At 72.7% G+C, this 55,481-nt stretch carries 54 protein-coding genes (1 of these 54 running past the window's edge); 19 read left to right on the forward strand and 35 right to left on the reverse strand.

Annotated features, from left to right (window positions below; translation table 11 throughout):
- Positions 1 to 84: 84 nt before the first annotated feature.
- Entirely contained in the window at positions 85 to 426 is a 342-nt protein-coding gene (locus ACFPZN_RS24090; RefSeq protein WP_378284389.1) for a hypothetical protein, read from the reverse strand.
- Between the two features lie 167 nt (positions 427 to 593).
- On the opposite strand from ACFPZN_RS24090, the gene ACFPZN_RS24095 reads away from it, so the two are divergent.
- On the forward strand, positions 594 to 1,898 hold the full coding sequence (locus ACFPZN_RS24095) for a serine/threonine protein kinase (RefSeq protein ID WP_378284390.1): 1,305 nt from the start codon (positions 594 to 596) through the stop codon (positions 1,896 to 1,898).
- Here ACFPZN_RS24095 and ACFPZN_RS24100 read toward each other — a convergent pair.
- From ACFPZN_RS24100 to ACFPZN_RS24140, 9 genes are all read right to left on the reverse strand, one after another.
- Positions 1,822 to 2,955, reverse strand: a complete 1,134-nt coding sequence (locus tag ACFPZN_RS24100) for an AAA family ATPase (RefSeq protein ID WP_378284391.1) — start codon at positions 2,953 to 2,955, stop codon at positions 1,822 to 1,824. The two genes, ACFPZN_RS24095 and ACFPZN_RS24100, sit on opposite strands and share 77 nt — an antisense overlap.
- Positions 2,952 to 3,593, reverse strand: a complete 642-nt coding sequence (pnuC, locus tag ACFPZN_RS24105) for a nicotinamide riboside transporter PnuC (protein WP_378284392.1) — start codon at positions 3,591 to 3,593, stop codon at positions 2,952 to 2,954. Before pnuC ends, ACFPZN_RS24100 begins: the two co-directional genes overlap by 4 nt.
- 67 nt (positions 3,594 to 3,660) lie before the next feature.
- The gene (locus ACFPZN_RS24110) at positions 3,661 to 4,671 is read right to left on the reverse strand and encodes a LacI family DNA-binding transcriptional regulator (RefSeq protein ID WP_378284393.1); all 1,011 of its coding nucleotides are present in this window, start codon (positions 4,669 to 4,671) and stop codon (positions 3,661 to 3,663) included.
- 77 nt (positions 4,672 to 4,748) lie between these two features.
- Positions 4,749 to 6,140 (reverse strand): GH1 family beta-glucosidase, encoded by a 1,392-nt coding sequence (locus ACFPZN_RS24115; RefSeq protein ID WP_378284476.1) that lies wholly within the window; start codon positions 6,138 to 6,140, stop codon positions 4,749 to 4,751.
- Between the two features lie 71 nt (positions 6,141 to 6,211).
- Positions 6,212 to 7,111 (reverse strand): carbohydrate ABC transporter permease, encoded by a 900-nt coding sequence (locus ACFPZN_RS24120; protein ID WP_378284394.1) that lies wholly within the window; start codon positions 7,109 to 7,111, stop codon positions 6,212 to 6,214.
- Entirely contained in the window at positions 7,108 to 8,097 is a 990-nt protein-coding gene (locus tag ACFPZN_RS24125) for a carbohydrate ABC transporter permease (RefSeq protein ID WP_378284395.1), read from the reverse strand. Before ACFPZN_RS24125 ends, ACFPZN_RS24120 begins: the two co-directional genes overlap by 4 nt.
- Before the next feature lie 94 nt (positions 8,098 to 8,191).
- Positions 8,192 to 9,511 carry an ABC transporter substrate-binding protein gene (locus ACFPZN_RS24130; protein WP_378284396.1) on the reverse strand — a complete coding sequence of 440 codons (1,320 nt, stop codon included), beginning with the start codon at positions 9,509 to 9,511 and terminating at the stop codon, positions 8,192 to 8,194.
- Positions 9,512 to 9,948: 437 nt separating this feature from the next.
- Positions 9,949 to 10,983, reverse strand: a complete 1,035-nt coding sequence (locus ACFPZN_RS24135) for a LacI family DNA-binding transcriptional regulator (RefSeq protein WP_378284397.1) — start codon at positions 10,981 to 10,983, stop codon at positions 9,949 to 9,951.
- Positions 10,984 to 10,993: 10 nt separating this feature from the next.
- The gene (locus ACFPZN_RS24140) at positions 10,994 to 12,649 is read right to left on the reverse strand and encodes a glycoside hydrolase family 13 protein (RefSeq protein WP_378284398.1); all 1,656 of its coding nucleotides are present in this window, start codon (positions 12,647 to 12,649) and stop codon (positions 10,994 to 10,996) included.
- A gap of 167 nt (positions 12,650 to 12,816) precedes the next feature.
- Between ACFPZN_RS24140 and ACFPZN_RS24145 the strand changes: the two genes are divergently transcribed.
- Positions 12,817 to 13,329 (forward strand): helix-turn-helix domain-containing protein, encoded by a 513-nt coding sequence (locus ACFPZN_RS24145; RefSeq protein ID WP_378284399.1) that lies wholly within the window; start codon positions 12,817 to 12,819, stop codon positions 13,327 to 13,329.
- Positions 13,330 to 13,372: 43 nt separating this feature from the next.
- Here the strand turns inward: ACFPZN_RS24145 and ACFPZN_RS24150 are convergent, their stop codons facing one another.
- From ACFPZN_RS24150 to ACFPZN_RS24160, 3 genes are all read right to left on the reverse strand, one after another.
- Positions 13,373 to 14,236, reverse strand: coding sequence for a carbohydrate ABC transporter permease (locus tag ACFPZN_RS24150; RefSeq protein WP_378284400.1), 864 nt, complete (start codon positions 14,234 to 14,236; stop codon positions 13,373 to 13,375).
- On the reverse strand, positions 14,233 to 15,156 hold the full coding sequence (locus tag ACFPZN_RS24155; protein WP_378284401.1) for a carbohydrate ABC transporter permease: 924 nt from the start codon (positions 15,154 to 15,156) through the stop codon (positions 14,233 to 14,235). The genes ACFPZN_RS24150 and ACFPZN_RS24155 overlap by 4 nt, the downstream gene beginning before the upstream one ends.
- A gap of 123 nt (positions 15,157 to 15,279) precedes the next feature.
- Entirely contained in the window at positions 15,280 to 16,593 is a 1,314-nt protein-coding gene (locus tag ACFPZN_RS24160) for an ABC transporter substrate-binding protein (protein ID WP_378284402.1), read from the reverse strand.
- Between the two features lie 302 nt (positions 16,594 to 16,895).
- Between ACFPZN_RS24160 and ACFPZN_RS24165 the strand changes: the two genes are divergently transcribed.
- On the forward strand, positions 16,896 to 18,521 hold the full coding sequence (locus tag ACFPZN_RS24165) for an alpha-amylase (RefSeq protein WP_378284403.1): 1,626 nt from the start codon (positions 16,896 to 16,898) through the stop codon (positions 18,519 to 18,521).
- A gap of 202 nt (positions 18,522 to 18,723) precedes the next feature.
- On the forward strand, positions 18,724 to 19,383 hold the full coding sequence (locus tag ACFPZN_RS24170) for a GTP cyclohydrolase II (protein WP_378284477.1): 660 nt from the start codon (positions 18,724 to 18,726) through the stop codon (positions 19,381 to 19,383).
- A gap of 11 nt (positions 19,384 to 19,394) precedes the next feature.
- Here ACFPZN_RS24170 and ACFPZN_RS24175 read toward each other — a convergent pair whose 3' ends face one another.
- Positions 19,395 to 20,084, reverse strand: coding sequence for a CDP-alcohol phosphatidyltransferase family protein (locus tag ACFPZN_RS24175; protein ID WP_378284479.1), 690 nt, complete (start codon positions 20,082 to 20,084; stop codon positions 19,395 to 19,397).
- 75 nt (positions 20,085 to 20,159) lie between these two features.
- On the opposite strand from ACFPZN_RS24175, the gene ACFPZN_RS24180 reads away from it, so the two are divergent.
- Genes ACFPZN_RS24180 through ACFPZN_RS24200 form a run of 5 tightly spaced genes read left to right on the forward strand, consistent with a single transcriptional unit; the run spans position 20,160 to position 24,714 of the window.
- Positions 20,160 to 21,176: a zinc-dependent alcohol dehydrogenase gene (locus tag ACFPZN_RS24180; protein ID WP_378284404.1), complete on the forward strand. Its 1,017-nt coding sequence runs from the start codon at positions 20,160 to 20,162 to the stop codon at positions 21,174 to 21,176.
- Complete coding sequence (locus ACFPZN_RS24185) at positions 21,154 to 21,552, forward strand: 6-pyruvoyl trahydropterin synthase family protein (protein ID WP_378284405.1); 399 nt, start codon at positions 21,154 to 21,156, stop codon at positions 21,550 to 21,552. The genes ACFPZN_RS24180 and ACFPZN_RS24185 overlap by 23 nt, the downstream gene beginning before the upstream one ends.
- Positions 21,540 to 22,667: a glycosyltransferase family 4 protein gene (locus ACFPZN_RS24190; protein ID WP_378284406.1), complete on the forward strand. Its 1,128-nt coding sequence runs from the start codon at positions 21,540 to 21,542 to the stop codon at positions 22,665 to 22,667. Before ACFPZN_RS24185 ends, ACFPZN_RS24190 begins: the two co-directional genes overlap by 13 nt.
- Positions 22,664 to 23,500, forward strand: coding sequence for a class I SAM-dependent methyltransferase (locus ACFPZN_RS24195; RefSeq protein ID WP_378284407.1), 837 nt, complete (start codon positions 22,664 to 22,666; stop codon positions 23,498 to 23,500). The genes ACFPZN_RS24190 and ACFPZN_RS24195 overlap by 4 nt, the downstream gene beginning before the upstream one ends.
- Complete coding sequence (locus ACFPZN_RS24200) at positions 23,497 to 24,714, forward strand: lysylphosphatidylglycerol synthase transmembrane domain-containing protein (protein ID WP_378284408.1); 1,218 nt, start codon at positions 23,497 to 23,499, stop codon at positions 24,712 to 24,714. Before ACFPZN_RS24195 ends, ACFPZN_RS24200 begins: the two co-directional genes overlap by 4 nt.
- On the opposite strand, the gene ACFPZN_RS24205 is transcribed toward ACFPZN_RS24200, so the two are convergent.
- Positions 24,628 to 25,311, reverse strand: coding sequence for a creatininase family protein (locus tag ACFPZN_RS24205; RefSeq protein WP_378284409.1), 684 nt, complete (start codon positions 25,309 to 25,311; stop codon positions 24,628 to 24,630). The two genes, ACFPZN_RS24200 and ACFPZN_RS24205, sit on opposite strands and share 87 nt — an antisense overlap.
- Positions 25,312 to 25,360: 49 nt before the next feature.
- Entirely contained in the window at positions 25,361 to 25,801 is a 441-nt protein-coding gene (locus ACFPZN_RS24210) for a phosphatase PAP2 family protein (protein ID WP_378284480.1), read from the reverse strand.
- A gap of 113 nt (positions 25,802 to 25,914) precedes the next feature.
- Between ACFPZN_RS24210 and ACFPZN_RS24215 the strand changes: the two genes are divergently transcribed.
- A complete protein-coding gene (locus tag ACFPZN_RS24215) occupies positions 25,915 to 26,496 on the forward strand; it encodes a DUF1349 domain-containing protein (protein WP_378284410.1) in 582 nt (193 codons plus the stop codon).
- On the opposite strand, the gene ACFPZN_RS24220 is transcribed toward ACFPZN_RS24215, so the two are convergent.
- Entirely contained in the window at positions 26,450 to 26,896 is a 447-nt protein-coding gene (locus ACFPZN_RS24220; protein WP_378284411.1) for a helix-turn-helix transcriptional regulator, read from the reverse strand. The genes ACFPZN_RS24215 and ACFPZN_RS24220 overlap by 47 nt on opposite strands.
- 129 nt (positions 26,897 to 27,025) lie before the next feature.
- Here ACFPZN_RS24220 and ACFPZN_RS24225 point away from each other — a divergent pair, with 129 nt between their 5' ends.
- Entirely contained in the window at positions 27,026 to 27,949 is a 924-nt protein-coding gene (locus tag ACFPZN_RS24225) for a hypothetical protein (protein WP_378284412.1), read from the forward strand.
- Positions 27,950 to 27,973: 24 nt separating this feature from the next.
- On the opposite strand, the gene ACFPZN_RS24230 is transcribed toward ACFPZN_RS24225, so the two are convergent.
- The 4 genes from ACFPZN_RS24230 to ACFPZN_RS24245 all read right to left on the reverse strand — a co-directional run bounded on the left by ACFPZN_RS24230 (position 27,974) and on the right by ACFPZN_RS24245 (position 31,221).
- Positions 27,974 to 28,366: an Imm32 family immunity protein gene (locus ACFPZN_RS24230; protein WP_378284413.1), complete on the reverse strand. Its 393-nt coding sequence runs from the start codon at positions 28,364 to 28,366 to the stop codon at positions 27,974 to 27,976.
- A 36-nt stretch (positions 28,367 to 28,402) separates the two neighbouring features.
- Complete coding sequence (locus ACFPZN_RS24235; RefSeq protein ID WP_378284482.1) at positions 28,403 to 29,608, reverse strand: RNA polymerase sigma factor; 1,206 nt, start codon at positions 29,606 to 29,608, stop codon at positions 28,403 to 28,405.
- Positions 29,599 to 29,949: a YciI family protein gene (locus ACFPZN_RS24240; protein ID WP_378284415.1), complete on the reverse strand. Its 351-nt coding sequence runs from the start codon at positions 29,947 to 29,949 to the stop codon at positions 29,599 to 29,601. Before ACFPZN_RS24240 ends, ACFPZN_RS24235 begins: the two co-directional genes overlap by 10 nt.
- Before the next feature lie 135 nt (positions 29,950 to 30,084).
- A complete protein-coding gene (locus tag ACFPZN_RS24245) occupies positions 30,085 to 31,221 on the reverse strand; it encodes an ROK family transcriptional regulator (RefSeq protein WP_378284416.1) in 1,137 nt (378 codons plus the stop codon).
- A gap of 144 nt (positions 31,222 to 31,365) precedes the next feature.
- Between ACFPZN_RS24245 and edd the strand changes: the two genes are divergently transcribed.
- Genes edd through eda form a run of 3 tightly spaced genes read left to right on the forward strand, consistent with a single transcriptional unit; the run spans position 31,366 to position 34,804 of the window.
- Complete coding sequence (gene edd, locus ACFPZN_RS24250; protein ID WP_378284417.1) at positions 31,366 to 33,198, forward strand: phosphogluconate dehydratase; 1,833 nt, start codon at positions 31,366 to 31,368, stop codon at positions 33,196 to 33,198.
- Positions 33,195 to 34,187, forward strand: a complete 993-nt coding sequence (gene glk, locus ACFPZN_RS24255) for a glucokinase (RefSeq protein ID WP_378284418.1) — start codon at positions 33,195 to 33,197, stop codon at positions 34,185 to 34,187. Before edd ends, glk begins: the two co-directional genes overlap by 4 nt.
- Positions 34,184 to 34,804 (forward strand): bifunctional 4-hydroxy-2-oxoglutarate aldolase/2-dehydro-3-deoxy-phosphogluconate aldolase, encoded by a 621-nt coding sequence (gene eda, locus ACFPZN_RS24260; protein ID WP_378284419.1) that lies wholly within the window; start codon positions 34,184 to 34,186, stop codon positions 34,802 to 34,804. The genes glk and eda overlap by 4 nt, the downstream gene beginning before the upstream one ends.
- 35 nt (positions 34,805 to 34,839) lie before the next feature.
- On the opposite strand, the gene ACFPZN_RS24265 is transcribed toward eda, so the two are convergent.
- Positions 34,840 to 35,313 carry a DUF1707 SHOCT-like domain-containing protein gene (locus ACFPZN_RS24265; protein ID WP_378284420.1) on the reverse strand — a complete coding sequence of 158 codons (474 nt, stop codon included), beginning with the start codon at positions 35,311 to 35,313 and terminating at the stop codon, positions 34,840 to 34,842.
- 6 nt (positions 35,314 to 35,319) lie between these two features.
- Positions 35,320 to 36,117, reverse strand: a complete 798-nt coding sequence (locus tag ACFPZN_RS24270; RefSeq protein WP_378284421.1) for a PadR family transcriptional regulator — start codon at positions 36,115 to 36,117, stop codon at positions 35,320 to 35,322.
- A 454-nt stretch (positions 36,118 to 36,571) separates the two neighbouring features.
- On the opposite strand from ACFPZN_RS24270, the gene ACFPZN_RS24275 reads away from it, so the two are divergent.
- From ACFPZN_RS24275 to ACFPZN_RS24285, 3 genes are all read left to right on the forward strand, one after another.
- A complete protein-coding gene (locus ACFPZN_RS24275; protein ID WP_378284422.1) occupies positions 36,572 to 39,343 on the forward strand; it encodes an aconitate hydratase in 2,772 nt (923 codons plus the stop codon).
- Between the two features lie 131 nt (positions 39,344 to 39,474).
- Positions 39,475 to 40,416 (forward strand): aldo/keto reductase, encoded by a 942-nt coding sequence (locus ACFPZN_RS24280; protein ID WP_378284423.1) that lies wholly within the window; start codon positions 39,475 to 39,477, stop codon positions 40,414 to 40,416.
- A gap of 46 nt (positions 40,417 to 40,462) precedes the next feature.
- Positions 40,463 to 41,182: a sulfite exporter TauE/SafE family protein gene (locus ACFPZN_RS24285; protein ID WP_378284424.1), complete on the forward strand. Its 720-nt coding sequence runs from the start codon at positions 40,463 to 40,465 to the stop codon at positions 41,180 to 41,182.
- A gap of 646 nt (positions 41,183 to 41,828) precedes the next feature.
- Here ACFPZN_RS24285 and ACFPZN_RS24290 read toward each other — a convergent pair.
- The 7 genes from ACFPZN_RS24290 to idi all read right to left on the reverse strand — a co-directional run bounded on the left by ACFPZN_RS24290 (position 41,829) and on the right by idi (position 47,956).
- Complete coding sequence (locus ACFPZN_RS24290) at positions 41,829 to 42,278, reverse strand: ASCH domain-containing protein (RefSeq protein WP_378284425.1); 450 nt, start codon at positions 42,276 to 42,278, stop codon at positions 41,829 to 41,831.
- Positions 42,279 to 42,495: 217 nt separating this feature from the next.
- Positions 42,496 to 43,167 carry a class F sortase gene (locus tag ACFPZN_RS24295; RefSeq protein WP_378284427.1) on the reverse strand — a complete coding sequence of 224 codons (672 nt, stop codon included), beginning with the start codon at positions 43,165 to 43,167 and terminating at the stop codon, positions 42,496 to 42,498.
- 1 nt (position 43,168) lies between these two features.
- Positions 43,169 to 43,993 (reverse strand): hypothetical protein, encoded by an 825-nt coding sequence (locus ACFPZN_RS24300; protein WP_378284428.1) that lies wholly within the window; start codon positions 43,991 to 43,993, stop codon positions 43,169 to 43,171.
- Between the two features lie 109 nt (positions 43,994 to 44,102).
- Positions 44,103 to 44,912, reverse strand: coding sequence for a carbohydrate ABC transporter permease (locus tag ACFPZN_RS24305; protein ID WP_378284483.1), 810 nt, complete (start codon positions 44,910 to 44,912; stop codon positions 44,103 to 44,105).
- A gap of 92 nt (positions 44,913 to 45,004) precedes the next feature.
- The gene (locus ACFPZN_RS24310) at positions 45,005 to 45,910 is read right to left on the reverse strand and encodes a carbohydrate ABC transporter permease (RefSeq protein WP_378284429.1); all 906 of its coding nucleotides are present in this window, start codon (positions 45,908 to 45,910) and stop codon (positions 45,005 to 45,007) included.
- 49 nt (positions 45,911 to 45,959) lie between these two features.
- Positions 45,960 to 47,246, reverse strand: coding sequence for an ABC transporter substrate-binding protein (locus ACFPZN_RS24315; protein ID WP_378284430.1), 1,287 nt, complete (start codon positions 47,244 to 47,246; stop codon positions 45,960 to 45,962).
- 128 nt (positions 47,247 to 47,374) lie between these two features.
- Positions 47,375 to 47,956: an isopentenyl-diphosphate Delta-isomerase gene (gene idi, locus ACFPZN_RS24320; protein ID WP_378284431.1), complete on the reverse strand. Its 582-nt coding sequence runs from the start codon at positions 47,954 to 47,956 to the stop codon at positions 47,375 to 47,377.
- Positions 47,957 to 48,117: 161 nt separating this feature from the next.
- Here idi and dxs point away from each other — a divergent pair, with 161 nt between their 5' ends.
- Positions 48,118 to 50,028 carry a 1-deoxy-D-xylulose-5-phosphate synthase gene (gene dxs, locus ACFPZN_RS24325; RefSeq protein WP_378284432.1) on the forward strand — a complete coding sequence of 637 codons (1,911 nt, stop codon included), beginning with the start codon at positions 48,118 to 48,120 and terminating at the stop codon, positions 50,026 to 50,028.
- 172 nt (positions 50,029 to 50,200) lie between these two features.
- Here the strand turns inward: dxs and ACFPZN_RS24330 are convergent, their stop codons facing one another.
- Entirely contained in the window at positions 50,201 to 50,830 is a 630-nt protein-coding gene (locus ACFPZN_RS24330) for a hypothetical protein (RefSeq protein ID WP_378284433.1), read from the reverse strand.
- 91 nt (positions 50,831 to 50,921) lie between these two features.
- Complete coding sequence (locus ACFPZN_RS24335) at positions 50,922 to 51,209, reverse strand: hypothetical protein (RefSeq protein WP_378284434.1); 288 nt, start codon at positions 51,207 to 51,209, stop codon at positions 50,922 to 50,924.
- Positions 51,210 to 51,499: 290 nt separating this feature from the next.
- Here ACFPZN_RS24335 and ACFPZN_RS24340 point away from each other — a divergent pair, with 290 nt between their 5' ends.
- Complete coding sequence (locus tag ACFPZN_RS24340; protein WP_378284435.1) at positions 51,500 to 52,165, forward strand: hypothetical protein; 666 nt, start codon at positions 51,500 to 51,502, stop codon at positions 52,163 to 52,165.
- On the opposite strand, the gene ACFPZN_RS24345 is transcribed toward ACFPZN_RS24340, so the two are convergent.
- The 3 genes from ACFPZN_RS24345 to ACFPZN_RS24355 form a co-directional block, all read right to left on the reverse strand.
- Positions 52,162 to 52,527: a hypothetical protein gene (locus ACFPZN_RS24345; RefSeq protein ID WP_378284436.1), complete on the reverse strand. Its 366-nt coding sequence runs from the start codon at positions 52,525 to 52,527 to the stop codon at positions 52,162 to 52,164. The genes ACFPZN_RS24340 and ACFPZN_RS24345 overlap by 4 nt on opposite strands.
- A 106-nt stretch (positions 52,528 to 52,633) precedes the next feature.
- A complete protein-coding gene (locus tag ACFPZN_RS24350; RefSeq protein ID WP_378284437.1) occupies positions 52,634 to 53,989 on the reverse strand; it encodes an FAD-dependent oxidoreductase in 1,356 nt (451 codons plus the stop codon).
- Positions 53,990 to 54,082: 93 nt separating this feature from the next.
- On the reverse strand, positions 54,083 to 55,481 hold the 3' portion of the coding sequence (locus ACFPZN_RS24355; RefSeq protein ID WP_378284438.1) for an amino acid permease. 95 nt of this gene lie beyond the right edge of the window; the window shows 1,399 of its 1,494 coding nt (coding positions 96–1,494); the start codon falls outside the window, past its right edge — the gene reads right to left on this strand; it ends in the stop codon at positions 54,083 to 54,085.

Here is a 55,481-nt window from a genome sequence, read left to right on the forward strand (position 1 = left end):
CGGAGGCGAGGAAGGCGGCCGCCGCGGCGATGTCGAGGACGACGCCCCCGCGACCGCCGTGGCGGTGGATCCTGCCCGGCATCGTCAGCCGGCCGTGCCGCGCCGTCGCGTCCACAGGAGCCCGCCGCCGGTCAGCGCCGCCGCGCCGAGGAGCGCGCCGATCGCCCAGGCGGTGGAGTCGTCCGCGGTGCCGCCGTGGCCGGTGTCCACGCCGCCGCGCGGCTGCTTGTCGTCGCCGCCGCGCGCGGGCGGGGCGCCGCCACCGTCGTCATCGTCATCGTCGTCGTCAGGGTCGTCGTCGGCCTGCGCGACGGCCGAGACGCCCAGCCCGCCCAGACCGGCCGTCGTCGTGACCGTGGCCACGCCCGCCGCGGCGCCGACCGTCAGGGCCAGCACCAGCAAGCAGCGCTGGAACACTGCCGCCATGGCAACCTCCCGAGGAAGGGGCCGCGATGTCTTCGCGGCCGTACTTCGAGGCTCGGGCGCGCGGATGAGCCGGGGATGAGCGCCATATGAGGCGACTTTCACGAAACGCGCTGACGGGTTATGTGAAGCTTGGAACCCGGGACAGGCTGCGGGCGAGGGGAACGGCGATGGAACCTCTCGGGGCGGATGATCCGCGCCAGGTCGGCCCGTACGTGCTATCCGGACGGCTGGGGGACGACGCGACCGGCCGGTTGTTCCGCGGGACCTCGCCGGACGGGCGCGCGGTCGTGGTGACGCTGGTGCGCCCGGTGGACGGCGACGACGCCGGGTTCCGGCAGCGTTTCGCGAAGTCGGCGGAGGCTGCCGGGCGGGTCGGCGGCACCCGGGCCGTGCCGGTCCTGGACGCCGATCCGGAGGCGGACCCGCCCTGGCTGGCGAGAGCCCACGTGGAGGGCCCGTCATTGCTGGAAGCGGTCGGCTGGGACGGCCCGTTCCCGGTGGACGCGGTGCTCGCGCTGGCGGCGGACCTGGCGGAAGGGCTCGCGGCGATCCACGACTGCGGCCTTGCGCACGGGCGTCTGGAGCCGGGCAACGTGATCCTGAGCCCGGACGGGCCGCGGATCGTCGGCTTCGGAGTCCCGGGGCCGCCGCCCGCCGTGCCGTACGTGTCGCCCGAGCACCTCGGGGCGGCGGAGCCCGGGCACGCCTCCGACGTGTTCTCCCTCGGGTCGGTGCTGGCCTTCGCCGCGACCGGCGCCGCGCCGTGGGGCGACGAGGCCCTGTACACGATCCTCCACAGGGAGCCCGAGCTCGAAGGCGTTGCGGCGGAGCTGCGGGAGGTGATCGTCCGCTGCCTGGAGAAGGACCCGCGCCGCCGCCCCAAGGCCCGCGACCTCCTGGCCGCCGTGCCGGAACCCGCCGACGACGAGCCGTCGGCGGTGTTCCGGGTGTCGTGGAAGCGGGATCTGCTGCACAAGACCGCCCTCACCGCCCTGGCGGTCATGGGCTTTCTCCCGGCGCTCGTGGCGGTGCTGATGGTGCTGGACGTGCACGTCCCGGGCTTGCTGTGGGTCCTCGCGGTGCCTTCCGCGGCTCTGCTGGCCGCGGTACTGTTCGGAACGGTCATCACCGAGGAACGGCTCGTGGTCGACCGGACGGGGCTCACGAGGATGACCGGGGGCGATCCCCAGCACTACCCGTGGGAGGAGATCGAGGCGGTCGGCTTCCACGGGGCCTATCCGCGCAAGCCCCGATGGCTCTCGGACGAGTACCTCGCCGTCCGGCCGAGAAGCGGCACGGCGCTGGCCGTGGACCGCTCGTCGAGATGGTCGAAGGCGGACGGGCGCTTCAACGTGATCGACATCCCGATCCTGGCCGGGGCGCCGCGGGAGGAGATCAGCCGGGCCGTCGCCCTGTACTCGGAGGGGCGGTTCGAGGTCCGGCTGCCCCCGGCGGGGTCAGCGGGGCGCTGAAGGCCCAGCCCTTTTCCAGGAGGGCGTCCACCGTGGTGAGGGCCTGGCTCAGGCGGGTCTCGTGAGGGCCGGTGACGGTGATGTGGGGGAGGCCGCGGCGCTCCAGCTCCTCGCGGAACCGGCCGGCCATCCAGTCGCGGATCGTCGCGCCGTCGCGCCAGCCGTCCTGCTCGAACGGGACCCCGGCGGGGTCGGTGAGAATCCACAGGTGGTGGCGGTCGTTGCCGCGGTGGTACGACTCGGGCGCGGGCTCGCCCAGGTAGCGCTCGTACCAGAGGGCCGTGGCGAACGCGTCGGTGTCGCAGATCAGGACGGGCGATCCGGTACGGGCCGCCGCGTCCTCCAGGGCGAGGTGGCGTTCGGCGATGCGGGCGAAGTCGGCGGGCGTCCAGGTCAGGTCGTCCAGCCAGAGGGACGGGTCGGCCGCGGCGCGGCGGGCGGCGGCGAGCTTCTCTTCGGTGTAGGTGCGCCCGTACTCGGGGACGCAGCGGGTCGCCGCCCAGACGCCGCCGCGCTCGGCCAGGCGCGCGGCGAGGGCGCGGGCGAGGGTGGTGGTGCCGGTCGACTCGGCCCCGGCGACGACGACGCGGCGGGCCAGATGGCCGCGGACGGGCGGGGCCAGGTGGTGCCAGTGCGCGACCGGGTCGTCGCGGACGGCGGTGCCGCTGACGGGGAAGCGCGTGCGGGGCGGGTCGACGGGGACGTGCGCGGCGCCGAGCCGGCGGGCCAGTTCGGGACCGTACGCCTCGGAGCTGAAGACGGCGTCGACCGGGGCGGTGAGGCCGCCGCGGAACGCGGCGACGTGCGCGCCCCAGGCGTCCTCGGAGTCGTAGTCGATCTCGTGGTCGTCCACCACCGGGACGATCTCCACGTGCGGCTGCGGGTGCGTCTCGCGGAGCCAGGCGGCGCGCAGCGCGAGCGGGACGCTCTCCACCGTGGACGCCGCGACGATCACGGTGAGCCGGTCGCAGGCCGCGGCCGCGGTGTCGACGAGGTGGTGGTGGCCGGCGTGCGGCGGGTAGAACTTGCCGACGACGAGGCCGTGCCGGTGCGTCATGCGGGCGCCGGGGCGGTCCGGGCGCGGTGGTCGGCCCGCCAGGCGTTCAGGCCGAGCACGCACAGCGTGAGGAAGATGACGTAGAGCGCGCTGGTCAGCTTCAGGTCCTTGTGGAAGTAGAGCGGGATGTAGACCAGGTCCGCGGCGATCCAGATCCACCAGGACTCCAGCAGCTTGCGCGACTGGCCGTAGATCGCCATCAGGGACAGCGCGGTGGTGAGGGCGTCCCAGAACGGGACGGTGGAGTCGGTCCAGGCCGTCAGCGTCCAGGTGAGGACGGCGGTCGTGGCGGCGCCCGCGGCGGCCAGCGCGATCCAGGTGTCGCGGGACGTGCGGGTGACCGGCAGGTCGTCGCGGCCCTCGCCGCCGTACAGCCACACCCACCAGCCGTAGGCCTGGAGCGCGACGTACACGACCTGGAGCCCGGCGTCGGCGTACAGGCCGCCGTCGAGGAAGACCAGGCCGAGCAGGATGACGTTGGCGATGCCGATCGGCCAGTTGAGGATGTTCTGCCGGACGACCAGCCAGACGTTGACCGCGCCGGTGGCGAAGCCGAGCAGCTCGGCCCAGGTGGTGGGGACCGTTCCAAGGTGGAAGGCGGGCTGGAGCAGCGGGCCGAGCAGGTCGTGCAGCGTCATCGACGGCTCCCCGGGGGATCACAAATCGTCGAAGAGACGATAACAGGGGCAAGCCGCCCGAACGCGCTCAGGCGCTCTCCCGCACCACCAGATGGGGCTGCAGGATCACCACGGGATCGGCCACGGCCTCGCCCTGGATCCGGGAGATCAGCAGCCGGGCCATCCGCCGCCCCATCTCCTCCACCGACTGGTGCACGGTCGTCAGCGGCGGATCGGCGATCGGGGCGCTGGCCGAGTCCTCGAACCCGATCACCGACACGTCCTCGGGGATCCGCCGCCCCCGCTTCTTCAGCACCCGCATCGCGCCCAGCGCCATCGGGTCGTCGGCGGCGAACACCGCGTCCAGCTCCGGATCGAGCTCCAGCAGCTCCGCCGCCGCCGCGACCCCGCTGGCCTCGCTGAAGTCGCCGTACACCACCAGCTCGGGCAGCCCCGCCCCGGCCAGCGCCTCCCGGTACCCGGCCAGCCGGTCCACGCCCACGCCCATGTCCTGCGGGCCGGCGATCGTCGCGATCCGGCGCCGGCCCCGCCGCAGCAGGTGCTCGACGGCCTGCCGGGCGCCGTCGCGGTTGTCGACGTCCACGTACGACACCGGCGTCAGCCCCGGCGGCCGGCCGCCCAGCACCGTCGGCACCCCGCCCGCCTCCAGCTTGGCGGGCAGCGGGTCGTCGCCGTGCAGCGAGGTCAGCAGCACCCCGTCCACGTGCTGCCCGGTCAGGTAGTTCTCCAGCCGGGCGTACTCGTCGGGGGAGCGGGCCAGGGCCAGCAGGAGCTGCAGCCCGGTGTCGTTCAGCTCCGGGCTGATCCCGCGGATGATCCCGGCGAAGAACGGCTCGTCGAAGATCCGCTGCTCGGACTCGGCCACCACCAGCGCCACCGTGTCGGTGCGCCGGGTCACCAGCGTCCGGGCGGCCCGGTTGGGGACGTAGCCCAGCTCGTCGATCGCCGCCAGCACCGCCTCCCGGGCCTCCGCGCTCACCCGCGGCGAACCGTTGACCACCCGCGAGACGGTGCCCCGGCCGACCCCGGCCCGGGCCGCCACCTCCTCCAGCGTGGGGCGGCCCGAGACACGCCTCACCACCCTCGCCTGCCCATCGCCCGCATCGCGCCCCTCGCCCCTTCCGCCCTGACCCGCACCCGCCGCCGCGCGCCCGCTCAGCGGCGATCCGGCAGTCCGCCCGCCCGGATCACGCCCGCGTACCAGCGCGCGCTGTCCTTGGGCACCCGGCGCTGGGTGGCGTAGTCCACGTGGACCAGCCCGAAGCGCTTGGAGTACCCCCACGACCACTCGAAATTATCCAGCAGCGACCAGGTGAAATAGCCGCGTAGCGGAACTCCGCCGGCGATCGAGGCGTGCGCGGCGCGCAGATGCGCGTCGATGTAGGCGATCCGGCCCTCGTCGCGCACCGCCCCCTCGCCGTCGAGGGCCTCGTCGTAGCCCGCGCCGTTCTCGGTGATGTAGAGGTCGACCGGCGGGTAGTCGCGGTGCAGCCGGGTCAGCACCTCGTGCAGCCCGCCCTCGTCGATCTCCCAGCCCATCCCGGTGACCGGGCGGCCGCCGTCGACGAACCGCACGAACTCGCTGCCCACCCACGGCGAGTGGGTGGAGAACGGCGACGACACCGCCTGCCCGGTCACCTCGGTGTCGCCGGTCACCGTGAACCGCGAGTAGTAGTTGACGCCGAGCTGGTCGATCGGCTGGTTGATCGTGGCCAGGTCGCCGTCCCGCACGCACGCGTCGAAGTCCAGCTCCTCCAGGTCGGTGAGGACGTCCGCCGGGTACGAGCCGCGCAGCAGCGGGTCGAGGAAGAACCGGTTCTGCATCCCGTCGACCCGCCGCGCCGCGTCCAGGTCCCGGTCCGCCCCGCTCGCCGCGGAGATCGCGTACAGGTTGACGGCCGCGCCGAACCGGTGCCCGGGGTGCCGGGCCCGCATCGCCCGCACCGCCGCGCCGTGCCCCAGCATCAGGTGGTGCGCCGCCCGCAGCGCCGCGGCCGGCTCCCGGCGGCCGGGCGCGTGCTCGCCCGAGGCGTAGCCGAGGAACGCCGCGCACCACGGCTCGTTGATCGTCATCCACTGCGACACCCGGTCGCCCAGCGCCGCGTGCACGTGGCCGGCGTAGTCGGCGAACCGGAACGCGGTGTCGCGCTCGGGCCAGCCGCCCGCGTCCTCCAGCGCCTGCGGCAGGTCCCAGTGGTAGAGGGTCGGCCACGGCTCGATGCCCGCCTCCAGCAGGACGTCCACCAGCCGCCGGTAGAAGTCCAGACCGGCCTGGTTGAGCCGCCCCGACCCGTCCGGCTGCACCCGGGACCAGGAGATCGAGAACCGGTAGGCGGTCAGCCCGAGCTCGGACATCAGCGCCACGTCGTCCCGGAACCGGTGGTAGTGGTCGACCGCCACGTCGCCGGTGTCGCCGCCCAGCACCTTCCCCGGGGTCCGGCAGAAGGTGTCCCAGACGGAGGGCCCGCGCCCGTCCTCGGCCGCCGCGCCCTCGATCTGGTACGCGGCGGTCGCGGCGCCCCAGCGGAAACCGGCCGGGAACGCCAGGGCCGCGGCCGGGGCCCTCTCGTCGTCATGCTGCCCGTCGCCCTGCTGCCTGTCGCTCTGAGTGGGAGAGGTCACGCCTTGATCGCACCTTCCATGATTCCGCCGATGATCTGGCGGCCGAACACGATGAACACGACCAGCAGCGGCAGGATCGCCACGGTCGTCCCGGCGAACATGAGGGTGTAGTCCTTGAAGTGGGCGTTGGCCAGGTTGTTGATGGACAGCTGCACGGTCGGGTTCTCGGGGTTGAGCACCGCCAGCGGCCACATGAACTCGTTCCAGGTCTGCATGAACGTGAACAGCCCCAGCACGCCCGCCGCCGGCCGCAGCGCCGGCAGCACGACCCGCCAGTAGATGCCGAAGGTCGTGCAGCCGTCCACGCGCGCGGCCTCGATCAGCTCGTCGGGCACCGCCTGCTGGGCGTACTGCCGCATCATGAACACCCCGAACCCGGTGACCAGGAACGGGACGATGACCGCCTGGAGGCTGTTCTGCCAGCCCAGCTCCACCATGATCATGTAGAGCGGGATGATGCCCATCTGGACCGGGATCATCATGGTCGCGATGATCGTCAGCAGCAGCGCGTTCTTGCCGCGGAAGCGCAGCTTGGCGAACGCGAACCCGGCGAGCGAGGCGAAGAACACCGTCGACACCGTCACCGCCGACGCGACGATCGCCGAGTTCAGCAGGCCCTGCGCGAAGTAGGCGTCGGGGTTGTCGAACAGCCGGCCCACGTTGTCGCCCAGGTTGCCGCCGGGCACCAGCGGCGGCGGGACGTCCGCCACCACCTCGTTCGTCCGGGTCGCCACCACGATCATCCAGTAGATCGGGAAGATCGACAGCGCCACCGCCACGACCAGCGTCACGTAGGTGAGCGGGCTGGCCTCCCACAGGCCGCGGAGCCGGCCGTGGCCGCCGTTCCGGCGCCGCCCGGGGCCCTTCCCGGCGGGGGAGGTGATCAGTGTGGTCATCGGGTGCCCCCCGTACGCCGCACGAACAGGAAGTTGAGCAGGGAGAACACGATGATCAGCAGGAACAGCGCCCAGGCCACCGTGGCTCCGTAGCCGTAGCGGTCGTCGGTGAAGGCGTTGTCGTACATGTACATCGTGATCGTCTGGAACTGGCCCAGCGAGCCGCCGTCCATCCTGTTGGTGATGCCGCCGCCGGCGCCGAACAGCACCGGCTCGGTGAACAGCTGCAGCCCGCCGATCGTGGCGATGATGACGGTGAAGATGATCGTCGGCTGCAGCAGCGGCACCGTGATCCGCCAGAACTGCCGGGCCCGGGACGCGCCGTCGATCGCCGCCGCCTCGTACAGGTCCCTGGGGATCGCCTGCATCGCGGCCAGGTAGATCAGCGCGTTGTAGCCGGTCCACCGCCAGTCGACCATCACCGCGATCGCCAGCCAGGACCAGTACCGGCTCGCCTGCCAGTCGATCGCGTCCAGGCCCACCAGGTCCAGCGCCCAGTTGATCATGCCGAAGTCGCGGTCGAACATCTGCGTGAACACGATCGCGACCGCGGCGGTGGAGGTGACCAGCGGGGCCACCATCCCGATCCGGAACAGCGTGCTCGCCCGCATCCGCCGGGCGAGGGCGTTGGCGACGAACAGCGCGATGAGCAGCTGCGGGACGGTCGCCACGACGAAGATCCCGATCGTGTTGACCGTGGCATGCCAGAAGTCGCCGTCGGTGAGCAGGTAGCGGAAGTTCTCCAGCCCGGCCCACTCGCGGGTGCCGGAGGCCAGCCCCCACTCGTGCAGCGACACCCACAGCGTGTAGAGCAGCGGGAAGAGCCCGAAGAGGATGAAGACCAGGTAGAACGGCGAGATGAACAGGTAGGGCGAGGCCTTCACGTCGAGCCGGGCCAGCCGGGACCGCCAGCCGCGGCGCGGCGCGCCGCCCTTGGCCGGAGGCGGTGCCTCGGCCGTGCCGGCGGGACGCACAGAGACGCTCATGCGCCTCCTTCCGGGGTTCGCGCCGGTCCGTGGCGCGTCCGCCGAACGGCGAACGGGGAGGCGCCACGGACCGGCGGCGCGGGGGGAGGGGTGGTTACCTGGCGGCCTTCTTGGCGGCGTCGACCGCCTGCGTCCAGGCCTCCTCGGGCTTGACCTCGCCCTGGCCGACCGCGATCAGGATGTTCTCCACGGCCTGCCGGACGTCCTCGTTCTTCGGCCCGAGGTGCACCGGCTTGACCTGCGCGGCCATCTCACCGAACAGCTTGCCGGTGGGCGCGTTGCTGAAGTAGGCGTTGGTGGCCCCGGCGACCGCCGGGTCCTGCGCGGCCTGCGGCGAGGACGGGAAGGTGTTCTTGTCCTTGAACGCCCCGATCTGGCCCTGCGGCGAGCTCAGGAACTTGGCCAGCTCGGCGGCCTCCTTCTGGTGCTTGGACTGCTTGGGCACCGCCAGCCACGAGCCGCCCCAGTAGCCGCCGCCGCCGGGCACCGACGCCACGTCCCACTTGCCCTTGCCGAAGCCGGCGGAGAACTCCTCGATGCCGCCGAGCATCCACGACGGGCACGGCACGGTCGCGAAGGAGTCGCGCTTGAGCGCGGTCTGCCACGGCGGGGTGAAGATCGCCATGTCGGCGGTCATCTTCGCCTGGGCGAACTTCAGCGCGGTGTCGAACGCCTGTTTCACCGCGGGGTTGGTCTCGAAGGCCAGGTTGTTGCTCTTGTCGAAGTAGCTGTAGCCCGGCCCCGCCCCGGCGTTCTGCAGGACGGTGGCGCGCAGGATCGCGGTCGGCCCGTCCAGCCACTTGGTGCCGGGGACCTCCCGCTGGAACTTCTGCCCGGTCGTCAGGAAGGCGTCCCACGTCGGCCACAGCTTGCCGACCTCGCCGCGCTCGGTGGGCAGCCCGGCCTTCTCGAACAGGTCCTTGCGGTAGCACATGGCCAGCGGGCCGATGTCGCTGCCGAGCCCGACCAGCTGCTTGCCGTCGGGGCTGAGCCCCATCTGCCACTTCCAGGGCAGGAAGTTCTGCTGCAGGTCCCGTCCGCCGTGGTCGAAGAGGTTCACGAACTTGCCAGGCTGCTCCATGTAGGTGGGCAGGATGCCCTCCTCCAGCGCGACCACGTCCCCGGCCCCGCTGTTGGTGGCGATCCACTGCTGCAGCCGCGGCTTGTAGTCGTCCAGCGTGGAGACCTTCCGCTGCCGGATCTTCACGCCGGGGTGCGACTGCTCGTACTGCTTGTAGAGCTGCTCGTAGCCGAACTCGCCGAACACGTCGACGGTCAGCTCGACCGGCCCGGAGGCGCTGTCGCCGTCGTCCCCGCCGCCGCAGGCGGAGGCGGCGGCCAGGACGCCGGCCAGCAGCGCGGCGATCGCGGTCCTGGCAGCGGTCCTGCGTCCGCCTCGCTTGGTGACCCTCATTCCGACCCCTCTCAGGTCGTGCCGGGTAAATGGGATGGGTGTGCGCGGACGCCGAACCGGCCGGGCGGCCTCCGCATGGGAGCGCTCCCACGAAGCGAAGCCGCCGCGTCATGGACTTGTCAATGGCCCGCAACACAACCGTTATCTCGCCGCCCCGCGAGCCGTCCGGCCGGTGTTGACAGCGGGCGCGGAAGGAGTGAAGCTCTGATATGGGAGCGCTCCCATGCAGATCTCATACTGGCCGGGCCTCGGGCGCCGGCGCGGCGGACCGTACCTCCCCAGCCGCGCCGGACGTCCTCCCAGAGGGGGCGGAGGGCCGCTCCTCGTGTGCGCGGGGTGCACGAGGAGCGGCCCTCCGCCCCGAAACCGTCCGGACGGAAGAGCAGACCGCGTGGCCGCACACCGCCCTGCGGCCACGCGGTCACGGTGCCGCGTGGTCAGCCTTCGGCGGCCACCGACAGGTGGGCCGCGACCGGTGCGGTCGAGCGCCGCACGACCAGTTCGGGCCGGTACAGCAGCTCGGTGCTGGGCACCTTCGTGCCGCCGATCTCCTCCAGCAGCGTGCTCACCGCCGCCAGCCCCATCTCCCGCACCGGCTGGCGCACCGTGGTCAGGGGCGGGTCCAGGTAGGCGGTCATCGGCGAGTCGTCGAACCCCACGATCGACACGTCCTCCGGCACCCGCAGATGCCGCTGCCGCGCCCCCCGGATCGCCCCGATCGCGATGATGTCGCTGCCGCAGCAGATGGCGGTGCAGCCGCGGTCCAGCAGCCGCTGCACCGCCGCCTGCCCGCCCTCCACGGTGAACAGCGTGTTGGCGACCAGATCGTCGACCTCGGTGATCCCGAGATGCTCGGCCATCCCCCGGCGGAACCCCTCGGTCTTGCGGATCGAGGGCACGAACCGGTCCTGGCCCATCGCCAGCCCGATCCGCCGGTGGCCGAGAGAGGCCAGATGCGCCACCGCCATCTCCAGCGAGGCGACGTCGTCGTTGGAGATGAACGGCGCCTCGATGTCGGGGCGGTAGCCGTTGATCAGCACGATCGGCAGCCCCCGGTCGAGCAGCCGGGCGTACCGGGCCCGGTCGGAGCGGGAGTCGGCGTGCAGGCCGTTCACGAACACGATGCCCGACACCCCGCGCTCCAGCAGCAGCTCGGTGTAGTCGTCCTCGGTGATGCCGCCCGGGGTCTGCGTGCACAGCACCGCCGTGTAGCCCGCCAGCGCGAGCGCGCTCTCGATGACCTGGGCGAACGCCGGGAAGATCGGATTGCTCAGCTCGGGCACGATCAGCCCGATCAGCCCCGCCCGCTGCTGCCGCAGCCGCGCCGGCCGCTCGTAGCCCAGCACGTCCAGCGCGGTGAGCACCGCCTGCCGGGTGGCGGCCGCCACGCCCGGCCGGCCGTTGAGCACGCGGCTCACCGTCGCCTCGCTCACCCCCGCGTGGGCGGCGATGTCGGCCAGGCGCATCGTCATGGCCATAAACTTACCCGTCCCCGCTCTGCGCGCCCGTGTCCGTGACTTCGCACCATACGGCGGTGTCGGGCGGAAGGACCAGGCACTCGCCGTCCGGCCGGACCGGTCCACTGGCGAGCAGCGGACGGCCGTAGGAGGGGATCCGGGCGGTTCGCCCGCTCACGTTCACCGCGCAGGTGATCCGCCGCCCGCCGCCCTCGCGGGAGAAGACCAGCGTGCCGGGCGGGCCGACCAGCCAGCGCAGCGCCCCGTCCCCGAGCGCCGGATGCTCGCGCCGGAGCCGCAGCGCCGCCCGGTAGAGCGCGAGCATCGACTCGGGGTCCCGCGACTGCCGCTCGACCGTGAGCCCGGCCCACTCCGGCGGCATCGGCAGCCAGCTCGACCCGCCCGGAGTGAAACCGAAGGGCGGCTCCTCACCCGACCACGGCAGCGGCACCCGGCAGCCGTCCCGGCCCGACTCCGGGTCGCGGGCCCGCTGCGGATCCTGCAGGTACTCCTCCGGCAGGTCCAGGACCTCGTTCAGGCCCAGCTCCTCGCCCTGGTAGATGTAGGCCGAGCCGGGCAGCGCCAGCATCAGCAGCGCCGCCGCCCGCGCCCGCCGCAGGCCCACCTCGCCGTCCCCGTACCGGGTGACGTGCCGCTTCACGTCGTGGTTGGACAGCACCCAGGTCGACGGCGCGCCCACCTGCCCGGCGGTGAGCAGCGACGCGTCGATCACCTCCCGCTTGGCGCGCGCGTCCCAGTCCACGGTCAGGTAGTGGAAGTTGAACGCCTGGTGCAGCTCGTCCGGGCGCACGTACAGCGCGAGGCGGTCCTGCGTCGGCGCCCACGCCTCCGCAACGGCGATCCGCTCGCCGCCGTAGGAGTCCAGCAGGCGGCGCCACGACCGGTGGATCTCGTGCACGCCGTCCTGGTCGAAGTACGGCAGCACGGTACGGCCCAGCATCCTCACCTGGTCGGCGAAGCCCACGTCCGGCAGGCCGGGCGCCTTGACCATGCCGTGCGCCACGTCCACCCGGAAGCCGTCCACGCCCAGGTCGAGCCAGAACCGCAGCACGTCCTCGAACTCGGCGCGGACCTCGGCGTTCTCCCAGTTCAGGTCCGGCTGCTCGGGGGCGAACAGGTGCAGGTACCACTGCCCGTCCGGCAGGCGCGTCCAGGCGGGGCCGCCGAACACCGACTCCCAGTCGTTGGGCGGCAGCTCCCCGCCCTCGCCGCGGCCGTCGCGGACGATGTAGCGGTCCCGTTCGGGGGCGCCCGGCGCCGCCTCCAGCGCGGCCCGGAACCAGGCGTGCCGGTCGGAGGTGTGGTTGGGGACGACGTCCACGATGACCCGCAGCCCGAGCCCGTGCGCGTCCCGGACGAGCGCGCGGGCGTCCTCCAGCGTTCCGAAGATCGGGTCCACGTCCCGGTAGTCCGCGACGTCGTAGCCGAAGTCGGCCATCGGGGAGGTGTAGAACGGCGTCAGCCACACCGCGTCCACGCCCAGCTCGGCCAGATGGGGCAGCCGCGCGCGCACCCCGGCCAGGTCGCCGATGCCGTCCCCGTCGGAGTCGGCGAAGCTGCGGACGTACACCTGGTAGATGACCGCGTCACGCCACCACCGGGCCCGCGGCTCGCGCGGGCCCTCGGCGGCGGGCGTGACGTCGGCGATGTTCTGCGTCATCAAAGGACCTCCGAGGAAACCCCGGCCTTGAGGCCGGGGAGGAAGCGGACCCCTGCGGAACAAAGCAGGGAAAGGAGACTCGCTCCCCGGGGGCGAATGTCGGTTGACCAGGCACTATCCAGCACGTTCTCGTTCCTGTGTTCGAGTGTTCACGCTACGATCCTCGCGTGTCGCGTTACCGCCTGGCCCCGACGCCTGAGCAGGAGCAAGTCATGCTCTCGCATTGCGCGCACGCGCGGTACGTGTGGAACCTTGCGGTGGAGCAGCACGGTTTCTGGTCCCGGCACCGGCGATGCGGGGCGCCCGGCTACGGCGAGCAGTCCCGGCAGTTGACCGAGGCTCGTGCCGAGTTCGGGTGGTTGCGGGCGGGGTCGCAGACGGTGCAGCAGCAGGCGCTGCGTGATTTCGCGCAGGCGATGGGCAACTTCTTCGCCGGCACTCACCGCCGTCCGACCTGGCGCAGGCACGGGGTGCACGAGGGGTTCCGGCAGGTCGGCGTCAAGCCGCACCAGGTCGTGCGGTCGTCGCGTAAGTGGGCCGCCCCCACGAGACCAGACTCCTCTGCACGCTGGTGGGCACGGCGGCCGGACCGGCCGTCGCTGCGCGGGGACGCCCCGGGTCGCCGGAGCGGACGAACCGCGAACCCCAACCTGTCCTCCTCTCCTGAGGCCACGGGTTGAAATCCTTCTCGTTGACGAGGGGAGGAGGTCAAGGTGTCCTTTTCTACTTCACGCCGCCGGCCGCGAGACCCGCCACGATCCGGCGCTGGAATATCAGCACCACCACGACCAGCGGCACGGTGACGATCACCCCGGCCGCCATCTGGGTGCCGAACGGCTGGTCGAACCCGGAGACCCCGGTGAACTTGGAGATCGCCACGGTCGCCGTCTGCATCTCCTTCTCGTTCACCACCGACAGCGCAATGATGAACTCGTTCCACGTGGTGAGGAACGTGATGATGGCGGTGGTGAACACCCCGGGCGCGGCCAGCGGCACGATGATCTTCCGGAACGCCTGGCCGCGGCCGCAGCCGTCCACCATCGCGGCCTGCTCCAGCTCGAACGGCAGCTGCCGGAAGAAGGCGGTCAGCAGCCACACCGTGAGCGGCAGCGCGAACCCCAGGCTGGGCAGCACCATCGCCTGGTAGGTGTTGATCCACTCGATGTCGGTGAACAGCTTCAGCAGCGGGATCAGCTGGGAGATGCCCGGGAACATGGTCGTCCCGATGATGATCCCCAGGATCGCGTTCTTGAACGGGAAGTCCAGCCGGGCCAGCGCGTAGGCGGTGAACACGCCGATCACCAGGGTCAGCGCGGTGGTCGCCCCGGCGACCACGAAGCTGTTCACCAGCGCCCGGCCGAAGCCGTTCCCGCCGCCGAACACCGCGCCGAAGTTCTCCAGCGACCAGCGGACCGGGACGATCGAGTTGTCGAACTGGTCCTGCGGCCGCCGGAACGCCGACACGACCATCCAGTAGAACGGGACCAGGCAGTACAGCACCACGGCCGCGATGCCGGCGTACGGCAGGAGACGGCGCGCCCGGCGGGCCCGCGCCCGCGGCGGCGGTGCGGTGACGGCGGCGGTCATGCGGCCCGCCTCCTCTTCTTGGCGCCGCGGGTCTGCTGCCGGGCCTCGCCGATGATGTCGGCACCGAGCAGCTTCACGAACAGGTAGGAGATCACCGCGATGTAGACGAACAGGATCGTGGCGTAGGCGGCGGCCGAGCCGTACCGCAGGTTGTTCGCCTCGAACCAGGAGATCATCGTGAGCGTCTCCACGGACTTCTTGTTGACGCCGATCAGCACCGCCGGCAGGTCGAACATGCGCAGCACGTCCAGCATCCGGAACAGCACCGCGACCAGCAGCGCCGGCTTCACCAGCGGCAGCGTGATCCGCCAGAACCGCTGGAACGCGCCCGCGCCGTCCACCCGGGCCGCCTCGTACACGTCCCGGGGGATCAGCTGCAGCCCGGCCAGCACCAGCAGCCCGATGAACGGCGAGGTCTTCCACACCTCGGCGATCACGACGGCCAGCTTGGAGGCGAAGCCGTCGGCGGTCCACAGCACCTGGTGCCGGATGACCGCGTTGAACGCCCCGTCCGCCTGGAAGATCCAGCGCCACAGCAGCCCGGAGATCGCGGTCGGGATCGCCCACGGCACCAGCACGCTGGCCCGCACCAGGCCGCGGCCGCGGAACGCCCACGCCATGATCAGCGCCATGCAGACCCCGATCACCGTCTCCAGCGTCACGGTGGTGACGGTGAAGAACGTGGTGTTGGAGAAGGCGTTCCAGAACGCGTCGGAGCGCTCCCCGGCGAAGACCGCGGTGTAGTTGTCCAGGCCGGCGAACCGCTCGCCCTCGACCACGAAGCCGTCGGCGTCCAGGCTCTGGCCGCGGGTGAACAGCGACTCGCGGAACCCGGCGACCACCGGGTAGCCGACCACGAGCGCCAGCACCAGCAGCGTCGGCGACAGCAGCAGCGCGGCCAGCCGGCGCGAACCCGACACGTCCTTCCTGGGCTTCCGAGGACTGCGGGGCGTGCCGGGGCTCCCGGGCGTCGTCCGGTGCGGGGCCTGCTCCGTCTCAGGGGACGCGGCCATCCGCCTCATCTCTCTGCGCGCCATCACCGATCACTGCGCCGTGGTGAGCTGCCCCAGCTTGGACTGGAGGCCGGTCAGGGCCTGGCCGGTGGACGTCCTGCCGCCGAGCGCGTCGTACACCGCGCCCTGGATCGCGGAGGTGACGTCGCCGTACTTCACCGCCGACGGGCGCGACTTCGCCTTCTCGATCGCGGTCTTCAGCGTCGGCAGGAAGGCGTACTTCTTCACCATGTCGGGGTCGTCGTAGAGCGCCGCGACGGTGGGGGCCTGCGAGGTGGCCAGCGAGTTCGCCTTCTGCTGGGCGCCGTCGGCCATGTACTTGATGAAGTCGAGCGCGGTCGCCTTGTTCTTGGCGAACGCGGAGATCGCGTAGTTGTGGCCGCCCAGGTTGGCGGCTCCGGGGCCGTTCGGGCCCGGGATCGGCGCGACCCCGAACCTGCCCGCGACCTTGGACGAGCCGTCGGTCTTGTTCGCCAGGTCGTACTGGTACGGCCACTGCCGGTGGAAGAGCACCTTGCCCGCCTGGAAGTGGCGGCGCCCGCCCTCGCCGTCCAGGGTGAGCGCGGCCTTGGGCATCCGGCCGTCCTTGACCGCCTTCACCAGGAAGTCGAGCCCGGCCTTGGCCTGCGGGGTGTTCACGGTCGGACGGCCGTCGGGCCCGACGATCGTCCCGCCCGCGCTGTTGATCGCCTCGGCGGTGGAGACGGTGAGGCCCTCGGTCTTGCCGACCTCGGTGAGGAAGCAGTCGACGCCCTTGCCCTCGGGCAGCGCCTTCACCTTGTCGCAGGCGGCCCACATCGCCTGCCACGTGCTGGGCGGGTCGGCGACGCCCGCCTTCTCCAGCAGGTCGGTGCGGTAGTAGAGGAGGCCGGCGTCGGAGGTCAGCGGCATCGCGAACAGGCGGCCGCGGTACTCGCCGGTGGTGACGGTGGCGGGCAGCAGCTTGGAGGTGTCGAGGCCGCCGGGGCCTTCGGGCAGCTGCGCCAGCCACCGGTTGGCGGCGAACTCGGCGGTCCACACCACGTCGAGGTTGAGGATGGAGTAGGCGTCGGACCTGGTGGTGGCGTTCTGGATCATCTGCTGGCGCTGGTCGTTGGGCTCGTCGGGCAGCTCGATGACGCGGGCCTGCTGGTCGGGATGGGCCCGGTTCCAGGCGTCCACCATCTTCTGCATGTTGCCGGAGCGGTCCTTGCCCGTGGCCAGGGTGATCGGGCCGCGGCCGGTGAGCGGGGCGCCGGCCGCGGCCTTGCCGTCGCCCTCGGACGGGCCGCCGTCGCCTCCGCCGCACGCGGCCAGGGTGAGCGTGAGTCCGGCGAACGCGCAGGCCAGGGGGGTGCGCCGCATGGGGTCCTCCTCGAAGTGGGCGCCTGGTGTGCCGGGACCGTAGCAACGTTCTTGCAAACCGGTAAATCCCTTGCAGAAACTTTCTGCAGGATCGTGGCCGGACCGTTATCTCGACCGCGTCTCGGCGCCGTGGGTGGGGTCTCTGGGGCCATTGGGGAGGGGGCGGGTGGTATTTGGCTGCAATTTCTTGCTGAAGTCTTGCAAGAGGCGCCATCGGCTGTAACCATCCGGCACACGGAACGACTCCTGCCGTGACCACGCCCTCGGGGGACCCCCGCCCCACCCGTACAGGAGGCACGCAGATGGGATCGAGATCCAGAACGCGCCGCAAGGCCGCCGCGTCCGCCGTCGTGCTGGCGGCCGCCGCCATGGCGCCCACCACCGCCGCCGCGCCCGCCGCGGCCGCTCCCCCCACCGCGGCCGCTCCGCCCGGCGACCGGACCGTCATGGTCCAGCTCTTCCAGTGGAAGTGGGCCGACGTGGCGAAGGAGTGCGAGACCTTCCTCGGCCCGAAGGGGTTCGGCGCCGTCCAGGTCTCGCCGCCGCAGGAGCACATCGTCCTGCCGAACGCCGGTCAGGGCGGCTACCCGTGGTGGCAGGACTACCAGCCGGTCGGCTACCCGGGCCCCGGTTTCGCGACGCTCACCACCCGCCGCGGCGACGCCACCGCGTTCCGCGACATGATCCGGCGCTGCCACGCCTCGGGCGTGAAGATCTTCGCGGACGCCGTCATCAACCACACCACCGGAAGTTCGAGCGGCACCGGCAGCGCCGGGACGTCCTTCCCCGGCAAGTACACCTACCCCGGCACCTTCTCCGACGCCGACTTCCACACCTGCCGCCGCGACATCGCGAACTACGGCGACCGCTGGGAGGTGCAGAACTGCGAACTCGCGAGCCTCGCCGACCTCCGCACCGACGACGCCGGCTACGTCCGCCCCCGCCTCGGCCGCTACCTCAAGGACCTGGCCTCGCTCGGCGTGGACGGCTTCCGCATCGACGCCGCCAAGCACATGCCCGCCGCCGACATCGCCGCCATCCTCGGCGAGATGCGCGGGCAGATCGCCGCCGACCCCGCCTTCCCCGCGGACGGCACCCGCGACCCGTACGTCTACCAGGAGGTCCTGTACGGGGCCGGCGAGCCGGTGAAGCCGTCGGAGTACCGCGGCAACGGCGACCTCAAGGAGGTCCAGGCGATGAACTTCATCTCGCAGAAGTTCTGGACGACCTCCGACGCCGGAAACCGCCTCCACCAGTTGCACGCCTTCCCGAACAACTGGGGCGAGGACATGGAGCCCGGCGGCAAGGCCGTCGTGATGGTCGACAACCACGACAGCCAGCGCGACGCCCTCTCCGGCCGCCGCATCCTCACCTACAAGAACGGCGCCGCCTACCGGCTGGCCAACGTGTTCATGCTCGGCTGGGACTACGGCACCCCGCTGGTGATGTCCAGCTTCGCGTTCACCCAGCGCGACACCAGCCCGCCCACCTACGGCGGCGGCACGACCAAGGACGTGTCCTGCAACGGCACCGAGTGGGTCTGCGAGCACCGCTCCAGCGAGATGGCCGACATGGTCGGCTTCCGCAACGCGGTCGGCGGCGCGCCCGTCAACAAGGCCGACGACGCCCCCGAGCAGGACTGGTACACCGACTACGCGGAGGGCGGACCCGGCAACAAGATCGCGTTCAGCCGGGGCGACCGGGGCTACGTCGTCATCAACCGCGACGAGGGCACCGGCTGGAACCGCATGTTCCGGACCCGGCTGCCCGCCGGACGGTACTGCGACGTGATCGGGGGCGGGCACGACCCGTCCGCCGGGACGTGCGCGCCGTCCCACGTCGTCACGGTCGCCGCCGACGGCACGTTCACCGCGAACGTCCCGAGCATGACCGCCCTCGCCCTGCACGTGGGCGCCCGGCTCGGCTGACCGGGCGGCACGTCCCCGCGACCGCCGGGTGGGCCCGTTTCCGGCACCGTTTCCCGCACGGTTTTCCGCACGGCCCACCCGGCTCTGGCGTGCCCGAGTTCCCCCATGTCCCCCGAGTCGTCAATTATGTGTGGTTCGGCGCAACCGAGCAGGCGGACCGTTACGTACCAGTGGTGAGGTACCGACGGTGACGAGGGGGAAGATGCGCGACCACGCCATTGGCTACGAGGACATCGCGGAGGCCGAGCTCGTGACCCGGAGGGGAACCTTCCGGGCCGTGGCGTTCCGCGATCCGGTGGACGGCAACGAGCACATGGCCCTGGTACGGGGCGAACCGGGGGCGCGCGACAGCGCCCTGGTGCGGGTGCATTCGGAGTGCATGACAGGAGACATCTTCGGGGCGACGCGCTGCGAGTGCGGTGACCAGCTCGGCGCGGCCCTGGACGCGATCGTCCGCGAGGGCGCCGGAGTGCTGGTCTACCTGCGCGGCCACGAGGGACGCGGGATCGGGCTGGTCGCGAAGGTGCGCACCCACATCCTGCAGGACGAGCAGGGCCTGGACACCGTCGACTCGGCGACCGCGCTGGGCCTGCCGGTGGACGTCCGGGACTACGGCCCGGCCGCGCGGGTGCTGCGGCATCTGGGGATCGGCCCGGTGCGGCTGATGACGAACAACCCCGACAAGGTGGGCGCGCTGGAGGCGTGCGGGATCGAGGTGGCCGCGCGGGTCCCGCTGCTGGTGAAGGCCAGCGACGACAACGTCGCCTACCTCACCGCCAAGCGGGACCGGCTCGGCCACGACCTGCCGCAGCTCGACGCCTTCCCGGGCGCCCGGCTGGGCGAGGCGAGCGGGTCGGCGTGAGCGGCGGGCCCTCAGGGCGCCGCGACCTGCTCGGCGACCTTCTCACCGCCGCGCCCGGCGCGCCCGGCGCGTCCGGCGCGTCCGGCGCGCTTGGCGGCCTCGCCGGTGGCGGGCGCGTGCGCGTCGCGCCACAGCCCCGCGATGTCGCGGCCGAACGACCACAGCAGCGCGGCCAGCGCGGCGACGACCGCGGCCACCGCGACGGGACCGGGCAGCGCGCCCGATCCGGCCGCGACCAGCACGATGCCCTGGACCGCCGCGACGGTCTTGCGGGCGAAGCTGGGCGGCAGCGGCCCGCGCAGCCACGGCAGCGACCAGGACGCGGCGACGAACGCGTACCGCATCGCGCCGATCGCCGGCACCCACGCGCCGAGGGACGCGGCGACGTGCACGCTCAGCACCAGGACCAGGAACGCGTCGGTCTCCATGTCGAAGCGGGCGCCGAAGGAGGAGACGGTTCCGGTGCGGCGGGCGACCTGCCCGTCCACCCAGTCCAGCGCCAGGGCGACGGCGGCCACGGCGGTCAGCGCCGCGACGGCCGAGCCGTCCACCACCAGTGCCGTCACGACGCCGGTGAGGACGGCGCGGGCCAGGGTGACGCGGTCGGCGGGGCCGAACGGGCCGCGCCTGCAGCGGTGGAGGATCGCCCAGAGGGCGACCGCGTACAGGGCCCCGGCCAGCCAGGCCAGCGGAGTGATCATCACGTCGGTTCGTCGTCCTTTCGGGATCGCCTGGAACCGTACTCCCAGGGGAACGGCCGTCCGGGAGGGACGACGATGGAACGTACGGCTGCACTCGCCTTCTGGGTACGTGAACCCGGCCGTGGTGAGATCAATTCTGTGGAAATGGCCGAACGTGGGCCGAAAGATGTCCTAGTTCGTACGCTTTTTTCGGGGGTGAGCCGGGGGACCGAGGCGCTGGTCTTCCGCGGCGGCGTCCCGGCGAGCCAGCACGAGGCCATGCGCGCCCCGTTCCAGGAGGGCGACTTCCCGGGACCGGTCAAGTACGGCTACCTCAACGTCGGCGTGGTGGAGGAGGGGCTGCCGCACCTGCTCGGCCGCACCGTCTTCTGCCTCTACCCGCACCAGACCCGGTACGTCGTCCCGGCCGCGGCCGTCACGCCCGTGCCCGACGACGTGCCGCCCGGCCGCGCCATCCTGGCCGGCACCGTGGAGACCGCCGTGAACGCCGTGTGGGACGCGGCGCCGCTGGTCGGCGACCGGATCGCGGTCGTCGGCGGCGGGATGGTCGGGTGCGCGGTCGCGGCCGTGCTCGCCGGGATCCCCGGCGCCCGGGTGCAGCTGGTCGACGCCGACCCGTCCCGCGCCGAGGTCGCGCGGGCGCTCGGCGTCGGATTCGCCCCGCCCGGCGACGCCGCCGGCGGATGCGACCTGGTCGTGCACGCCAGCGCCACCGAGGCGGGGCTGGCCCGCTCGCTGGAACTGCTCGCCGACGAGGGCGAGGTCATCGAGCTGAGCTGGTACGGGGACCGGGCGGTGCGCGTCCCGCTGGGGGAGTTCTTCCACTCCCGGCGGCTGACCGTGCGGGCCAGCCAGGTCGGCGCGGTGTCCCCGGCCCGCCGGTCGCGCCGCACCCACGCCGACCGGATGGAGCTGGCGCTGCGGCTGCTGGCCGACCCCCGGTTCGACGCGCTCGTCACCGGGGAGAGCGGCTTCGCCGACCTGCCCCGCGTGCTGCCCCGGCTCGCGTCCGGCGACCTGCCGGCGCTGTGCCACCGCATCGTCTACGCACCGGTCGAGGAGGCCGCCCTTGTTCAGCGTCACCGTCCGTGACCACTTCATGATCGCGCACAGCTTCAGCGGCGAGGTCTTCGGACCCGCGCAGCGACTGCACGGCGCGACGTACCTGGTCGACGCGGCGTTCCGCCGGCCCGAGCTGGACCCCGACGGGCTCGTGGTCGACATCGGGCTGGCCATCCGCGAGCTGGGCGCCGTCCTCGCGGAGTTCAACTACCGCAACCTCGACGACGTGGCCGACTTCGCCGGGGTCAACACCTCGACCGAGTTCCTCGCCAAGGTCGTCGCCGACCGGCTCGTGGAGCGGATCCGCGCGGGCGCCCTGGGCGAGCACGCCCACGGGCTGGCGGGACTCACCGTCACCCTGCACGAGTCGCACGTCGCGTGGGCGAGTTACGAGTGCACGCTGTGACGGCGTTGCGGGAGATCCACCCGCGCGACATTCACATCGTGCTGCCCGGCGACGTGGACGACCCGTCCGTGCCCAGCGGCGGCAACGTCTACGACCGGCGCGTCTGCGAACGCCTGGCCGCCGCCGGGCGGACCGTGCGGGAGACCGCCGTCCCGGGCGCCTGGCCGCTGCCGGACGGCACGGCCCGCGACGCGCTGGCCCGCGCCCTCGCCGCGCTGCCCGACGGGTCCGCGGTGCTGCTGGACGGGCTCGTGGCCTGCGGCGTCCCGGAGGTCGTCGTGCCGGAGGCGCGGCGGCTGGCGCTGGCCGTCCTGGTGCACCTGCCGCTGGCCGACGAGCCGGGCCCCTCCGACCTGGACGAGCGGGAGCGGGCGACGCTGCGCGCGGCCGCCGCCGTCGTCACCACCAGCCCGTGGGCGTCCCGCCGCCTGATCCGGCACCACGGCCTCGACCCGGCCCGGCTGCACGTCGCCGAACCGGGCACCGACCCCGCGCCGCTCGCGCCCTCCGGCGGGGAGGGGACGCGGCTGCTGTGCGTGGCGTCGCTGACCCCGCGCAAGGGCCACGACCTGCTGGTCGAGGCGCTCGCGACGGTGTCGGACCGGCCCTGGACCTGCGAGTTCGTCGGGCCGCTGCGCCGCGACCGCGCCCACGCCGACCGGATCGCCGGGCTCGTGCGCGAGTACGGCCTCGGCCGCCGCGTCCACGTCGCCGGGCCGCTGGGCGGGGCGGCGCTGGACGAGGCGTACGCCGCCGCCGACCTGGTCGTGCTGCCGTCCCGCGCCGAGACCTACGGCATGGTCGTGGCCGAGGCGCTGGCCCGCGGCCTTCCGGTGCTGGCCACCTCCGTCGGCGGCGTGCCGGGCACCCTGGGACGGGCGCCCGGCGGCGAGATCCCCGGGCTGCTCGTGCCGCCGCGGGACGTCGGCGAGCTGGCGTCCGCGCTGGGCCGCTGGCTCGACGACGCCGAGCTGCGCCACCGCCTGCGCGGTGCGGCCCTGGCCCGCCGCGAGACGCTCCCCGCCTGGGACGGCACCGCGCGCCGCCTCGCCGCCGTCCTGGACGGCCTCCGCGCCCCCGTGGCGGACGGCCCCGGCCTGAGGGAGGCCCGGTGAACCTTCCGGACGCGGCCCGCTTCACCCCCGACTGGCTGGCGCTGCGCGAGCCCGCCGACGCCGGCGCCCGCGCCGCCGAACTGCTGGCCCCGCTGCGCGCGCACCTGGCCCGCACGGCCGCGGCCGCGCCCCTGGTCGTCCGCGACCTCGGCTGCGGGACCGGCGCGCAGGCCCGCTGGCTCGCCGGGCGGCTGCCCTTCCCGCAGCGCTGGATCCTGCACGACCGCGACCCCGGCCTCCTCGCCCGCGCCCGCGCGAGCCTGCCCCCGTCCCTCCCGGCCGAGGCGCGCGAGGGCGACGTCACCGCGCTGACCGCCGCCGACCTGGCCGGGACCACCTCCCTGGTGACCGCCTCCGCGCTGCTCGACCTCCTCACCTTCGACGAGGTGGACGATCTCGCCGCCGCGGTCACCGGGGCGGGCTGCCCCGCCCTGCTGACCCTCAGCGTCGTCGGACGGGTCACCCTGCATCCCTACGACCCCCTGGACACCGTGATCACCGCCGCCTTCAACGACCACCAGCGCCGCTCCACCGGAGGCCGCCGCCTCCTCGGACCGGACGCCGTCACCGCCGCCGCCGGGGCCTTCGGGCGCCGCGGCGCCACCGTCCGCACCGGCCCCAGCCCGTGGCGGCTCGGCCCCGGCCAGGCCGCGCTGGCCGCCGAATGGCTGCGCGGCTGGGTCGCCGCCGCCTGCGAGCAGGAGCCCGATCTGCCCGGTGAGGAGTATCTGCGGCGCCGCCTCGACGCGTGCGCCGCCGGGAACCTGAGCGTCGTCGTCCACCACCGCGACCTCCTCGCACTGCCCGCGTCCGGCGGAGGTGAGGCGTCATGACCGGACGGAGCGACGGCATGGACACCCTCCTCCCCGCCGCGCGGCTCGCGCACGCGACGCACGCGACGCACGCGACGCGCACGGCGCGCACGGCGCGGGTCAGGCGCGCGAGGGCCCTCGCGCACGGCGAGACCGCCACGACGGGGGCGGACGAGGTCGCGGGCGGCGACGCGTCCCCTCGCCGGCGGGCGGGCCGCGGGCGGGCCGGGTACGGTCCCTGGCTGCGCACGCTCGCCGGGGCCGCCATCATCGGCGCGCTCATCTGGTGGCACAGCGCCGACGCCTTCGTCGCCGCGCTCGGTTCGATCACCGCCGGCTCGGTCGCGGCCGCGCTCGGCGTCGGCCTGCTGACCACCGTGTTCAGCGCCCTGCGCTGGCGGCTGGTCGCGCGCCGCCTGGGCCTGCGGCTGCCGTGCGGCGCCGCCGTCGCCGACTACTACCGGGCGCTGTTCCTGAACGCGGTGCTGCCCGCCGGGGTGCTCGGCGACGTGCACCGCGCGGTCAGCCACGGCCGCGACGCCGGCGACGTCGGCCGGGCCGTGCGCGCCGTCGTCCTGGAACGCCTCGCCGGCCTGATCGTCGTCATCGTGGCCGGGGCCGCCGTGCTGCTCGCCCAGCCCGCGCTGCTCGCCGCCATGGCCCCCGGCCTCCTCGGCCCGGCCGCCGTCGTCGCGGCGGGCGGTCTCGCCGTCGCGGCCGTCGTCGTCCTCGCCCGCGGCCGACTGGGGCGCGCGCTCTCCGCGGCCACGGCCGACGCCCGCCGCGTCCTGCTCGGCCGCGACACCTGGCCGGGGATCGTGCTGCTGTCCGCCGCCGGGTTCGCGGGCCACATCTCCCTGTTCCTGGTCGCGGCCCGCGTCGCCGGGGCGGACGCGCCGCTCACCCGGCTCCTCCCGCTGGTCGTGCTGGCGCTGCTGGCGATGGGCCTGCCGCTGAACGTCGGCGGCTGGGGGCCGCGCGAGGCCACCATGGCGCTGGCGTTCGGCGCCGCCGGGCTCGGCGCCGGTCAGGGCCTGGCCGTCGCCGTGGTGTACGGGGCGCTCACGCTCGTCTCCAGCCTTCCCGGCGCCGCCGTGCTCGCCGTCCGGGCCCTCCCCGCCCTCCGCGCCCCCCGCGCCGCCCCGGCGCTAGCGGTCGAGGGCGCGCAGGTGGTCCCCGAACGCCGTGACGAGCGCACCGAGAAGGTCCCGGCCCTTACGGGAGGAGGCCAGTGACGGACGCCCGACGACCCCCGAGTCGGTGTACTCGTCCAGTCCCAGGGTGAGCAGGTGCCGCCGGTCGCCGGCCACCACGTCGCCCGTCTCGTACCCCGGCAGCACCAGCTCGGGATGGGCGTGCAGCAGGATCGAGGTCTCGATCTCCCCGGCGTGCATGTCCTCGTCGACGGACGTGCGGATCCCGGCGGCGGTCACCGCGTCCGCCCAGTCCTGCACGCCGGGGAACAGGGCCATGTCGCCGCCGGCCTCCTGCACGAGGTTCCCCAGCACGTAGTTGCCGCCGTGCCCGTTCACCAGGACCAGCTTGGGCACCCCGGCCCGGCGCAGCGACTCCGCCACGTCCCGGACGACCGCGTACAGCGTCGCGGCCGAGACGCTCACCGTCCCGGGCCAGGCCGCGTGCTCGTGCGAGCAGGAGATCGTCACCGGCGGCAGCGTCCGGACCGGGTGGACGGCCGCGATCTCCCGGGCGAGCGTGCAGGCGATCACGGTGTCGGTGGCCAGCGGCAGGTACGGCCCGTGCTGCTCGAAACTGCCCACCGGCAGCAGCGCCACGGCGGCGTCCCGGCCGGCCTCGTCGGCGGTGGTCGTCATCGGAAGGAGGTACGCGCTCGCATCTGGACCCATGCCGACCGATTTTTCCTTATTCCGGCCCGGCCGGCACCCGCCCGGGAACCCGTGCCGCGGCGCGGGGACGCCCGAGGGCGGCCACGGCCACGGCGCCGCCGAGGAGCGCCGCGGCCACCATCCCGTCCAGCCAGTAGTGGTTGGCGGTGACGACCACCACCAGCACCGTCGCGGGCGCGTGCAGGGCCACCACCCAGCGCCACGGGCTGCGCGACACCCGCAGCACGGCCAGCACGACCAGCAGCGCCCAGCCGATGTGCAGCGAGGGCATCGCGGCGTACTGGTTGGCGAGGCCGTCCGCCGCCGCTTGTACACGGCGAACAGGGCCAGCAGCAGGGCGGCCTCGGTGAGCAGCGGCCGCACCCGCGCCGCCAGGCCGAGGGGCCCCACCCGCCTGAACGGGATCGCTTCGTTCGCCATGCCGGGTGCCTTCCGTACGAGCCTTCCGCGCCGACATCACCACCCTCGCCGTGAACGCCCCGCCGGACAGGAGACCCACCACCCGGACGGAGGAGCCCGAACCCCCCGATCCGTGGTGGACTTAACCCCACCCCCGGTGAAGGAGGAGCGTTGCGACCGATCCCCTGGGACGACGGCACGTGGCTCAACCCGCCGCCCTCGGCCGTCCGCGACGGCGGCGACCTGCTCGTCACGGCGGAGCGCGGCAGCGACTTCTGGCAGACCACCTCCTACGGCTACGACCGCGACTCCGGGCACGCCCTGCTCGCCTCCCTGGGCCCCGAGGCCGCCGTCGAGGCGTCGTTCGCCGCCGCCTTCACCGAGCAGTTCGACCAGGCCGGGCTGCTGGTCCGGCTCGACGAGCGGACCTGGATCAAGGCCGGGGTCGAGTTCGCCGACGGCGTCGCGCAGGCCGGGGCCGTCGTCACCCGCGACCGCTCCGACTGGTCGACCGGGCCCGTACCGGACTGGACGGGCCGTACCGTCACGATCCGGGCCAGCCGCAGCGGCAACGCCGTCACCGTCCGCGGCCGTGCCGAGGACGAACCGTGGCGGATGCTGCGCGTCGCGCCGTTCCCGGAGGGCGTCCCGGCCACGGCCGGGATCTACTGCTGCGCTCCAGAACGGTCTGGCCTGACCGTGCGCTTCACCCGCCTGGCGTTCGGCCCTCCGGACCGTTCCCTTCACGGCTGAGCTTCCCGTTCCTGACCGGCCGGCTGTAGATCCTGGTGATGCAGGTGGGGAGCGCGTCGTCCCACTGGTGGGAACGCGCCTTGTAGGCGCTGGGGCACTCGCCGACCAGCTCGGTGAACCGGGTGCTGAACGTGCCCAGCGACGAGCAGCCCACGGCGAAGCAGACCTCCGTCACCGTCAGGTCGCCGCGCCGCAGCAGCGCCTTGGCGCGTTCGATCCGCCGCGTCATCAGGTAGCTGTAGGGCGTCTCGCCGAACGCTGCGCGGAAGCTCCGGGAGAAGTGCCCGGGCGACATCAGGGCCGTGCGCGCCAGTGCCTCCACGTTCAGCGGCTGCGCGTACTCGCGGTCGATCCGGTCGCGTGCCCGCCGCAACCGCACCAGATCCTCAACCGAAGCCACCGCCCCAGCATCCCATCCGCCACCGACATCCGGACCCCGCGGGCCGCCCGGCCGGGACCGGCCGCCGCGGGCGGGCCGGATGCGCGGGTTGTTGCACGGGCAAGGGCCCGGCGCTGCGATCATGAACGGGTGAACGACGCATGGACAGTCCTGCCCTTCGAGGGCCTGGCGGGTGTGGTCCCGGAAGGGATCGGCCTCGGCGGCCGCCGCTCGGAGATCGCCGGACGCCTCGCCACGGCGTTCGGCCGCGGCCTGGGGGAGCGGCAGCTGTTCCGGAAGGCGCCCTGGGCCACCGGCCTGTGCGAGCAGTACGCGGACGGCGGCCTCATCCTCTTCTTCGACGACGTCGACCGGCTCGTCTACCTGGAGCTGTACGAACCGGCCCCGGTCTCCTACGCCGGTGTCGCGCTGCTGGGGCGCGACACCGGCGCGGTCATCGCGGACCTGGCCGCCGCGGGCTGCCGCCTCGTGGAGGGCGAGGAGGGGTACGACGTCCCCGACGCGGGGTTCAACCTGACCGGTGAACCCGGACTGCCGGTGGAATCGGTCGGGATCTACGCGAAGAACCCCGCCGAGAGCCTGCTGGGCATGTCGGGCGAGGAGCCCGTCGAGGCGATCTCCGAGCACCACCTGGTGTCGGGCAAGGGGACGCGGATCGTCCAGCTCGGCCAGGACAGGCTGCGCCTGCGCTCCGTGCTCGGACCCGCCCAGCAGAGCCGTCCCGACTACGGCGGGGAGAACCAGGACTGGTACTTCGACCACGGCCTGATCCTGGGATTCGACGGGGACGACCGCCTGATCTCCCTCGCCATCAGCTATGTCGGCCGTACGGGCACGGCGTGGTTCAACGGCGTGCAGCTTCTCGACCGCCCCTATGACGAAGTGGTCGCCGACCTGGGGGCGCAGGGCGTGCGGGTCGAGCGCGAGGCCCTGGGAGGACGCGCTCCCGAGCACGGCTTCGCGCTGCATCTCATAGGACTGCGGAACCCCGCGATGCCGGTCGTCGCCGTTTCCTTCACCGCCGAGAACGAGTCTGGCCACGACCAGAGCTGAGCCCGCGCCTTGGGGCGGACGACGTCATCGCCTGGGCATGCCGCCCAGCGGGCTGTTCACGACCATGGGGGCTGAACCCTCTTCAAGATAGGGGTGGTCTGGATAGTGCTCGATGTGGACGTGGCCGCCGTCCGTTGAAGCGGCCATGTCCTCGAGGACGTCGGCCAGCACGCCCAGGTGCTCGCGGTCGCCGCTGATGGTCAGGGTGCGGCCCCCGGCATCGGCGGTGAGAAGGACGAGGCCGTCCGCCGTGCGGACCGTCACCCGCGTGAGCGCGATCTCCCCGTAGGGGGAGGCGCCCTCCTCGGCCGGAAGCGTCCCGTCGCCGGACGCCACCAGCGAGGCCAGGCGCGACAGGCCGGCACGGTCGGACGACACGTCCACCATCGCGGTCGGCGGATGGAACATCAGTCTCATCCGCGCGATTCTCCTACGTTCGCAGCGTCGCAGTGGTCACAGCGCGCGGAGTCGGCGGCGCAGGAAATCGCGTTCGGCGCCGTTGTCCGTGCGGGCGATGGCGGCCTCGTACGCCTGGGCGGCCTCGAACGTCCGGTCCAGGCGGCGCAGGAAGTCGGCCCGGACGGCGTGGAACAGGTGGTAGCGGTCGAGATCGAGATCGTCCAGGAGGGCGAGGGCGGCCTCGGGTCCGTCGACCTCGGCCACGGCCACGGCGCGGTTGAGCGCCACGACCGGCGTCGGCGCGATCGCCAGCAGCTGGTCGTACAGCCGGAGGATCTGCCGCCAGTCGGTGGGCGGCGACTCGCTGTGCACCGCGTTGATCGCCGCCTGGATCTGGTACGGGCCCGGCCGCCCGCGGCGCAGGCAGCGGCGCACGAGCTCCCGCCCCTCCCCGGCCAGGTCGCGGTCCCAGAGGGCGCGGTCCTGGTCGGCGAGCAGGACCAGGCGGCCCTCCCCGTCCGTGCGGGCCGCGCGCCGCGACTCCTGGAGCAGCATGAGCGCCAGCAGCCCCAGGGCCTCCGGCTCGTCCGGCATGAGCCCGGCCAGGAGACGGCCCAGCCGGACGGCCTCGGCGCAGAGGTCCGCGCGGATCAGCCGGTCGCCGGAGCCCGCCGCGTACCCCTCGTTGAAGATCAGGTACAGCACGGCCAGCACGGCGCGGAGGCGGCCGGGCAGGTCGGCCTCGTCCGGCACCCGGTACGGGATCCGCGCGTCGCGGATCTTGTGCTTGGCGCGCACCAGCCGCTGCGCCATGGTCGGCTCGGGGACCAGGAACGCCCGCGCGATCTCGCCCGTCCCGAGTCCGCCGAGCAGCCGCAGCGTGAGCGCGACCTGGACGTCGGTCGCCAGAGACGGATGGCAGCAGGTGAAGATCAGCCGGAGCCGGTCGTCGTGCACGGGACCCTCCTCCGTGGAGCCCTCGGCCCGCAGCAGGGCGGCCTGCGCATGCCGGTCCTCGCGGGACGCCTCGCGGCGCAGCCGGTCCAGGGCCCGGTTCCGCGCCGTGGTGATGATCCAGCCCGCGGGGCTGGGCGGCGTGCCGTCCACCGGCCAACGCCGGACGGCCGCGGCGAACGCGTCCTGGACCGCCTCCTCGGCGAGGTCGATGTCGCCGAAGCGGCGGACCAGGACGGCCACCGCGCGCCCGTACTCCTCGCGGAAGACGCGCTCGATCCGCGGTGCCTCGGGGGTCAGTGCGATCCGTCCTGGAACGGCCGCACCTCGACCGGCAGCGTCGTCGCGCGTGACAGCTTCCGCCCCCATTCGAGCGCCGCGTCGAGGTCCTCGGCCCTGATCACGGTGAGGCCGCCGAGGACCTCCTTCCCCTCGGTGAACGGGCCGTCGGTCAGCAGCGGCTCGCCGTCCTTGGTCCGGACGACGGTGGCGGTCTCCGGGGCGTGCAGGCCGCCGGCGAAGACCCAGGCGCCGGCCGCGTGCATCTCCTCGTTGACCCTGCCCACCTCCCGCATGATCGGCTCGAGGAACTCGGGCGAGGGGGCGGGACCGGCGGGCTGGTAGATGCTGAGCAGATAGTGCTGCATGTCTCCTCCTTGCGAGTCCGTACGAGTCCGTGCGAGCCCGGAGCCGTTCCGGGTGCTCACCCTCTACACGAACGCCTTCCGCCCAGATCGACAGCCGACACCGCACTTTCCGAAAAAAGGCGTCCGGACCGGGGATCAGGCGGGGGAGGGGGCGGCGGCGGCGAGGGCGGTGTCGACGGCCTCGGGGGTCAGGATGTGGTCCAGGACCAGGGCCGCGCAGCCGATCAGCCCGGCGGTGTCGCCCAGGCGGCTGGGCTCGATGCGCAGGCGGCGGGTCGCCAGGGCCGTGGCGCGCTGGTAGACGACCTCGCGGACGCCCGCGATCAGCGGTTCGTACGCGCCGGTCAGGTCGCCGCCGAGCAGCACCACCGCCGGGTTGAGCAGGTTGACCGCGCCCGCGACGACCTCCCCGACGCGGCGGCCCGCCTCCCGGACGAGGGTCACGGTCTCCGGGTCGCCCGCGCGGGCGAGGGCGACCAGCGCGGCCAGGTCATCGGCGGCGGGGGAGCGGGCGAGCAGCGCGGCGCCGCCCGCGACGGCCTCCACGCAGTCGAGGTTGCCGCAGCGGCAGCGGACCCCGCCGCCGTCCCGCACCGGGATGTGGCCGATCTCCCCGGCCGCGCCGAGCGCGCCGCGCTGCACCCGGCCGCCGGCGATCAGCCCGGCGCCGACGCCGGTGGAAAGCTTGACGAACAGCAGGTCGCCGGTCTCCTGGCGGAACCGGGACTGGTACTCGCCCAGCGCCGCGATGTTGACGTCGTTGTCGAGGTAGGCGGGGACGCCGAAGCGCTCGGTGATGGGCGGGCCCACCGGGAAGCCCTCCCAGCGGGCGGGGGCGAACTCCACGGCGTCGGGCACGCCGATGCCCGCTCCGCGCACCGCGGCGACGCCGGTCCCTTCGAGGAGCCGGGCCCACTCGGTGAGCAGGCCGGGGAGGGTCGCCTCCGGGGTCCGGCCGGTGGTGATGCCGGCCTGGGCGAGGATCGTCCCGGCCAGGTCGGTGACGGCGACCTGGCCGCGCGACCGGCCCAGGTTGGCGACCAGGAGGGCGCCTCCGGAGGCGTTGAACGACAGCCGCGCGGGGGGACGGCCGCCGGTGGACGGGCCGTCGGCGCTCTCGGCGACCAGGCCGTGCGCGATCAGCGCGTTCACCCGGAGGGCCACGGCGGGCCGGGAGAGGCCGGTGACGCGGCCGATTTCGGCGCGGGTGGCGACGCCCTCCTCGCGGATTAGGCGGAGCACGTCCCCGCTGGACGACGGGCGTCGTGTCATCCGGTCAGTGAAGCATGGCCGTGAGGCTGTCACAAGCTCGCCCACTTTTGTTAATCGCCATGCCTAAGTAGGTTGTGATGCTTGCCCGAAGGGCTTAGTTTTGCCGAAGTCCTCCTCCCCCCGGCCGAGAGCAGGAGCGTCCCCATGACAGGCTCACCGCAGGCAGGCACACCGCGGGCAGCTGCACCGCACCCCGTCGTCGCGCGGGTCACCGAGCGCGTCGCCGAGCGCAGCGCGGCGCGGCGCGCCGCCTACCTGGGCCGGATCGCGGAGGCGCGGAGCCAGGGCCCCGCCCGCGCAGGGCTCGGCTGCGCCAACCTCGCGCACGGCTTCGCCGCCTGCGGCCCCACCGAGAAACTGCAGCTCAGGGGGACGACGGCGAAGAACATCGCGATCGTGTCGGCCTACAACGACATGCTGTCGGCCCACCAGCCGCTGCACGGCTACCCCGAGCGGATCAAGGCCGCCGTCCGGGACGCGGGCGGCACCGCCCAGTTCGCCGGGGGCGTGCCCGCCATGTGCGACGGGATCACCCAGGGCCGCGCGGGCATGGAGCTGTCGCTGTTCAGCCGGGACGTGGTCGCCATGTCCACCGCCATCGCCCTCGCGCACGACATGTTCGACGGCGCCCTGATGCTCGGCGTCTGCGACAAGATCGTGCCCGGCCTGGTGATCGGCGCGCTGTCGTTCGGGCACCTCCCGGTGATCCTGGTCCCGGCCGGGCCGATGGCCTCCGGGCTGCCCAACGCGGAGAAGGCCAGGGTCCGCAAGCGGCACGCGGCGGGCGAGATCGGCCGCGAGGAGCTGCTGGCCGCCGAGGCCGCCTCGTACCACTCGCCCGGGACGTGCACCTTCTACGGCACCGCCAACTCCAACCAGATGCTGATGGAGGTCATGGGCCTCCATCTGCCGGGCGCCAGCTTCGTCCCGCCGGGCACGCCGCTGCGCGACGCGCTCACCGACGAGGCCGCGCGGCGGGTGCTGCGGCTGACCACGCCGGTCGGGGAGATGCTGGACGAGCGCGCGTTCGTGAACGGCGTCGTCGCGCTGCTCGCCACCGGCGGCTCCACCAACCACACGCTGCACCTGGTCGCCATGGCCGCCGCCGCGGGCATCGAGCTGACCTGGGACGACTTCGACGAGCTCTCCTCGGTCACCCCCCTGCTGACCCGGCTGTACCCCAACGGCACCGCCGATGTGAACCACTTCCACGCCGCGGGCGGCACCGCCTTCCTCATCGGGCAGCTCGCCGACGCCGGGCTGCTGCACGAGGACGCGCGCACCGTCGGCGGCGAGACCCTGGCCGCCTACCGCCGCACCCCGGAGCTCACCGCCGAGGGCATGACCTGGGTTCCGGCGCCCGCCGTCTCGGGCGACCCCGAGGTGCTCCGCCCGGTCGACGAGCCGTTCGACGCCCAGGGCGGCCTGAACACCGTGCGCGGCAACCTGGGCCGGGCCGTGATCAAGGTGTCGGCCGTCCGGGACGAGCACCGCGCGATCGAGGCGCCCGCCCGCGTCTTCGACTCCCAGCAGCAGCTCCAGGACGCCTTCGCCGCGGGCGAGCTGGACGGCGACCTGGTCGCGGTCGTCCGGTTCCAGGGGCCGCAGGCCAACGGCATGCCCGAGCTGCACAAGCTGACCCCGCCGCTGTCGGTCCTGCAGGACCGCGGCCACCGGGTCGCGCTGGTCACCGACGGCCGCATGTCGGGCGCGTCGGGCACGGTCCCGGCGGCCATCCACGCCTCCCCTGAGGCGGCCGCCGGCGGCCCCCTGGCCCGCGTCCGGGACGGGGACGTGATCCGGCTCGACGCCGGCAAGGGCCTGCTGGAGGTCCTCGTCCCCGACGAGGAGTTCGCGGCCCGCGAGCCCGCCGCGTCGACCGCCCCGCCCGGCGACGCGGGCACGGGCCGGGAGCTCTTCGCGGCCTTCCGCCGGGCGGTGGGCCCCGCCGAACGGGGTGCCGGGGTCTTCGCATGACCGGGTACCCGTGGCTGGTCGCGGACGTGGGCGGCACCAACGCCCGCTTCGCCCTGGTCGAAGGGCCGGGGCGGCCGCCCGCCCGGATCCGCGCCCTGCCCACGCGCGACCACGCCGGTCTCGCGGAGGCCGCCGCCGCCTACCTCGCCGGCCTCGACGCGCGCCCCGCGGCGGGCTGCCTGGCGATCGCGGGCCCGGTCGCGGACGGCCGCATCAGGCTGACCAACGCGGGCTGGGTCCCCGACTCCGTTGACCGGATCCGCGCCCACCTGGACCTTCCCGACCTTGAGGTCGTCAACGACTTCGCCGCGCTGGCCCTCTCCCTCCCGCACCTGGACCCTCGGCGGGATCTGCGTCCGATCGGCGCCGCCTCACCGCCCGCCGCCGACGGCACCGCCCCTCTGGCCGTCCTGGGCCCGGGCACGGGTATGGGCGTGGCCGCCCTGGTCCCGGTACCAGGGGCGGCGACCCGCTGGATCCCGCTGCCCGGTGAGGGCGGCCACGTGGACGTGCCCGCCGCGACCGACCTCGAGATCGAACTGATGCGCCTGCTCCGCGCCGAACTCGGCGTGGGCAACGCCGAGTACCTCCTCTCCGGCGACGGCCTGACCCGCATCCACCGCCTCCTGGCCCTGATCCACGGAATCAAGACCGCCCCCCTTACCCCCGCCCAGATCACGCAGGCGGACGACGCCCTGCGCGCAGAGGCGGTCGAGGTCTTCTGCGGACTGCTCGGGTCCTTCGCGGGGAACGTCGCGTTGACGCTCGGCGCGCGCGGAGGGGTGTACCTCGGCGGCGGTATCCTGCCGCGGATCGCCGACACGCTGGAGGCCAGCGGGTTCCGGCGCCGGTTCGAGGGCAAGCCGCCGGTTGAGGACTTCCTGCGGGCCATCCCGACCGCGCTCATCGTCCATCCGCATCCGGCGCTCGTCGGTGCCGCCGCGCACCTCGCCCGAAGCCGTGACACCTCATTCCTGGAGCCCGTGTGAAAGCCGAAGAACTGCTGGACCTCGCCCCGGTCGTGCCCGTCGTGGTGCTGGACGACCCGGACGCGGCCGTACCGCTGGCAAGGGCGCTGGTGGCGGGAGGGCTGCCGGTCATCGAGGTCACGCTCCGCACCGAGGGCGCCCTCGCCGCCATTGAGCGGATCGCCGCCGAGGTGCCGGACGCCGTCGTGGGCGCGGGCACGATCGTTCAGCCCGAGGACGCGGAGCGTTCGGCGCGGGCGGGCGCGCGTTTCCTGGTCAGCCCCGGTTGCACCGGCCGTCTCCGCGAGGCGATGACGGCGACGGCGCTGCCGTTCCTGCCCGGAGTTTCCAGCGCCTCGGAGGCGATGGCGCTGCTGGAGCACGGGGTGACCGCGATGAAGTTCTTCCCGGCGGAGGCGGCCGGGGGCGCGCCGTACCTGAAGGCGCTGAACGGCCCGCTGCCCCAGATCCGCTTCTGCCCGACCGGCGGCGTCACCCAGGACAACGCCACCCGCTACCTGGGCCTCCCCAACGTGGGCTGCGTCGGCGGCAGCTGGCTGACCCCGGCCGACGCCGTCCGGGACGGCGACTGGGACCGGATCGAGGACCTGGCCCGCAAGGCCGCCGCCCTCCGCTGAGGCCCCCGGCCGCGGGGCCGGGGGCGTGTCCGGCCCTAGCGGGGGCGGGTGCGGCGGACGGCGACCGCCAGGACGATCGCCTTGACCGTCCAGACCAGCAGCGCCAGTTGCAGCACCGCCAGCATCGCCGCGCCCGGCCCGACGGTGAAAGCCACGATCATGAACACGCCGATCATCAGCGGGAACGCCGGGAACGGGCCGTGCCGGTGGCCGTGGCGACGGGCCGGATGGCCGTGCGCCCACGCCGCTTGCGGCCCGCCGTGCGGGTGCCACGGCGCCGGGTGGCCGTGCCCGCGGGCCCGGGACGGTTCGGGCAGGCCGTTGTCCCCGGGCAGGTCGCGGACGACCGCCTTGAGATCGCCCTGGGTCTTGGCGGCCAGTGTCGCCGTGAGCCGCTCGTCGAGCTCCTCGCGGTCGAGGCGGCCCGCGGCGAAGTGCTCGTGCAGAGCCGCCGTCACCGCGTCGCGCTCGGCGTCACCGATGCGCATGTCGTCCAGACGGGTCGTCACCGTCGTTCACTCCTCCGGGGTGTCGCGGGTGGTGGGGCCCGGATCGGCCTCGTCGTCCTCGGCCAGGATGAGGTAGAGCCTGCGCCGGGCGTCGGCCAGCACCTCCTTGGCCTGGGCGACCTGCTCCGGCGACCCCGAGTGGACGACCTGCATCAGCGCGGCGCCGGTCTGGGCCGCGTGCTTGAACAGGTCGGGCACGCCCTCGCCGAAGTCGGGCGTCATCTCCGCCCAGGGCTCCGACAGCTCGTCGGCGTGCTCGGCGACGTGCGCGCGGCCCTCGTCCGTCAGCTGGAACGTCTTGCGCCCGCCGTCCTCCTCACTGCGGATGAGCCCCTCGTCGGCCAGCTGCTGCAGCGCCGGGTAGACCGCGCCGGGGCTCGGCTTCCAGCCGCCGCCGCTGCGTTCGTTGATCTCCTGGATGATCTGGTAGCCGTTGCGCGGCTCCTCGGCCAGCAGCGCGAGGACGGCCGCGCGCACGTTCCCCTTGCGCGCCCTCGGCCCCCGTCCGCCCGGGCCCTTGGCCCACGGTGGACGGCCCCGGCCCCACGGGCCGCCCCAGGGGCCAGGCCCGGGAGGCGGACCCCACGGCCCCGGGCCGCCGCCGAAGAACCATCCGAAACCGCCCGGTGCGTCACCGCGGGCCTTCGGGCCGCAGCCGGCCGCCCAGCCCCGTGCGTGCCCGTGCTCATGCCCGCGCTCATGCCCGCGCGCCGCGTGCGCCGCCAGGTGGGCGGCCTTCGCGCCGAGCGCCGCCGCGGCGAAGGCCCAGCGCAGGTCCGGACCCGGTCCGTGCGTCGTCCCCATGTTCTCCACCGCCTTCCGAGATCCCTCTTTGATCTCTCGCGATACGACAACGATATATCGAAGACGAACGCAGAGGCCAGTAGGTTCCCGCGGTCGCTGCGGGGAAGTGAACGACCCGGGAGGCGTGCCGTCCGGCGGCCTCCGCGTGCGAACGTCCTGGCAGGAGGGGTGGGACCGGCGGGGACAAGATAACTTGATATCGAGATAAATCAGAGATAGCTTGACGTCAAGAGAAAACCCGCGGAAGTTAGGCGGACCCGGGTCCCGAGCAGGCTTGCCACTAGGGCAGGATTCAGGGAGATGACCATCCGCCCGCCGCGGATCGCCGCACCGCCCGGCAGGCAGGGGCGACGGCCGCGTGGGCGCCGGTATCGACCGGTATATCGACACATGACGCAAGCGTCGCGCGCTCACGTCCCGGACCCGACGCGCGACGGTGACGGAGGAGGAGTCCGTGTCCGCGAACAGCTTCGGCAGCCGTAACACGCTGCAGGTGGGCGAAAAGTCGTACGAGATCTACCGGCTGGACGCCGTCGAGGGCTCGGCCCGGCTCCCGTACAGCCTCAAGGTGCTGCTGGAGAACCTGCTGCGCACCGAGGACGGCGCCAACGTGACCGCCGCGCACATCCGCGCGCTGGCCGGCTGGGACTCCCAGGCCCAGCCCAGCAAGGAGATCCAGTTCACCCCGGCCCGGGTGATCATGCAGGACTTCACCGGCGTGCCCTGCGTGGTCGACCTGGCCACCATGCGCGAGGCGGTGCGCGACCTGGGCGGCGACCCGTCCCGGATCAACCCGCTCGCGCCCGCCGAGATGGTCATCGACCACTCCGTCATCGTCGACTACTTCGGCTCGCCGGACGCCTTCGAGCGCAACGTCCAGCGCGAGTACGAGCGCAACGGCGAGCGCTACCAGTTCCTGCGCTGGGGCCAGACCGCGTTCGACGAGTTCAAGGTCGTCCCGCCCGGCACCGGCATCGTCCACCAGGTCAACATCGAGCACCTGGCCCGGGTCGTGTTCGACCGTGAGGGCGTCGCCTACCCCGACACCTGCGTCGGCACCGACTCCCACACCACGATGGAGAACGGCATCGGCGTCCTCGGCTGGGGCGTCGGCGGCATCGAGGCCGAGGCCGCGATGCTCGGCCAGCCGATCTCCATGCTCATCCCGCGGGTCGTCGGCTTCAAGCTGACCGGCAAGCTGCCCGCCGGCACCACCGCCACCGACCTGGTGCTCACCATCACCGAGATGCTGCGCGAGCACGGCGTGGTCGGCAAGTTCGTCGAGTTCTACGGCGAGGGCGTGGCCGCGCTGCCGGTCGCCGACCGCGCCACCATCGGCAACATGAGCCCCGAGTTCGGCTCCACCTGCGCCATCTTCCCGATCGACGGCGAGACCCTGTCCTACCTGCGCCTCACCGGCCGCACGGACGAGCAGGTCGCGCTCGCCGAGGCGTACGCCAAGGCGCAGGGCATGTGGCTCGACCCGTCCGCCGAGCCGGAGTTCTCCGAGTACCTCGAGCTCGACCTGTCCACCGTGGTGCCCTCCATCGCCGGGCCCAAGCGCCCGCAGGACCGCATCTCGGTCGCCGAGGCCAAGCAGACCTGGCGCCGCGACGTGCGCAACTACGTCTCCGCCGGCAGCATCCTGGGCCCCGCCGACGAGGCGTCGGACGAGTCGTTCCCGGCCTCCGACTCCCCGGCGATCTCCCGCGGCGGCAACGGCGACAAGCCGCGCCGGCACGCCGCCGACGGCGCCACCCGGCCGAACGCCCCGACCCCGGTGACCCTCGCCGACGGCACCACGTTCGAGATCGACCACGGCGCCGTCGTCATCGCCGCGATCACCTCCTGCACCAACACCTCCAACCCCTACGTCATGGTCGGCGCCGGGCTGCTGGCCAAGAAGGCGGTGGAGAAGGGCCTGACCCGCAAGCCGTGGGTCAAGACCTCCCTGGCCCCCGGCTCCCAGGTCGTCACCGGCTACCTGGAGCGCTCGGGCCTCGCCCCGTACCTCGACAAGATCGGCTACAACCTGGTCGGGTACGGCTGCACCACCTGCATCGGCAACTCCGGCCCGCTGCAGGAGGAGATCTCCAAGGCGATCAACGACGCCGACCTGGCGGTCACCTCCGTCCTGTCGGGCAACCGCAACTTCGAGGGCCGCATCAACCCCGACGTGAAGATGAACTACCTGGCCTCGCCGCCGCTGGTGGTCGCCTACGCGCTCGCGGGCTCGATGGACGTCGACATCCTCAACGACCCCATCGGCGACGGCGTCGACGGCCCGGTCTACCTGCGCGACCTCTGGCCGTCCGCCGAGGAGGTCAAGGAGATCGTCGAGGGCTCGATCGGCCAGGAGATGTTCCTCCAGGACTACGCCGACGTGTTCAAGGGCGACTCCCGCTGGCAGGAGCTGGCGATCCCGACCGGCGACACCTTCGAGTGGGACGCGGCGTCCACCTACGTCCGCAAGGCCCCCTACTTCGACGGCATGGGCATGGAGCCCGCCCCGGTCACCGACATCGGCGGCGCCCGCGTGCTGGCCAAGCTGGGCGACTCGGTCACCACCGACCACATCTCCCCGGCCGGCGCCATCAAGGTCGGCACCCCCGCCGCCGAGTACCTCCAGGACAACGGCGTCACCGCCAAGGACTTCAACTCCTACGGCTCGCGCCGCGGCAACCACGAGGTCATGATCCGCGGCACGTTCGCCAACATCCGGCTGCGCAACCAGCTGCTGGACGACGTCGAGGGCGGCTACACCCGCGACTTCACCCAGGAGGGCGCGCCGCAGTCGTTCATCTACGACGCCGCGCAGAACTACGCCGCCCAGGGCACCCCGCTGGTCGTCATCGCGGGCAAGGAGTACGGCTCCGGCTCGTCCCGCGACTGGGCCGCCAAGGGCACCGCGCTGCTGGGCGTCCGCGCGGTCATCGCCGAGTCCTACGAGCGGATCCACCGCTCCAACCTCATCGGCATGGGCGTGCTGCCGCTCCAGTTCAAGGAGGGCGAGTCCGCCGCCTCCCTCGGCCTGACCGGCACCGAGACCTTCGACATCACCGGCGTCACCAAGCTCAACGAGGGCGGCGTCCCCGACGAGGTCACGGTCAGCGCCGACGGCAAGGAGTTCACCGCCACCGTCCGCATCGACACCCCGGGCGAGGCCGACTACTACCGCAACGGGGGCATCATGCAGTACGTCCTCCGCAACCTCCTGCGCAAGTAGCCTGACCGGCACGAACGGACGGGCCGCCTCCCCCTGGGGAAGGCGGCCCGTTCCGCGTTCCGGGCGGGGGAGCGGCGCCAAGGGGTGGGGCGGTCGCCGGTGCGGTGGGGCGGGCGCGGTTGGATCGTGTCATGGCTGAGTTCAAGAACAAGATCGGGGACCTGGACGTCTATCCGCTCGCGCTCGGCGGGAACGTCTTCGGCTGGACCGCGGACCGGGAGGAGTCGTTCGCCGTCCTGGACGCCTATGCCGGAGGCGGCGGGAACTTCGTCGACACCGCGGACACCTACTCGGCCTGGGTGGAGGGCCACCGGGGCGGCGAGTCCGAGGAGATCATCGGGGAGTGGCTGGCGGCGCGCGGCGGCCGCGACCGGATGGTGCTGGCGACCAAGGTCGGGGCGCACCCCGAGCACCGCGGCCTGGCCGCCGGGACGATCAGGGCCGCGGCGGAGGCCTCGCTGCGCCGCCTGCGCACCGACCGGATCGACCTCTACTACACCCACACCGACGACCTCACGGTGCCGGTCGAGGAGATCATCACGGCGCTGGACGAGCTCGTGCGGGAGGGCAAGGTCCGGCACATCGGCGTGTCCAACATCGAGCCGGAGCGGCTGGAGGCGTCGCTGGCGTTCAGCGACCGCGAGGGCAAGGCCAAGTACGTCGCCATCCAGGCCCACTACAACCTGGTGTCCCGCGACACCTACGAGGGCGCGCGGATGCGGATCGCGCGGGAGCACGCGCTGGCGGCCGTGCCGTACTACGGGCTGGCCTCGGGCTTCCTCACCGGCAAGTACCGCGCCGGGGTCAGGGTCGACAGCGCCCGCGCGAAGAAGGCCGGCGCGCATCTGGGCACCGAGCGCGGCCGCAAGGTCCTGGACGTGCTGGACGAGATCGCCGCCGACCGCGGCGTGCCGGTGCCGACCGTGGCGCTGGCCTGGCTGCTGGCCCGGCCCACCGTGGTCGCGCCGATCGCCAGCGCCCGCACGGTGCGGCAGGTGCCCGCGCTGCTGAAGGTCGCCGAGCTCGCCCTCACCGCGGAGGAGGTGGAGCGCCTGACGGCCGCGTCCGCGTGATCGTCCCTTCGCCGGTCGGAAATCGGGGGATGTAACGTTCCAGCCCATGCCCTCACTCGAATTCCTCCTGGTCGGAGGGCTGGCCGCGCTCCTCGGCGCGATCGTGCAGAGCAGCGTCGGGCTGGGCGTGGGCCTGGTCGCCACCCCCGTCGTCACGATGTTCTTCCCCTCGCTGATGCCCGGTTCCATCCTGGTGGCCGCGACCGTGCTGCCGCTGGCCACGATGGCGCAGGAGATCAGGCACGCCGATCTGAAGGGCCTGGGCTGGGCGTTCGGGGGACGCCTGGCGGGGACGCCGCTGGGCGTCTGGGTGGTCGCCGCCGTCCCCGGCCGGGCCCTCGGCGCGATCGTCGGCGTCATGGTGCTGGCCGCCCTCGGCGCCGGCCTGTGGACGGGAAGGGTCCCGCGCAACCGGGCCACCCTCACCACCGCCGGCCTGGTCGCCGGGACGACCGGGACCGCGTCCGCGATCGGCGGCCCTCCGATCGCCCTCCTCTACCAGCACGAGAGCGGCCCCAAGGTGCGGGCGACGCTGGCGGTCTTCTTCACCGGCGGCGCCCTCCTCTCCCTCGCCACCCTCGCCGCCGGGGGACAGCTGCCGGGCGAGCAGGTGAACGCGGGACTGGCGCTGACCCCGTTCGTGCTGGCGGGATTCCTGGTGGCGGGCCCGGTGCGGCGGTACGTGGACGCGGGCCGCATGCGCACCGGCATCCTCGTCGTCGTGGGCGCGTCCGCCGTGACCCTGATCGTGCGTAGCCTGATCTGATGCGTCCGACCAAGGCCGACCTGGACGCGGCCCGCGACCGCGTCATCCCCGACGTCCTCCCGTCCGGCGGCGAACCGCTGCGCGTGCTGTTCTGCGGCATCAACCCGGACCCGCACGACTGGACGGGCCGCCTCCCCCGACGGGGAGGCGGCCCGTTCCGCGTTCCGGGCGGGGGAGCCGGGCCAGGGCCTTCGGCTGTGGGTCCTGCCCAACCGTTCCTAAGGACTGTGCATGAGTTGCTCAGCCGCGCGCCCCGAACGGTCTTGGACGCACTGGTCCCCGGCGTACTCGACCCCGGGGCGGCGACACGCATCCTGTGCGTGGTCCGTTCCCGGGAGGCCGGTTCCCTATGCGACCTGGCCATGTGGGCTCGACCAGAGGCGACGGGGAGGCCCCAGACCATCACTCCGGTGGAAAGGGGGCCCCGCACGCTGACACCGAACCCGGCGTCCCAGGTTGCGCTACTGAAAGTACGGAGGCCAACACAAAACGTCAAGTCCGATCACTTGATTACCCGCATGTTCACTCAACCGACCTCACAGGCGAACAGTTCGCACCCCAGCGGCCTCAACGCGAGCTGGACGCTCGACAGGCTCGCCGGGGAGTTCGGCCGCCTCCGCGACTCCGCGCTCGGCTGAAGCGGCGCTCAGGGGGCGGGATTGGCCGGCGCCGGCGTCGGTGCCGGGGCGAGCATCATCTGGACCTTCGTCATGAGCGTGGGAGCGGGCTCCCACAGGCTCGGGCGGCCCAGCGCGACGATGGGACGCGGCAGGGCCCGGACGGAGGTCAGCTGCCAGTGGTGGGCGCCCGCCTCGGCCCAGGGACCGCAGTCGCAGGCTTCGCCCTGGAACCCGGCCGAGCAGACGTGGTCCAGCTCGGCCATGGCGATGACCGCGCCGATCGTGGCCAGCGGGTCGCGCGGGTCCCAGCCCGCGGCCCGGATCAGCGGGGAGTCGCAGGCCTTGAGATCGACGCGCATGGAGGCGTGGATGAGCAGCGGGCCGCGATAGGCGGTGGGCACCGCCTGGTTGGAGATCGCCCGGCCGCCCCGGGCGATCGCGAACGCCCAGGGCTGCTGAATGCTGATCGCCTGCACGCGGTCTCCTTTGTCGTGCTCGACTGGTGTCCCCGTCCCGGCCGGTGTCCGCGGGGTGGGCCGGACGCTCGCCGCCTCGGGCGGCCTTGCTCGGCCGGGCCGTGAACGGGGTCAGAAGTGATTTTCCCCGATTTGTCGTTATCGGCCAAGCCAGGCACGCCGGGCCTGGACCGTTCCCCCTCCGGATGGGAGAGGGGGAACGGCGCCGAAAAGCAGGTCAGGCGGGCTGGACCAGCTTCGCGAAGGCGATGAGATTCTCTTTGTAATGCCCGGTGCCCGCGTCGAAAGCGCCACCGCAGGTGACCAGACGCAGCGAGGAGTAGTCGATTTCCTCGCCGAACACCTTCTGGTGAGGGAAGGCGTCCTTGTCCACGCTCTGCAGGCGCTGCACCGCGAAAGTCGCGGTGGAACCGTCCTGCCGGACCACCTGGATGAGATCGCCCGCCTTCAGTTCCTTCAACCGGTAGAAGACGGCCGCCTTCTTGCCGGCGTCCACATGCCCCAGGATCACCGAGGGACCGGCCTCGCCGGGCGTGACGCCCTCCTTGTACCAGCCCGTCAGGTCGGGACGGCTCAGCGGAGGCTCCTCGATCCGCCCGTCGGGCCGCAGCCCGATCTGGGAGACCGGGGCGGAGACGCCGATCTTGTCGATCTTGATCGTCTTCGGCAGGGACTCGCTCATCGGCGCCGCGTCCCGCCGCGCCTTCTGCGCGGTGGCCGCGGCCGAGGGCGAGGCGGCCGCGGGGACGACCGGGGGATCGTCGCCGCCGCCGTCGTCACCGCCGCAGGCGGTCAGCAGGAGAGCGGAGAGCAGCACGCCGGCCGCCGCGGCCAGAGCCCGGCGACCGGCGGCATGCGCGCTGCGAAGGAACGGCGTGCGCTCGGGCAACTCAGGAACGCTCCTGCCCGATCCCGCGGCGGCGCAGCAGCACGACGCCCGCGCCCGCGGCGGCCAGCACGGCGGCCGACCCGCCGGCCAGCAGCGCGGCCGAGCCGCCGCCGCCCGCCACCGTGCTGCCGTCACCGGTGTCGATCCGGCCGGTGGGGATCTTCCCGGTCGGCTTCTTCGGCGACAGGTCGCCCTTCTCGGGGCTGGTGGAGTACTTGACCGAGCCGTGGTTCTTGCAGGTCACGGTCGCCAGCGTGGGGTCGGGGAGCGAGGACTTGAACGTGCCCGTCGCCGTCCAGGTCTTCTCACCGGCCTTCTTCACCGGCAGCGGGTTCTGCGTGTAGCCGTTGCCGGTGATGGTGACCTCGGTCGGGCAGGTGACCGTGAACGTGGTCTTCCCGTTGGGGACGACGCGGGTCGTGGACAGCTTCACGTCGTCGTACCCGAAGTCGAACTTCGGCTGCTCGGGCTCGTCGTCGTCCTCGGCGGTCACGGAGACGCGGAGCGTGAACTCCTCGCCCTCCATCTCACAGGTGAAGAACGCCTGGTAGGTCTTGCCCGGGGCGACCTTGTTCGTCGTGGCGACGGCCGTCCAGGTGCCGTTGTCGCCGGCCTTCTCCCACACCGGGAACCCGGTGAACAGCCCGCCGTCCTCTTCCTGGACCGGCTTGGTGTCGCACTCGGTCGCCTTGAGGTTCAGCTTGCCGCCCGGCACGAACGGGTCGGGGGTCGCCGAGATCTTCGGGTCGGCCCAGGCGGGACCCGCCGAGAGGGCGACGGCGGCGACTCCCGCCGCTCCGGCCGCGGCCAGTCGTCTGATGGTCATTGACATTCCCTGTGGTCAGGCGGGGTTTCCTGTCACTGGCCTTTATACGACGCTTATGTGGCCGCAGTGGTTGACGTGAATTCCGCCCTTTTCGTTGATCAGCCGCCGGTCAGCCCTTGAGCGCGCCCGCCATCAGACCGCGCATGAAGAAACGCCCGAGCAGAAGGTAGACCAGCAGCGTGGGCAGCGACGCCAGCAGCGCCGAGGCCATCTGCTGGTTGTACTGGACGGCCACCGCCCCCGACCCCGCGGTGTTGTTGAGCAGCACCGTCACCGGCCAGCTGTCGGGCGCGCCCAGGAACACCGCGAACAGGAAGTCGTTCCACGCCGAGGTGAACTGCCAGATCAGCGTGACCGCGAACGCGGGGCCCGACACCGGGAGCACGATCGACCAGTAGGTGCGCAGCATTCCGGCGCCGTCCACCCGGGCCGCCTCGATCAGCTCGTCCGGGATCGTGACGTAGTAGTTCCGGAAGATCAGCGTGCAGATCGGGATGCCGTACACCACATGGGTGAGGACCAGGCCGCGAATGGTGCCGACCAGTTCGATGTCGGTGAGCATTCCGGCCAGCGGGATCATGACCGCCTGGTACGGGATGAACATGCCGAACAGGAACAGCGTGAACACCGCGTCCGAGCCCGGAAAGCGCCATTTCGACAGCACGTAACCGTTCAGCGACCCGAGCACCGCCGAGATCAGCGACGCGGAGACCGCGATCTTGACGCTGTTCTCCAGGCCGGGCCGCAGCGTCTCCCACGCCGACGACCAGCCCTGCGTGCTCCACTGCGCGGGCAGGTTCCAGGCGGTGCTCGGGTCGGCCTCCTGGAGCGACTTGAAGCTGGTGACGAACAGCACGTACACCGGCATCAGGAAGACCAGCACGAACGCCATCAGGATGACGAAGCGCACGATCCGCATGGTGCGGGGGTCGCGCAGCCGGGAGCGCCGCGCGTCCGGCGCCTTCTTCGCACCGGGCCCTCCCGCCGCCGGCTTCGCGGCCGTCCCGGCGCTCATCGGGGGCGCTCCGCCCGCACCGACCACACCAGGTAGGGGATCACCAGCACCGCCACCGCGAGCAGCAGGTAGGTGGCGATGGTGGCGCCGTTGGCCGGGTCGTGGGAGTCGAACACCTCCACGTACGTGGCGATGGCCGGCACGTACGTGATGATCTGCTTGCCCGCGATCGCCATGATCAGGTCGAACACCTTCAGCGAGATATGGCCGAGAATGATCAGCGCGGAGAGCGTCACCGGCCGCAGCTGCGGGAAGACGACGTACCGGTAGACCTTCCACTCGGAGGCGCCGTCGACCCGCGCGGCCTCCCGCAGGTCCTCGGGCACGGCGCGGAACCCGGCGAGGTACAGCGCCATCACGTAGCCCGACATCTGCCAGATCGCGGGCAGCGCCATGGCCGCCATGCCCCAGGCGGGGTCCTGCCACCAGTTGTTGGCCAGCGCGTCCAGCCCGGTCTTGCCGAACAGCTGGTTGAGGCCGACCGCGCGCTCGGGCGGCGCGGGGTTCATCAGCCAGCGCCACACCACCCCGCTGGCGATGAACGAGATCGCCATCGGGAACAGGTAGACGGCGCGGAACCCCGCCTCCCACCGGATGCCCTTCTCCATGAGGAAGGCGAGGAACGCGCCCAGCAGCAGCGCGCCGCCCACGAACACGACGGTGAACAGGAGCGCGTGCCGGACGGCCGGCGGCCAGCTCGGGTCGTCCCACAGGTCGACGAAGTTCCGGCCCTTGTCGAACCCGTACGGCGTGACCTCGTCGTGCCGCCCGCTCACCGCGACCCGCGTGTTCCAGAAGATCAGCCCGTAGACGAACAGGCCGATCGCCAGGATCGACGGCGAGACCAGCAGCAGTCCGGGGAGCCATCGCCGGCTGCGTCCCGGCGTCCACCGGCGTCTCACGCGGGCGCTCTCCAATCGCGTCAGTCGAGGGCGTTGCCAGCGTCGCCGGTCACTGGGCGTTGCTCTTGGCGGCGGTCACCAGGGCCTGCTGCAGCTTGCCCACGTTCCTGTCCTGCAGGAAGAGGCCCACCGCGGTGTCGATGTCGGTGTGCCACTTCTTGTTGGAGTACACGCCGTGCCAGAACGAGCCGGCGAGCTTGACGCCGGGCTTGTTCCACTCGTTGAACGCGTACTCCAGGTAGCCCTTGTAGAGGCTCTTGTCGGCGTCCTTGCGCGCGGGGATGGAGCCCTTCTTCGGGTTGAAGATGTCCTGGCCCTCCTTGCTGGAGACCTGCTTGAGCCAGGCCAGGGCCCCGCCGCGGTGCGGCGCGTCGCGCGGCAGCGTGAAGCTGTCCGAGAGCCACATGTAGGTGCCCTCGGTGCCCGGGGACGCCGCGTACTTGAAGTCGGTGTCCGGCTTCTTGCCGAGCCCGTTGGGAGCCGGGTTCACGAAGTAGCCGTAGGCCCAGTCGCCCATGATGTTGAAGGCGGCCTTGCCGTCCACGACCGCCTTGGACGCGCCCTGCCAGTCGGTGGAGGCCGCCTCCGCCGTCGTGTACTTCATGATCTCGGCGAAGTCGGTGAGCGCCTTGGTGACCGCGGGGCTGCTCCAGTCGCCGCCCGGCTTCCACAGCGCGTTGTAGGCGTCCGTGCCCAGGTCGCCGAGCAGGACGTTCTCCAGCAGGTGGTCGGCGGTCCACTGCGCGCCCAGCGACAGCGGCACCTTTCCGGTCTTGTCCTTGACGGCCTTCAGCGCGGTGATGAACTCGGCGATCGACGCGGGCGGCGCGGAGATCCCGGCGTCCTCAAGGATCTTCGGGTTGTACCAGAGCACGTTGGAGCGGTGGATGTTCACCGGCACCGAGTAGATCTTGCCCTGGTAGGTGATCTGCTCCAGCAGTTGCTGCGGGTAGGCCTGCTTGAGGTTGTTCTCCTCGTAGAAGGAGTCCAGCGGCTCGATCTGGCCGGCCTTGATGTAGTCGAGCAGCTCGGCGCCCGCGTGCCCCTGGAAGGAGTCCGGGGGCTTGCGGTTCTGCAGCCGGCTGGCCAGCACGGCCTGCGCCTGGGTGCCCGAGCCGCCGGCGATCGCCGCGTTGGTGAACTTGATCCCGGGGTTCTTCTTCTCGAAGTCGGCCTGCAGCGCCTTCAGGCCGTCGGCCTCGCCGGGCCCGGTCCACCAGGAGAAGACCTCCACCTCGGAGCTGTCGCCGCCGCCGTCATCGCCGCCGCCGCAGCCGGAGAGCGCCAGCGCGCCGCCGATGGCCACGGCGGCGATCGCCTTCCACCGTCCTCGCATCGCACGTCCCTTCGTCACCCAGAAGAACAAGCGTCTGCTCGACGGCGGGAGGGGTCAACAGGGCGAGGCGAAAAGAGATCTCGCGGTTACCGGGTGGCGGCCGGGTGGTGATGATCGTGGCCGGGCCGCTACCAGGCCAGGGACGGGGGGAGGCCGCCGACGCCCGCGTCCGGCCAGCTCAGCGGGGCTCCGAGCGGGGCGAGCTCGGCCATCTGCAACCGGAACCAGGGCGAGGACTCGGGGCGCTCGGCCAGCGCCAGGCACTCCTCCCACGTCCACCACCCGGCGTCCTCGACCTCCTTGGGGTCGCGCCGGACGGCGGGCGCGGCGGTGGCGGTGAGCGCGCGCACGACCGGGCAGCGCTCGTTCTCCAGCGTCCCGTCGTCGGCGGTCGCGCGGTAGCGGAACCCGGGCAGGACCGGCACCAGCGAGCGCGCCGACACGCCGAGCTCGTCGCGCAACCGCCGCAGCACCGCCGCCCGCAGCCCCTCGCCCGGACCCGGGTGGCCGCAGCAGCTGCCCGTCCACACGCCGGGGAAGGTGCGCTTCACCAGTGCGCGCCGAGTGATCAGAACCTTGCCCTCCGTGTCCACCAGAAAGCATGAAAAAGCCAGGTGGTAGGGGGTCTCCCGGTGGTGGCTCGGCACCTTGGGCGCCGATCCGATGACTTCGTCGACCTCGTTGAGCAGCACGATCTCTTCGACACCCATGGCCACCTTCCTACCCCATGGTCCACGATCTCTCGCGTGAGGGTTCTGTGCGGGAAACGTGAGGGAATTCGGTCACCGGTACGCGGCGGGCAAAGCGCGACTAAACTCGGAACGGCCCGAGTCCAGGGGCAGAGGGGCCCCTGATGGAGGAGTTGACGCGCGTGTCTCTGCTGGAGTCGATCAAGGGTCCCGAGGACCTCAAACGACTGGACGCCACGCAGGTGCCGCGGCTCGCCGGGGAGATCCGGGAGTTCCTCGTGGACGCCGTGGCCAAGACCGGCGGTCACCTGGGCCCCAACCTGGGAGTCGTCGAGCTCACGATCGCGCTGCACCGGGTCTTCGACTCGCCGCGCGACAAGATCCTCTTCGACACCGGCCACCAGGCCTACGTGCACAAGCTGCTCACCGGCCGGCACGACTTCGGCCGGCTCAAGCAGCGCGGCGGCCTCTCCGGCTACCCGAGCCGGGCCGAGTCCGAGCACGACATCATCGAGAACTCGCACGCCTCCACCGCGCTGTCGTACGCCGACGGGCTGGCCAAGGCGTTCGAGCTGCGCGGCGAGAGCGACCGCGTGGTGGTGCCCGTGGTCGGCGACGGGGCGCTCACCGGCGGCATGTGCTGGGAGGCGCTCAACAACATCGCCGACGGCAGGGACCGCCGCGTCATCATCGTGGTGAACGACAACGGCCGCTCCTACTCGCCGACCATCGGCGGACTGGCCAGCCACCTGGCCGACCTGCGCGTCACCTCCACCTACGAGACCGCGCTGGAGCTGGTCAAGAAGACCGTCCCGCGGGCCCCGGTCGTCGGCACCGTCGCCTACGAGGCGCTGCACGGCATCAAGAAGGGCCTCAAGGACATCCTGCAGCCGCAGGCGATGTTCGAGGACCTCGGCCTCAAGTACGTCGGCCCGATCGACGGCCACGACGAGCAGGCCGTCGAGCACGCGCTGCGCAAGGCGCACGACTTCGGCGGCCCGGTGATCGTGCACTGCATCACCCGCAAGGGCCACGGCTACGCGCCCGCGGAGAACGACGAGGAGGAGCAGTTCCACTCGCCCGGCCCGTACGACCGCGAGACCGGCGTGCAGAAGCCCAAGGGCCGGATCTGGACGAACGTCTTCAGCGAGGAGATGGTCGCGCTCGGCGCGGAGCGTCCCGACATCGTCGGCATCACCGCGGCGATGCTGCACCCGGTGGGCCTGGCCGCGTTCGCCGACGCCTACCCCGACCGCACCTACGACGTCGGCATCGCCGAGCAGCACGCGGTCACCTCGGCGGCGGGCCTGGCGATGGGCGGCATGCACCCGGTCGTCGCCGTCTACGCCACGTTCCTCAACCGGGCGTTCGACCAGGTGCTGATGGACGTGGCGCTGCACCGGCAGGGCGTCACCTTCGTGCTGGACCGTGCCGGTATCACCGGTGACGACGGGCCCAGCCACAACGGTATGTGGGACCTGTCGATCCTGCAGCTCGTCCCGGGCATGCGGATCGCGGTGCCGCGCGACGGCGCGCGGGTGCGCGAGCTGCTGCGCGAGGCGGTCGAGGTCGACGACGCGCCCACCGCGCTGCGCTTCCCCAAGGGCCCGGTCGCCGACGACATGGAGGCGGTCGGCGCGCTCGGCGGGATGGACGTGCTGGCCCGGCACGACGGCGCCAACGGCGCCCGGGTGCTGGTGGTCGCGGCCGGCGCGATGGCCGCCCCGGCGGTCGAGGTGGGCGAGCGGCTCGCCGCGCAGGGCATCGGCGCCACGGTGGTCGACCCGCGCTGGGTCAAGCCGCTCGACCCGGCGCTGGTGGAGGCCGCCGCGGGGCACAGCATGGTCGCGGTCGTGGAGGACAACGGCCGGGTCGGCGCGGTCGGCGACGCGGTGGCGCGGCTGCTGCGCGACGCCGACGTCGACACGCCCGTCCGCACGTTCGGGATCCCGCAGGAGTTCCTCGACCACGCCAAGCGGGCCATGCTCCTGGCCGATCTGGGGCTGACCCCGCAGGACCTCGCCCGCGACATCATCGAGGCGGTGTCCCGGGCCACCTCCGCCGAGACGCGGGAGCCCGCCCCGTCCGACTGAGCGGCCGTGCGCGGTATCGCTTCGCGATCTGGCCGGTGAGGCTCGCCTCACCGGCCAGGCCGTGTTTCAAAGTCCCGGCCTACGGCGCTCGCCTGGCGGCTCGCTCCTCACCGGGCCTTGGCGAGCGCGGCATCGCGCTCGCGCGGTACCTGGGGCCGCTTTGAGGCAGTCCCTAGAACCCCGGCGGGCCGGCGAGCTCGCGCGGCATGGCCGGCATGCTCGGCTCCTGCGGCAGGTTGGAATCGCGCAGCATGGCGGGCATGCGCGGCTCGCGCAGCGGGCGGCTCGGCCTGCGCGACTCGCCGCGCGGCTGCTGCGGCTGCTGCGCCTGGTGCGGCTTGTGCGCGGTGCGCTTGGGCGTGGTCGGCGTCTGCCTTGCCGGTCGGCGCGGCCCGCCGGGGCCGGAGCTCGTCGCGGCTGGAGCCTTCTGCGCGGCGGGCTTGCGTGCGGCCCCGGACGTGCCGTTCGCGGCCGGCCTGGCCTTTTGGGCGTTCTGACCGGTGGCGCCTCGCGGCCTGCCGGACGCGGCCCCCTGGCCGCGACCGCCGGCGACGCTGTGCGTCCGGCGGATCTCGGCACCCTGCGCCGTCGCCACGTACACGAACTCGGTGAAGCTGGTGCGCCCGTCGGCGCCCACGCGGGCCTCCCGGACGTGGAGCTCCGCCCCATAGGGCCGCGCGGTCATCTCACTGGACGAGTGCGCGGTGGAGGAGTCGGCCCACACCACCGTGGGCGTTGCCGTGACGAGGCCGAACGCGGCAAGGCCCGGCAGGGCGATGCGGCGTGCCGTGCGTCTGCTCATGGAAGTCCTTTACGAGAGGCAAGATCCTGAACGGCCCCGCCCGTGAGCGCGGGCGGGGCCTGGAACCGGGAACGGGTCCCGATCAGGGACGTCAGTCGGCGAAGCTGCCGACCTTGAACGATGTGGCGCCGTGCTTGTCAGCGATCGTGCCCCACTTCTTGAAGAAGGCCTTGCCGTGGCGGTGGTTGCCCTCCTTGCCGCCGTCCTTGCCCTCGTGGCCGTGGCCGGCGGCGGAGACGAGACCGAAGGACGCCGCGCCCTTCGGGGTGGCCGTCTCGAACTCGCGGGAGTGCCAGGTGTCGGCCATCGCCGCCGACCCGAACATGGCCATCCCGGCAGCGGCGAAGCCGACGATCGCGACGCGTTGCACGTTGTTCATTTCTTCGTTTTCCCTTCTCACCCCGACGGCGCCCTCGCACCGTCGCGGCCCAGTGGTCGCGGACCGTCCCCCGATCACGACCTCGGTGGCGGCCCGCGCGCTTCCACGCCAACAACTACCCCACGTGCATGATCAAACACAGTTCGTGATTAAACGTCGCCGGACGCGTACTTGGCCCTCTCCTGACCTGTACGCCGTTTGGTTTCAAAGCGTCGCCGTCTGGTAACAGTGTGTAGTTGACCGAAGTGATCAAGGTTTCGGCGTGACGGGAGACGAAGAACATGCGACACATGAACGCAGGACACGGGAACGGCAGACCCGGGAACGGGCGGGGCGCGGGGGCGGTCCGGCGGGCCGCGCTGCCGGCGGCGGTGCTGGCGGTGGTGACCGCGCTCCCCGCGGCGGCGGTGGCGGCGCACACGCCCGCCGCGGAGGAGGATGAGCCGACTTCGCTGGCGTGCCCGGAGGGCGTGGGGGACGAGGACGAGCTCGCCCAGGCGTTCCGGACGGGCGGCACCATCCTGCTGGAGTCCCGCTGCACCTACACCCTGACCAGGCGGCACGGCAAGGTCTCGGCGCTGCCGCCGATCGAGAACGACACCGTCATCGACGGCGGGGGCTCCACGATCGCCTGGGGCGGCAGCGAGCGGGTCGGGTCGCTGCTCGAGATCGCCGGGTCGCAGATCCGGCTCGAGCTGCGGGACGTCCACTTCAGGCCCGGCGCCGGGATGACCCTGATGCGGGTCCGGAGCGGCTCGTCGGTGTCGGTCAGCCAGACCGGGGGCGGCCGCGACCTGGCCAACCTGCGCGAGGGCGACAACGCCAAGGGCACCGTCAGGGACAAGTTCGAGGATGCGGGGAAACTGGCCTCGTGGCTGCTGCCGGCGCTGGGGGAGGCGCCCGCCATGCTGGGGGAGGCGGTGCGGGAGGAGCTGGCGGAGAGGTCCGACCGTTAGACGCCCTCCGCCGACGCCAGTCGCCAGTAGTGGGTGATGGACGCCGCGGCGGTGCCGAGGTCGCGGCCGGAGTAGGTCCACCGGCCGCGCAGCCGCCACGGCCGTCCGGCGCCGTCCTGGACGAACACCTGCAGAGGGAAGGTCGCGTCATGCGCCCGGATCACTCCGGACGGATCGACGGTCGGCCGTAGTTCGGGCTCGCCCTCGCAGCGCACGCCCATGACGCGCGTCCGCGGATCCTGGCGCAGCAGGCCGCGCGTGAGGTCGTACACGAGCACGGACACGTAGTCGGGGCCGAGCCACCGCAGATCGGGCAGCCTGCCGGGAGGGGGGAATCCGTACAGCTCTGGACCGCCGGTCACACGCGCACCGTAGCGCTCCGGTCAGGTCTGCGTCACCACCCCGTGGCGGGGATTGTCCGGCGGCCCAGGTGGTCTCCGCGGTGTCGGAACGGACCATTCACCGGCGTCAGCCGGGGTGGCAGGCCGACCGCATCGCCTCCCAGCGGGCCAGCTTGACCCGCTCGCCGCGGCCCAGCGAGCCGGCCAGCTCGATCTCGGCGGTGTCCAGGTTGAGCCAGTCGGCGTAGGTGACCACGCGCAGGCCCCGAGACTCCAGCAGTTCCTCGACCGTGCGGTCGGGGCGGGGGCCCTCGGGGTCGAGGTCCTCCAGCAGGTGCCGGACGGTCTCGGCCGCGTCGGACTTGTTGGTGCCGACGACCCCGGTGGGCCCGCGCTTGATCCATCCGGCCACGTACTCGCGCGGGATAGCGGCGCCGTCCGGGCCGGTGATCCGGCCGCCCTCGTTCGGCACGACGTAGGCGCGCTCGTCGAACGGGACGCCGTCCAGCGCCACGCTCTGGTAGCCGACCGAGCGCAGCACCAGGCCGACCGGGAGCGTCTCGAACTCGCCGGTGCCCCGCACCCGGCCGTTCTCGTCCAGCGTGGTGCGCTCGACCCGCAGCCCCTCGACCCGCTCGGTGCCGAGGATCTCCACGGGGGCGCGCCAGAACCGCACGTCGATGCGGCGCGGGGCGCCGCCGTCCGGTTCTCCGGTCCAGCCGCCCAGGACCTTGACGTTGCCGCGCACGTGCCGGTCGGACTCGACCTGCTCCGCGCTCGCCGGGTCCAGTTCCATGTCCTCGGGCCGCACGTGGACGGCCACGCCGGGCAGCTCGCCCAGCTCGCGCAGCTCCTTGGTGGTGAACTTGGCCTGCGCCGGGCCGCGCCGCCCGATCATGTGGACGCGCTTCACCCGGCTGGCGGCCAGCGCCTCCAGCACCTGCTCGGGCACGTCGGTCTCGCGCAGCTCGTCGGCGGTCTTGGCCAGGATCCGCACCACGTCCACGGCCACGTTCCCGACCCCGATGACCGCGACCTCCTCGGCGGTGAGGTCGAAGACGTGGTCGGCGGCGTCGGGGTGGCCGCAGTACCAGTTGACGAAGTCGGTGGCGGCGATGCTGCCGGGCAGCTCCTCGCCCGGCACGCCCAGGTGCCGGTCGACCATGGCGCCGGTGGAGTAGAGCACCCCGTCGTAGCAGTCGAGCAGGTCGGCCCGGGTCAGGTCGCGGCCCAGCTCGACGCAGCCGAAGAACCGGACGGCCGGGTTCTCCAGGACCTTCTGCAGGTAGCGGGCGATCGACTTGATGGACTTGTGGTCGGGCGCGACCCCATATCTGACCAGCCCGTACGGCGTCGGCAGCCGGTCGAAGACGTCCACGCGGACGTTCCCGTCGGTCTGCTTGACGAGGGCCTCGGCGGCGTACAGGCCCGCGGGCCCGGAGCCGATCACTGCGACACGCAGAGGAGCAGCCATGCGCGCCATTGTGCCCATCCGGCCGCGCGAAGGACACAGCGACCCCGGAAGAGGTTGCGAATTCGCAGGTCACAGGGGTGTAGCGCAGGCGCGCCGGGCGCGTCAGCGGGCCCCGGCACGGTGCGCGGCGGCGCCGAGGCGGCTCTTCCGGCGGCCGTAGGCGAAGTAGATCAGGAAGCCGATCGCCATCCAGACCAGGAACCGCAGCCAGGTCTCCACCGGCAGGTTGAGCATCACGAACAGGCAGGCCAGCACCGACAGCGCCGGGACCAGCGGCACCAGCGGGGTGCGGAAGGCGCGGTGCAGATCGGGACGGGTGCGGCGCAGCACCACCACCGCGATCGACACCACCACGAACGCGAACAGCGTGCCGATGTTGACCAGTTCGGCCAGCGCGGCCAGCGGGATGAACCCGGCCAGCACCGCCGCGATCACGCCCATCAGGATGGTCGAGCGGTACGGCGTGCCGAACCGCGGATGCACGGCCGACAGCCACTGCGGCAGCAGTCCGTCCCGGCTCATCGCGAAGAACACCCGGCTCTGCCCGAGCAGCAGGATCAGCACCACGGTGGTGAGACCGGCGACCGCGCCGATGCTGATGATGGTGGCGAAGCCGGGACTGCCGACGGACTTGAACGCGTCGGCCAGCGGCGCGGCCTCGCTGAGTTTCGTGTAGTTCTGCATCCCGACCACGACCAGGGACACCGCCGCGTACAGCACCGCGGTGATCACCAGCGAGCCGATCAGGCCGAGCGGCAGGTCGCGCTGCGGCCGGCGGGCCTCCTCCGCGGCGGTCGCGACGATGTCGAAGCCGATGTAGGCGAAGAACACGATGGCGATGGCGGCGAAGATGCCGAACCAGCCGTAGCTGACCGGGCTGATGCCGAACAGCACCTGCAGCAGCGGGGCCTGGAGCCCCTCGACCGCCGGGGTGGGCTCGGCCGGCGGGATGAACGGGGTGTAGTTGTCGGCCGTGACGTAGAACAGCCCCGCGATGATCACCAGCAGGACCACCGACACCTTGATGGCCACGACCACCGCGTTGACCCGCGAGGAGAGCTTCACGCCCAGCACCAGCACCGTGGTCACCGCCAGGACCAGCAGGATGGCGGGCACGTTGACGGCACCGCCCTCCGTGCCCGGCGGATTGGCCAGCGCCGGCGGCACCGTGAGCCCCACGGTGTCCAGGAGCGACACCGCGTACCCCGACCAGCCGACCGCGACCACGGCCGCGGCCAGCGCCAGCTCCAGGATGAGGTCCCAGCCGATGATCCAGGCGGGCAGCTCGCCGAGCGTGGCGTAGGAGAAGGTGTAGGCCGACCCCGCCACCGGGACCGTCGAGGCGAACTCGGCGTAGCACACCGCCGCCAGCCCGCACACCACCGCGGCGAGGACGAACGAGATCGCCACCGCCGGCCCGGCCTTGTCCTTGGCGACCTGCCCGGTCAGCACGAAGATGCCGGTGCCGATGATCACACCGACGCCGAACACCACCAGGTCC

Source organism: Actinomadura rugatobispora, from assembly GCF_042656285.1.
Lineage (GTDB): Bacteria > Actinomycetota > Actinomycetes > Streptosporangiales > Streptosporangiaceae > Spirillospora > Spirillospora rugatobispora.

Bases quoted from the DNA above. Each gene is read 5' to 3' on its own strand.
- ACFPZN_RS24090 (WP_378284389.1), bottom strand. From the start codon at position 426: ATGGCGGCAGTGTTCCAGCGCTGCTTGCTGGTGCTGGCCCTGACGGTC.
- ACFPZN_RS24095 (WP_378284390.1), top strand. From the start codon at position 594: ATGGAACCTCTCGGGGCGGATGATCCGCGCCAGGTCGGCCCGTACGTG.
- ACFPZN_RS24100 (WP_378284391.1), bottom strand. From the start codon at position 2,955: ATGACGCACCGGCACGGCCTCGTCGTCGGCAAGTTCTACCCGCCGCAC.
- pnuC (WP_378284392.1), bottom strand. From the start codon at position 3,593: ATGACGCTGCACGACCTGCTCGGCCCGCTGCTCCAGCCCGCCTTCCAC.
- ACFPZN_RS24120 (WP_378284394.1), bottom strand. From the start codon at position 7,111: ATGACCACACTGATCACCTCCCCCGCCGGGAAGGGCCCCGGGCGGCGC.
- ACFPZN_RS24125 (WP_378284395.1), bottom strand. From the start codon at position 8,097: ATGAGCGTCTCTGTGCGTCCCGCCGGCACGGCCGAGGCACCGCCTCCG.
- ACFPZN_RS24130 (WP_378284396.1), bottom strand. From the start codon at position 9,511: ATGAGGGTCACCAAGCGAGGCGGACGCAGGACCGCTGCCAGGACCGCG.
- ACFPZN_RS24135 (WP_378284397.1), bottom strand. From the start codon at position 10,983: ATGACGATGCGCCTGGCCGACATCGCCGCCCACGCGGGGGTGAGCGAG.
- ACFPZN_RS24140 (WP_378284398.1), bottom strand. From the start codon at position 12,649: ATGACGCAGAACATCGCCGACGTCACGCCCGCCGCCGAGGGCCCGCGC.
- ACFPZN_RS24150 (WP_378284400.1), bottom strand. From the start codon at position 14,236: ATGACCGCCGCCGTCACCGCACCGCCGCCGCGGGCGCGGGCCCGCCGG.
- ACFPZN_RS24160 (WP_378284402.1), bottom strand. From the start codon at position 16,593: ATGCGGCGCACCCCCCTGGCCTGCGCGTTCGCCGGACTCACGCTCACC.
- ACFPZN_RS24165 (WP_378284403.1), top strand. From the start codon at position 16,896: ATGGGATCGAGATCCAGAACGCGCCGCAAGGCCGCCGCGTCCGCCGTC.
- ACFPZN_RS24170 (WP_378284477.1), top strand. From the start codon at position 18,724: ATGCGCGACCACGCCATTGGCTACGAGGACATCGCGGAGGCCGAGCTC.
- ACFPZN_RS24175 (WP_378284479.1), bottom strand. From the start codon at position 20,084: ATGATCACTCCGCTGGCCTGGCTGGCCGGGGCCCTGTACGCGGTCGCC.
- ACFPZN_RS24180 (WP_378284404.1), top strand. From the start codon at position 20,160: ATGGAACGTACGGCTGCACTCGCCTTCTGGGTACGTGAACCCGGCCGT.
- ACFPZN_RS24200 (WP_378284408.1), top strand. From the start codon at position 23,497: ATGACCGGACGGAGCGACGGCATGGACACCCTCCTCCCCGCCGCGCGG.
- ACFPZN_RS24205 (WP_378284409.1), bottom strand. From the start codon at position 25,311: ATGACGACCACCGCCGACGAGGCCGGCCGGGACGCCGCCGTGGCGCTG.
- ACFPZN_RS24210 (WP_378284480.1), bottom strand. From the start codon at position 25,801: ATGTCGGCGCGGAAGGCTCGTACGGAAGGCACCCGGCATGGCGAACGA.
- ACFPZN_RS24230 (WP_378284413.1), bottom strand. From the start codon at position 28,366: ATGAGACTGATGTTCCATCCGCCGACCGCGATGGTGGACGTGTCGTCC.
- ACFPZN_RS24240 (WP_378284415.1), bottom strand. From the start codon at position 29,949: ATGCAGCACTATCTGCTCAGCATCTACCAGCCCGCCGGTCCCGCCCCC.
- ACFPZN_RS24245 (WP_378284416.1), bottom strand. From the start codon at position 31,221: ATGACACGACGCCCGTCGTCCAGCGGGGACGTGCTCCGCCTAATCCGC.
- edd (WP_378284417.1), top strand. From the start codon at position 31,366: ATGACAGGCTCACCGCAGGCAGGCACACCGCGGGCAGCTGCACCGCAC.
- glk (WP_378284418.1), top strand. From the start codon at position 33,195: ATGACCGGGTACCCGTGGCTGGTCGCGGACGTGGGCGGCACCAACGCC.
- ACFPZN_RS24270 (WP_378284421.1), bottom strand. From the start codon at position 36,117: ATGGGGACGACGCACGGACCGGGTCCGGACCTGCGCTGGGCCTTCGCC.
- ACFPZN_RS24280 (WP_378284423.1), top strand. From the start codon at position 39,475: ATGGCTGAGTTCAAGAACAAGATCGGGGACCTGGACGTCTATCCGCTC.
- ACFPZN_RS24285 (WP_378284424.1), top strand. From the start codon at position 40,463: ATGCCCTCACTCGAATTCCTCCTGGTCGGAGGGCTGGCCGCGCTCCTC.
- ACFPZN_RS24300 (WP_378284428.1), bottom strand. From the start codon at position 43,993: ATGACCATCAGACGACTGGCCGCGGCCGGAGCGGCGGGAGTCGCCGCC.
- ACFPZN_RS24305 (WP_378284483.1), bottom strand. From the start codon at position 44,912: ATGCGGATCGTGCGCTTCGTCATCCTGATGGCGTTCGTGCTGGTCTTC.
- ACFPZN_RS24315 (WP_378284430.1), bottom strand. From the start codon at position 47,246: ATGCGAGGACGGTGGAAGGCGATCGCCGCCGTGGCCATCGGCGGCGCG.
- idi (WP_378284431.1), bottom strand. From the start codon at position 47,956: ATGGGTGTCGAAGAGATCGTGCTGCTCAACGAGGTCGACGAAGTCATC.
- ACFPZN_RS24330 (WP_378284433.1), bottom strand. From the start codon at position 50,830: ATGAGCAGACGCACGGCACGCCGCATCGCCCTGCCGGGCCTTGCCGCG.
- ACFPZN_RS24335 (WP_378284434.1), bottom strand. From the start codon at position 51,209: ATGAACAACGTGCAACGCGTCGCGATCGTCGGCTTCGCCGCTGCCGGG.
- ACFPZN_RS24340 (WP_378284435.1), top strand. From the start codon at position 51,500: ATGAACGCAGGACACGGGAACGGCAGACCCGGGAACGGGCGGGGCGCG.
- ACFPZN_RS24350 (WP_378284437.1), bottom strand. From the start codon at position 53,989: ATGGCGCGCATGGCTGCTCCTCTGCGTGTCGCAGTGATCGGCTCCGGG.